The sequence below is a fragment of the Allobosea sp. genome (assembly GCF_051860145.1).
Classification (GTDB): Bacteria; Pseudomonadota; Alphaproteobacteria; order Rhizobiales; family Beijerinckiaceae; genus Allobosea.
In genome coordinates this window covers 226676-283280 of record NZ_JBHYEM010000005.1, presented here as the reverse complement: position 1 = coordinate 283280, position 56605 = coordinate 226676, and the positions used below count along the sequence as shown (strand labels likewise).

The 56605-nt window shown below is 68.3% G+C and carries 51 protein-coding genes (2 of these 51 cut by a window edge); 36 read left to right on the top strand and 15 right to left on the bottom strand.

Annotation, left to right across the window (positions count from 1 at the left end):
- The 4 genes in view from ACTIF2_RS11425 to ACTIF2_RS11410 are tightly spaced (at most 8 nt apart) and all read right to left on the bottom strand, a layout consistent with a single transcriptional unit that may run on beyond the window.
- Window positions 1-282, bottom strand: the start of a protein-coding gene (locus ACTIF2_RS11425; protein WP_439497183.1) for an HAD family hydrolase. Its footprint begins 420 nt before the window's first position; the window shows 282 of its 702 coding nt (coding positions 1-282); it begins with the start codon at window positions 280-282; its stop codon lies off the left edge, out of view.
- 6 nt (window positions 283-288) lie between these two features.
- Entirely contained in the window at window positions 289-1167 is an 879-nt protein-coding gene (locus ACTIF2_RS11420) for a transglutaminase family protein (protein WP_439497182.1), read from the bottom strand.
- On the bottom strand, window positions 1164-3686 hold the full coding sequence (locus tag ACTIF2_RS11415) for a circularly permuted type 2 ATP-grasp protein (protein ID WP_439497181.1): 2523 nt from the start codon (window positions 3684-3686) through the stop codon (window positions 1164-1166). Before ACTIF2_RS11415 ends, ACTIF2_RS11420 begins: the two co-directional genes overlap by 4 nt.
- Before the next feature lie 8 nt (window positions 3687-3694).
- A complete protein-coding gene (locus ACTIF2_RS11410; RefSeq protein ID WP_439497180.1) occupies window positions 3695-7075 on the bottom strand; it encodes a transglutaminase family protein in 3381 nt (1126 codons plus the stop codon).
- A 253-nt stretch (window positions 7076-7328) separates the two neighbouring features.
- On the opposite strand from ACTIF2_RS11410, the gene ACTIF2_RS11405 reads away from it, so the two are divergent.
- The 8 genes from ACTIF2_RS11405 (at window position 7329) to eda (ending at window position 15637) form a co-directional block, all read left to right on the top strand.
- Window positions 7329-8918: an ABC transporter substrate-binding protein gene (locus ACTIF2_RS11405; protein WP_439497179.1), complete on the top strand. Its 1590-nt coding sequence runs from the start codon at window positions 7329-7331 to the stop codon at window positions 8916-8918.
- A gap of 154 nt (window positions 8919-9072) precedes the next feature.
- Complete coding sequence (locus ACTIF2_RS11400; RefSeq protein WP_439497178.1) at window positions 9073-10119, top strand: ABC transporter permease; 1047 nt, start codon at window positions 9073-9075, stop codon at window positions 10117-10119.
- Between the two features lie 10 nt (window positions 10120-10129).
- The gene (gene nikC, locus ACTIF2_RS11395; RefSeq protein ID WP_439497177.1) at window positions 10130-11041 is read left to right on the top strand and encodes a nickel transporter permease; all 912 of its coding nucleotides are present in this window, start codon (window positions 10130-10132) and stop codon (window positions 11039-11041) included.
- A gap of 1 nt (window position 11042) precedes the next feature.
- Window positions 11043-11903 (top strand): ABC transporter ATP-binding protein, encoded by an 861-nt coding sequence (locus ACTIF2_RS11390; RefSeq protein ID WP_439497176.1) that lies wholly within the window; start codon window positions 11043-11045, stop codon window positions 11901-11903.
- Window positions 11900-12658: an ABC transporter ATP-binding protein gene (locus tag ACTIF2_RS11385; RefSeq protein WP_439497175.1), complete on the top strand. Its 759-nt coding sequence runs from the start codon at window positions 11900-11902 to the stop codon at window positions 12656-12658. Before ACTIF2_RS11390 ends, ACTIF2_RS11385 begins: the two co-directional genes overlap by 4 nt.
- A 106-nt stretch (window positions 12659-12764) precedes the next feature.
- Window positions 12765-14276 (top strand): glucose-6-phosphate dehydrogenase, encoded by a 1512-nt coding sequence (gene zwf / locus ACTIF2_RS11380; protein WP_439497174.1) that lies wholly within the window; start codon window positions 12765-12767, stop codon window positions 14274-14276.
- Complete coding sequence (locus ACTIF2_RS11375; RefSeq protein ID WP_439497173.1) at window positions 14273-14962, top strand: 6-phosphogluconolactonase; 690 nt, start codon at window positions 14273-14275, stop codon at window positions 14960-14962. Before zwf ends, ACTIF2_RS11375 begins: the two co-directional genes overlap by 4 nt.
- Before the next feature lie 30 nt (window positions 14963-14992).
- Window positions 14993-15637, top strand: a complete 645-nt coding sequence (eda, locus tag ACTIF2_RS11370) for a bifunctional 4-hydroxy-2-oxoglutarate aldolase/2-dehydro-3-deoxy-phosphogluconate aldolase (protein WP_439497172.1) — start codon at window positions 14993-14995, stop codon at window positions 15635-15637.
- 54 nt (window positions 15638-15691) lie between these two features.
- Here eda and ACTIF2_RS11365 read toward each other — a convergent pair whose 3' ends face one another.
- Together ACTIF2_RS11365 and ACTIF2_RS11360 are read right to left on the bottom strand one after the other, a co-directional pair.
- Window positions 15692-16798 (bottom strand): NAD(P)/FAD-dependent oxidoreductase, encoded by a 1107-nt coding sequence (locus ACTIF2_RS11365; protein WP_439497171.1) that lies wholly within the window; start codon window positions 16796-16798, stop codon window positions 15692-15694.
- 12 nt (window positions 16799-16810) lie between these two features.
- Window positions 16811-17986 (bottom strand): M20 aminoacylase family protein, encoded by a 1176-nt coding sequence (locus ACTIF2_RS11360; RefSeq protein WP_439497170.1) that lies wholly within the window; start codon window positions 17984-17986, stop codon window positions 16811-16813.
- A gap of 152 nt (window positions 17987-18138) precedes the next feature.
- Here ACTIF2_RS11360 and ACTIF2_RS11355 point away from each other — a divergent pair, with 152 nt between their 5' ends.
- The 3 genes from ACTIF2_RS11355 to ACTIF2_RS11345 all read left to right on the top strand — a co-directional run bounded on the left by ACTIF2_RS11355 (window position 18139) and on the right by ACTIF2_RS11345 (window position 20387).
- Window positions 18139-18603 (top strand): DUF3592 domain-containing protein, encoded by a 465-nt coding sequence (locus ACTIF2_RS11355; RefSeq protein WP_439497169.1) that lies wholly within the window; start codon window positions 18139-18141, stop codon window positions 18601-18603.
- 59 nt (window positions 18604-18662) lie between these two features.
- Entirely contained in the window at window positions 18663-19613 is a 951-nt protein-coding gene (locus tag ACTIF2_RS11350; RefSeq protein WP_439497168.1) for a phosphoribosylaminoimidazolesuccinocarboxamide synthase, read from the top strand.
- Between the two features lie 129 nt (window positions 19614-19742).
- A complete protein-coding gene (locus ACTIF2_RS11345) occupies window positions 19743-20387 on the top strand; it encodes a hypothetical protein (RefSeq protein WP_439497167.1) in 645 nt (214 codons plus the stop codon).
- A gap of 9 nt (window positions 20388-20396) precedes the next feature.
- Here ACTIF2_RS11345 and ACTIF2_RS11340 read toward each other — a convergent pair whose 3' ends face one another.
- The gene (locus ACTIF2_RS11340; protein ID WP_439497166.1) at window positions 20397-21365 is read right to left on the bottom strand and encodes a threonine ammonia-lyase; all 969 of its coding nucleotides are present in this window, start codon (window positions 21363-21365) and stop codon (window positions 20397-20399) included.
- Window positions 21366-21518: 153 nt separating this feature from the next.
- Here ACTIF2_RS11340 and argE point away from each other — a divergent pair, with 153 nt between their 5' ends.
- The 6 genes from argE to ACTIF2_RS11310 all read left to right on the top strand — a co-directional run bounded on the left by argE (window position 21519) and on the right by ACTIF2_RS11310 (window position 28659).
- On the top strand, window positions 21519-22670 hold the full coding sequence (gene argE, locus ACTIF2_RS11335) for an acetylornithine deacetylase (RefSeq protein WP_439497165.1): 1152 nt from the start codon (window positions 21519-21521) through the stop codon (window positions 22668-22670).
- A gap of 222 nt (window positions 22671-22892) precedes the next feature.
- Complete coding sequence (locus tag ACTIF2_RS11330) at window positions 22893-24482, top strand: ABC transporter substrate-binding protein (RefSeq protein ID WP_439497164.1); 1590 nt, start codon at window positions 22893-22895, stop codon at window positions 24480-24482.
- A 239-nt stretch (window positions 24483-24721) separates the two neighbouring features.
- Complete coding sequence (locus tag ACTIF2_RS11325; protein WP_439497163.1) at window positions 24722-25702, top strand: ABC transporter permease; 981 nt, start codon at window positions 24722-24724, stop codon at window positions 25700-25702.
- 20 nt (window positions 25703-25722) lie between these two features.
- The gene (locus ACTIF2_RS11320) at window positions 25723-26664 is read left to right on the top strand and encodes an ABC transporter permease (protein ID WP_439497162.1); all 942 of its coding nucleotides are present in this window, start codon (window positions 25723-25725) and stop codon (window positions 26662-26664) included.
- A gap of 4 nt (window positions 26665-26668) precedes the next feature.
- Window positions 26669-27655 carry an ABC transporter ATP-binding protein gene (locus ACTIF2_RS11315; protein WP_439497161.1) on the top strand — a complete coding sequence of 329 codons (987 nt, stop codon included), beginning with the start codon at window positions 26669-26671 and terminating at the stop codon, window positions 27653-27655.
- Window positions 27652-28659, top strand: a complete 1008-nt coding sequence (locus ACTIF2_RS11310; protein ID WP_439497160.1) for an ABC transporter ATP-binding protein — start codon at window positions 27652-27654, stop codon at window positions 28657-28659. Before ACTIF2_RS11315 ends, ACTIF2_RS11310 begins: the two co-directional genes overlap by 4 nt.
- A gap of 37 nt (window positions 28660-28696) precedes the next feature.
- Here ACTIF2_RS11310 and ACTIF2_RS11305 read toward each other — a convergent pair whose 3' ends face one another.
- Window positions 28697-29956, bottom strand: coding sequence for a peptide ABC transporter permease (locus ACTIF2_RS11305; protein ID WP_439497159.1), 1260 nt, complete (start codon window positions 29954-29956; stop codon window positions 28697-28699).
- A gap of 194 nt (window positions 29957-30150) precedes the next feature.
- On the opposite strand from ACTIF2_RS11305, the gene ACTIF2_RS11300 reads away from it, so the two are divergent.
- From ACTIF2_RS11300 to ACTIF2_RS11285, 4 genes are all read left to right on the top strand, one after another.
- A complete protein-coding gene (locus tag ACTIF2_RS11300; RefSeq protein WP_439497158.1) occupies window positions 30151-30666 on the top strand; it encodes a DUF2478 domain-containing protein in 516 nt (171 codons plus the stop codon).
- A gap of 70 nt (window positions 30667-30736) precedes the next feature.
- On the top strand, window positions 30737-31618 hold the full coding sequence (locus ACTIF2_RS11295) for a formate dehydrogenase accessory sulfurtransferase FdhD (RefSeq protein ID WP_439497288.1): 882 nt from the start codon (window positions 30737-30739) through the stop codon (window positions 31616-31618).
- Window positions 31608-32246 carry a molybdenum cofactor guanylyltransferase MobA gene (gene mobA / locus ACTIF2_RS11290; RefSeq protein ID WP_439497157.1) on the top strand — a complete coding sequence of 213 codons (639 nt, stop codon included), beginning with the start codon at window positions 31608-31610 and terminating at the stop codon, window positions 32244-32246. The genes ACTIF2_RS11295 and mobA overlap by 11 nt, the downstream gene beginning before the upstream one ends.
- A 71-nt stretch (window positions 32247-32317) precedes the next feature.
- Window positions 32318-32440 (top strand): hypothetical protein, encoded by a 123-nt coding sequence (locus tag ACTIF2_RS11285; protein WP_439497156.1) that lies wholly within the window; start codon window positions 32318-32320, stop codon window positions 32438-32440.
- Between the two features lie 187 nt (window positions 32441-32627).
- Here the strand turns inward: ACTIF2_RS11285 and ACTIF2_RS11280 are convergent, their stop codons facing one another.
- The 3 genes from ACTIF2_RS11280 to ACTIF2_RS11270 form a co-directional block, all read right to left on the bottom strand.
- Window positions 32628-33029: an SRPBCC family protein gene (locus tag ACTIF2_RS11280; RefSeq protein ID WP_439497155.1), complete on the bottom strand. Its 402-nt coding sequence runs from the start codon at window positions 33027-33029 to the stop codon at window positions 32628-32630.
- 78 nt (window positions 33030-33107) lie between these two features.
- Window positions 33108-34244: an Mrp/NBP35 family ATP-binding protein gene (locus tag ACTIF2_RS11275; RefSeq protein WP_439497154.1), complete on the bottom strand. Its 1137-nt coding sequence runs from the start codon at window positions 34242-34244 to the stop codon at window positions 33108-33110.
- A gap of 27 nt (window positions 34245-34271) precedes the next feature.
- Window positions 34272-34502: a sulfurtransferase TusA family protein gene (locus tag ACTIF2_RS11270; protein ID WP_439497153.1), complete on the bottom strand. Its 231-nt coding sequence runs from the start codon at window positions 34500-34502 to the stop codon at window positions 34272-34274.
- Between the two features lie 124 nt (window positions 34503-34626).
- Here ACTIF2_RS11270 and ACTIF2_RS11265 point away from each other — a divergent pair, with 124 nt between their 5' ends.
- On the top strand, window positions 34627-35985 hold the full coding sequence (locus ACTIF2_RS11265; protein ID WP_439497152.1) for a c-type cytochrome: 1359 nt from the start codon (window positions 34627-34629) through the stop codon (window positions 35983-35985).
- A 145-nt stretch (window positions 35986-36130) separates the two neighbouring features.
- Here the strand turns inward: ACTIF2_RS11265 and ACTIF2_RS11260 are convergent, their stop codons facing one another.
- A complete protein-coding gene (locus tag ACTIF2_RS11260; RefSeq protein ID WP_439497151.1) occupies window positions 36131-38170 on the bottom strand; it encodes a 4Fe-4S binding protein in 2040 nt (679 codons plus the stop codon).
- A 131-nt stretch (window positions 38171-38301) separates the two neighbouring features.
- Here ACTIF2_RS11260 and ACTIF2_RS11255 point away from each other — a divergent pair, with 131 nt between their 5' ends.
- The 12 genes from ACTIF2_RS11255 (at window position 38302) to ACTIF2_RS11200 (ending at window position 49644) form a co-directional block, all read left to right on the top strand.
- On the top strand, window positions 38302-39045 hold the full coding sequence (locus ACTIF2_RS11255; RefSeq protein ID WP_439497150.1) for a biotin/lipoate--protein ligase family protein: 744 nt from the start codon (window positions 38302-38304) through the stop codon (window positions 39043-39045).
- The gene (locus ACTIF2_RS11250; protein ID WP_439497149.1) at window positions 39042-39593 is read left to right on the top strand and encodes a DUF6505 family protein; all 552 of its coding nucleotides are present in this window, start codon (window positions 39042-39044) and stop codon (window positions 39591-39593) included. The genes ACTIF2_RS11255 and ACTIF2_RS11250 overlap by 4 nt, the downstream gene beginning before the upstream one ends.
- The gene (locus tag ACTIF2_RS11245; RefSeq protein ID WP_439497148.1) at window positions 39590-40600 is read left to right on the top strand and encodes a DUF6352 family protein; all 1011 of its coding nucleotides are present in this window, start codon (window positions 39590-39592) and stop codon (window positions 40598-40600) included. The genes ACTIF2_RS11250 and ACTIF2_RS11245 overlap by 4 nt, the downstream gene beginning before the upstream one ends.
- Window positions 40601-40610: 10 nt before the next feature.
- Entirely contained in the window at window positions 40611-41123 is a 513-nt protein-coding gene (locus ACTIF2_RS11240) for a DUF3305 domain-containing protein (protein WP_439497147.1), read from the top strand.
- On the top strand, window positions 41120-41833 hold the full coding sequence (locus ACTIF2_RS11235; RefSeq protein ID WP_439497146.1) for a DUF3306 domain-containing protein: 714 nt from the start codon (window positions 41120-41122) through the stop codon (window positions 41831-41833). The genes ACTIF2_RS11240 and ACTIF2_RS11235 overlap by 4 nt, the downstream gene beginning before the upstream one ends.
- A 108-nt stretch (window positions 41834-41941) precedes the next feature.
- The gene (locus ACTIF2_RS11230) at window positions 41942-42736 is read left to right on the top strand and encodes a Cro/CI family transcriptional regulator (RefSeq protein WP_439497145.1); all 795 of its coding nucleotides are present in this window, start codon (window positions 41942-41944) and stop codon (window positions 42734-42736) included.
- 35 nt (window positions 42737-42771) lie between these two features.
- The gene (locus ACTIF2_RS11225) at window positions 42772-42975 is read left to right on the top strand and encodes a formate dehydrogenase (RefSeq protein WP_439497287.1); all 204 of its coding nucleotides are present in this window, start codon (window positions 42772-42774) and stop codon (window positions 42973-42975) included.
- An 11-nt stretch (window positions 42976-42986) separates the two neighbouring features.
- Entirely contained in the window at window positions 42987-45965 is a 2979-nt protein-coding gene (locus tag ACTIF2_RS11220) for a formate dehydrogenase subunit alpha (protein ID WP_439497144.1), read from the top strand.
- A 14-nt stretch (window positions 45966-45979) separates the two neighbouring features.
- The gene (gene fdh3B / locus ACTIF2_RS11215) at window positions 45980-46576 is read left to right on the top strand and encodes a formate dehydrogenase FDH3 subunit beta (RefSeq protein WP_439497143.1); all 597 of its coding nucleotides are present in this window, start codon (window positions 45980-45982) and stop codon (window positions 46574-46576) included.
- A gap of 83 nt (window positions 46577-46659) precedes the next feature.
- On the top strand, window positions 46660-47667 hold the full coding sequence (locus ACTIF2_RS11210; RefSeq protein ID WP_439497142.1) for a formate dehydrogenase subunit gamma: 1008 nt from the start codon (window positions 46660-46662) through the stop codon (window positions 47665-47667).
- A gap of 177 nt (window positions 47668-47844) precedes the next feature.
- Window positions 47845-48384: a molybdopterin-guanine dinucleotide biosynthesis protein B gene (gene mobB / locus ACTIF2_RS11205; RefSeq protein WP_439497141.1), complete on the top strand. Its 540-nt coding sequence runs from the start codon at window positions 47845-47847 to the stop codon at window positions 48382-48384.
- 6 nt (window positions 48385-48390) lie between these two features.
- Window positions 48391-49644 (top strand): molybdopterin molybdotransferase MoeA, encoded by a 1254-nt coding sequence (locus ACTIF2_RS11200; RefSeq protein ID WP_439497140.1) that lies wholly within the window; start codon window positions 48391-48393, stop codon window positions 49642-49644.
- A gap of 148 nt (window positions 49645-49792) precedes the next feature.
- On the opposite strand, the gene ACTIF2_RS11195 is transcribed toward ACTIF2_RS11200, so the two are convergent.
- From ACTIF2_RS11195 to ACTIF2_RS11185, 3 genes are all read right to left on the bottom strand, one after another.
- On the bottom strand, window positions 49793-50569 hold the full coding sequence (locus tag ACTIF2_RS11195) for a TIGR02186 family protein (protein WP_439497139.1): 777 nt from the start codon (window positions 50567-50569) through the stop codon (window positions 49793-49795).
- Complete coding sequence (locus ACTIF2_RS11190) at window positions 50566-51495, bottom strand: sulfite exporter TauE/SafE family protein (protein ID WP_439497138.1); 930 nt, start codon at window positions 51493-51495, stop codon at window positions 50566-50568. Before ACTIF2_RS11190 ends, ACTIF2_RS11195 begins: the two co-directional genes overlap by 4 nt.
- A gap of 190 nt (window positions 51496-51685) precedes the next feature.
- Window positions 51686-55234 carry an SEL1-like repeat protein gene (locus tag ACTIF2_RS11185; protein ID WP_439497137.1) on the bottom strand — a complete coding sequence of 1183 codons (3549 nt, stop codon included), beginning with the start codon at window positions 55232-55234 and terminating at the stop codon, window positions 51686-51688.
- Between the two features lie 392 nt (window positions 55235-55626).
- Between ACTIF2_RS11185 and ACTIF2_RS11180 the strand changes: the two genes are divergently transcribed.
- Entirely contained in the window at window positions 55627-56073 is a 447-nt protein-coding gene (locus ACTIF2_RS11180) for a MerR family transcriptional regulator (RefSeq protein WP_439497136.1), read from the top strand.
- 223 nt (window positions 56074-56296) lie between these two features.
- Window positions 56297-56605 carry the start of an acyl-CoA dehydrogenase C-terminal domain-containing protein gene (locus ACTIF2_RS11175; RefSeq protein ID WP_439497135.1) on the top strand. It continues 1488 nt past the right edge of the window, so the window shows 309 of its 1797 coding nt (coding positions 1-309); it begins with the start codon at window positions 56297-56299; the stop codon falls past the right edge of the window.

Below are 56605 nucleotides of genomic sequence, written 5' to 3'. Positions count from 1 at the left end.
CAGGGCGTCCAGCTTTTCGGTCAGTGCCGGGATGTCGAGCGGGCTTCCCGCCCCGTGCCAGGCCGTCGCCAGCTCCCGCGTGCTTGCGGCTGCGAGCAGGCTGTCGGCCTGCGCCTGCCCGGTCTCGGGGTCGGCGCCGCCGCGCAGCAGGAGCCTGGCGGCAAGCGCGGCGTCGCCATTGGCGGCGAGGAGGCCGGCCTCGCGGTTGATCGGCGGCCAGCTCGCCGCATAGTCGAGCAGGGTGCCGTCCTTGTCGAAGAGCAATCCGCGAAGCGCGACCATCCTGCGTCACAGGACCGGGATGACGTCGACCGCGACCGCGACCTTTTGCGAGCCGGGGCCGACGATTACGCCGTCGAGCGGCGAGACGTCGGCATAGTCGCGGCCGATCGCGGTGACGATATGGTCGTCGGCGACGATGAGGTCGTTGGTCGGGTCGAGCCCGATCCAGCCGGTTTCGGGGCCGCACCACAGGCTGACCCAGGCATGGCTGGCATCGGCGCCTTCCAGCCGCTTCTCGCCGGCCGGCGGAATGGTGCGGATATAGCCGCTGACATAGGCGGCCGGCAGCCCGAGGCCGCGCAGGCCGGCGATCATGATATGCGCGAAATCCTGGCAGACGCCGTGGCGCTGGTGGAAGGCCTCAGCGAGCGGCGTCGAGACCTCGGTCGCGTCCGGATCATAGGTGAAATCGGCCCGGATGCGGCGCATCAGCTCGCTTGCGGCCTCAAGAACGGGCCGCCGCGGCGCGAAGCTCTCGCGCGCATAGTCCACGACCTCCGCGACCGGCGGCACGAGCCGGCTGGGATAGAGCTGGTGGGCCGGGGAATCGGGCGCGAGGCTGCGCGAGGCGAACGCCAGCGCGCCGACCTCCTCCCAATGCCGGGTCAGGCCGGGGAAGGGGGGCGCCGGCCGCGCGACCTCGACGCGGGCCCGCATGTCGAGCTTGAGCTCGCGATGCGGCTTCGAGATCGTCAGCGTCGTCATCTGGTTGCCGAAGAAGCAGATCCCGTCGATGCGCTCGCTCGAGCGCGGCGAGGCCGTGAGCGAGCTCTTGCGCACGCTCTGCCCGCCATCGTCGCGCGGCAGCAGCCGCAGGATGCAGCGCGCGAAGGGCACCGGCCGGCCATAGGCGTAGGTGGTGAGATGGCGAACGTCGTAGATCACGCGATGCCCGTCATCCGCGAGCCTTCCGGCTCGCTGTTCTGCAGGAAATAGCGGTCGGCCACCGCGCTCGACAGGCCCATCAGTAGCTGCTCGAACAGCAGGATGCTGGTGCGGTCGAGCCGGCCCGCCTCGGCGGTGCGGCATTCGGCGGCGAGCTTCAGCGCCAGCCGGCGCGGCGCCTCCAGCATGCCGTCCTCGTTCAGCGTCGGCAGGCCGGCGATCTCGGCGTCGAGGCGGTCGATCTGGAAGGCGACCGAGCGCGGGTTGTAGGGATCGAGCATGACGAGGTCGAGCACGGGCGCCAGCGATGCGCCGAGCAGATAGCGCGAGCGATAGGTGATCTGCGAATCCGTCAGGTCGAGCAGGGCGTCGAGGCAGTCGCTCGGGGCGGCGGAATCGGCGAAATGGCGGGCGAAGCGGCAGGTCGCGATGCCGCGCTCCAGCCGCCGGCCGATATCGAGGAAGCGCCAGCCGGCCCCGCGCACCATGTTCTCCTGGGAGAGGCCCGAGAAGGCCGCCAGCGTCTTCAGCGCCCGGTCGGCGATCTCATAGGCTTCGCCTTCGCTGCCCTGTTCCTCGGGGGTGAGCGTCAATTGCCGCTGCAGGTCGCCGAACAGCCGCCAGGCGTCGACCGACAGGCGTTCCCGGATGACCGAGGCGGTGCGGCGTGCCTCGCGCACGGTCGCCAGCGCCGAGCCGTAATGCTCGAGCTCATGCAGGGCGGCGGTGGCCTGGGATGCTGGCGACAAGCCTTTCTCGGCCGGCGCGGCGCCCCAGGCAGTCAGCAGATTGGCGAGGCGGCGCAAGGTCTCGGCGCGGTCGGGCGTCGCGTCGTCGGCGTCGATCAGGCGGCCGAGCAGGGCCCGCACCAGGCGCAGCGTCGCTTCCGTGCGCTCCAGATAGCGTCCGAGCCAGAACAGGTTGTCGGCCGCCCGGCTCGGCAGGGTGCCCATCATGCGCCGGATGCTGATCCGGTCGGCGCTCGGCAGCAGCGTCACATGCTCGACCGGCCTGTCGGACGTGACCCAGACGTCGCTGGAGCGAACGTCGTTGCCCATCGTCACGGCGCGCGCATCGGCATCGTCGGAAATCCGGCAGAAGCCGCCCGGCATCACCGTCCAGCCATCGGGTGTCGCGGCCGCGAAGACCCGCAGCGTCACCGGCCGGGGCTGAAGCCGGCCCTCCTCGAAAATCGGCATCGTCGACAGGCGCACGACCTCCTGGCCGACATAGTCGACGCCGCGCGCCTGGATATGCGCCCGCAAGGCCTGGCGTGCCTCCGGCGCGAGCTCGCCGGGCAGGGTCGGCCGGTGAACGAGCCCGTCGGCGGGCGCGCGGAAGGCCGGCGCGACGCTCATCTCCTCGAGCCGCTCCAGCACGGTCGCGCGTGCCCCGTCCTGGCCGCACCACCAGGTCGCGATATTGGGCAGGATCAGCTCTTCCCCGAGCAGGCGCTCCGCCAGCGCAGGCAGGAAGCTCATCAGCGCACGCGCCTCGACCACACCTGAGCCGAGCCCGTTGGCGATATGGACATTGCCGCGCCGGACCGCCTGGACCAGCCCGGCGACGCCGAGCGCGGAGGCGGCGTTGAGTTCGAGCGGGTCGGAAAAATCACCGTCGATGCGCCGCCAGATCACGTCGGCACGCTTCAGGCCCGCGATGGTGCGCACATGCACCCGCCCGTCCCGCATCAAGAGGTCGCCGCCCTCGACCAGCAGGAAGCCGAGATAGCGCGCCAGATAGGCCTGCTCGAAATAGCTTTCGTTGAGCGGGCCCGGCGTCAGCAGGCAGATGCGCGGCTCGACCCGGCGCGAGCTGGCGACCAGCCCGGCCCGGAAACCCTGGAAGAACGAGGCCAGCCGCTCGATATTCATCGAGCGGAACAGGTCGGGGAAGGCGCGCCCCAGCGCCAGCCGGTTCTCCAGCGCGTAGCCGGCGCCCGAAGGCGCCTGCGTCCGGTCGCCCAGCACCCACCAGCGGCCGTCCGGCCCGCGCCCGAGATCGGCGGCATAGAGCTGCAGGCTGCCGCCATTGCCGGTGCCTTGCACGGGTCGCAGGTAGTCCGGGCTTCCGGTCACGATCGTCGCCGGCAGCAGGCCCTTGGCGATCATCTCGCCCGGCCCGTAGATGTCCTCCAGCAGCGAGGCGAGCAGGCCGGCGCGCTGCGCGACGCCCGCGGCGATCGTTTGCCACTCGGCGCCGGTGATCACCAGCGGCACATGGTTCAGCGGCCAGGAGCGCTCGCCGGCGAGCGGGTCGCTCTCGTCGAGCTCGCCATGCACGCGGTAGGAAACGCCGGTGTCGCGGACATGTCGGTCGGCGAGGCCGAAGCGATGGCCGAGCTCGTCGAGCGAGAGCCCGCTCCACTCGCTCAGGAACGGCTCCCATTGCGGGCGCACCGTGCCGTCCGGCGCCATGAGCTCGTCATAGGCGCCCGGCAGCGGCCGGTAGTCGGCCAGCAGCGCGCTGCGCCGCTCCGCTCGGACGCGTGTCGAGGGGGATCGGCCTTGGAGAGCCATCGCCTTGGTCAATGTCCCGCTGGGCGGCGCAGGTCGAGGGTCATCGGGAATTCCGGGCTGCGCTCGTCCACCGGAATCACCAGCGCGCCGGGACTATGACCGATCGCTTCGAAACGGGCGAGACGGCGCGCCTCGGCCTCGTAGGAATTCACCGGCGGTGTCTCATAATTGCGCCCGCCCGGATGGGCGACATGATAGACGCAGCCGCCCAGCGAACGGCCGGCCCAGGCGTCGACGATGTCGAAGGTCAGCGGCGCGTGGACCGGGATCGTCGGATGCAGGCCGGAGGCCGGCTGCCAGGCCTTGAAGCGCACGCCGGCGATCGCCTCGGCCGAGCCGGCAATCTGCGTCATCGGCAGGCGCCGCCCGTTGCAGGTGACGAGATGCCGGCCGGGGACGAGCCCGCTCGCCCTGACCTGCAGCCGCTCCACCGAGGAATCGACATAGCGCACCGTGCCGCCGGCCGCGCCCTGCTCGCCCATCACATGCCAGGGTTCGAGCGCCTGCCGCAATTCCAGCTCGACGCCGCCTTGGCTGACCTTGCCGTAGAACGGGAAGCGGAATTCCTGCTGCGCCTCGAACCAGACCGGATCGAACGGGTAGCCGGCGCGACCGAGATCGGCGAGCACCTCGCGGAAATCCTGCCAGACCATCTCCGGCAGCATGAAGCGGTCATGCAGGCTGGTGCCCCAGCGCACGAGCTTGCCCTCCTGCGGCTCGCGCCAGAACCAGGCGATCAGCGCACGCACCAGGAGCTGCTGCGCCAGCGACATCCGCGCATCGGGCGGCATCTCGAAGGAGCGGAACTCGACCAGCCCGAGCCGGCCGGTGGGGCCGTCGGGCGAGTAGAGCTTGTCGATGCAGATCTCGGCGCGATGGGTGTTGCCGGAGACGTCGACGAGAAGGTTCCGCAACAGCCGGTCGACGAGCCAGAGCGGAATCTTCGGCTCGCCCGGCTTCGGCACCATGCCGAGCGCGATCTCCAGCTCGTAGAGCTGGTCGTGCCGGGCTTCATCGACGCGCGGCGCCTGGCTGGTCGGCCCGATGAACAGGCCGGAGAACAGGTAGGATAGCGAGGGATGGCGCTGCCAGTAGAGGATGATGCTCTTGAGCAGGTCCGGGCGGCGCAGGAACGGGCTGTCGGGCGGCGTCACGCCGCCGAGCACGACATGGTTGCCGCCGCCCGTTCCGGTATGCCGGCCGTCGACCATGAACTTTTCGGCGCAGAGCTTGCTCTCGCGTGCCTCCTCATAGACGCCGCGCGTGATCTCGACCGCTTCGCGCCAGTTCTTCGCCGGGTGGATATTGACCTCGATCACGCCGGGGTCGGGCGTCACCTTGACGACGTTGAGCCGCGGGTCGGCTGGGGGCGCATAGCCCTCGATATGGACCGGCAGGCCGGTCGTCTCGGCGACGCTCTCGATGCTCGCGATCAGGTCGAGATAATCCTCCAGCCGCTCGACCGGGGGCAGGAAGACGCAGAGCACATTGTCCCTGATCTCCAGGCTGAGCGCGGTGCGCACATGCTCGCGCCCGATCTCCTGCTCGACGCGGTCCTGCGCGTTGCCGCTCGCCTGCCCGTCGCCCGGTCGGGAGAATTGCGTGGGGGCATAGCCGGGCGCCGGCGGCTCTTCGGCAAAGGCCGGATCGGCGGCCGGGGTGGAAGCCGGGAGCGGCGCGCGCTCCTCCATCGGATCCTGCGGGTGGATATGCGGATATTCCGCCTCGGTCACGGCCGGGAGCGAGCCGAGCGGCAGCCGGTAGCCGACAGGCGAATCGCCCGGCACCAGGAAGAGCTTGCCGCGCCGCAGCTTCCATTTCTCGGAACGCCAGCGCCGGTCGCCGGCCTGGCTCTGCCAGCGCTGCACCGGGATGACGTAGCCGCGCGGATTGCCGAGCCCGAGCGCGAACACCCTGGCCATGCGGGCCCGCTCTTCCGGGTCGGCCAGGCGCGGGTCGAGCGGGTCGACATTCTCCGGAAGCTGAGCCTCCTTCAGCAGCCAGTGGCCGGTATCCTCATAGGCCGGCACGACATGGTCCGCGCCGATGCCGAGCTTCTCGGCGAGGTCGGCCGCCAGCGTCTCCGCGTCGCGGATCGAGCTCGCGATCTCGTGCTCGCGGTCGCCGCCGGTCGGGGCGCCCGGCTCCCGGGCGATCAGCTCGGCATTGCGCCAGATCGGCTCGCCGTCCTGGCGCCAGTACAGCGCGAAGGCCCAGCGCGGCAGGCTCTCGCCGGGATACCATTTGCCCTGGCCGTAATGCAGCATCCCGCCCGGCGCGAAACGGTTGCGCAGGCGGCGGATCAGCTCGTCGGCGCGGCGCCGCTTGGTCGGGCCGACCGCGTCGATGTTCCATTCCGCCCCGGCCTGGTCGTCGACGGCGACGAAGGTCGGCTCGCCGCCCATGGTGAGGCGCACGTCCCCGGCGACGAGGTCGGCATCGACCATCTCACCCAGCGCGTCGAGCCGCTGCCAGGACTCGTCCGAGAAGGGCAGGGTGATGCGCGGCACCTCGTGCACGCGGGCGACGTTCATCGAAAAGTCGAAGCTGGTCTCGGCATAGCTCGCGACGCCGCTCACCGGCGCGGCCGAGCGATAATGCGGCGTGGCCGCCAGCGGCAGATGGCCCTCGCCGGTCAGCAGGCCGGAGGTCGGATCGAGCCCGATCCAGCCGGCGCCGGGGATATAGACCTCGGCCCAGGCGTGGAGATCGGTGAAATCCTTGTCGGTCCCCCGCGGCCCTTCGAGCGGGTCGATATCCGCCTTCATCTGGATCAGGTATCCGGAGACGAACCGGGCGGCGAGCCCGAGCCGACGCAGGACCTGAACGAGCAGCCAGCTCGTGTCGCGGCAGGAGCCGGAGCCGAGCTGCAGCGTCAGGTCGGGCTCCTGCACGCCCGGCTCCATGCGGATGCCATAGGCGATCATCTGCTGCAGGCGGGCATTGAGATCGACGACGAAATTGACCGTGTTGACCGGCTCGCGCGAAATCCCGGCCACGAAGTCGGCGAGCAGCGGCCCCGCCGGCTCGGTGACGAGATAAGGCGCGAGCTCGGCCTGGAGCTCGTCCGGATAGGCGAAGGGAAAGGTTTCCGCGTCGCTCTCGACGAAGAAGTCGAACGGGTTGATCACCGTCAGCTCGGTGACCAGGTCGACCTCGATGCGGAACTCCGTCACCGGCTCGGGAAAGACGTAGCGCGCCAGCCAGTTGCCGCTCGGGTCCTGCTGCCAGTTCACGAAATGCTGTGCCGGCGACACCTTCAGCGAATAGCTCTTGATCGCTGCCCGGCAATGCGGCGCGGGTCTCAGGCGGATGATCTGCGGGCCGAGCGTGACCGGGCGGTCGTAACGGTAATGGGTGAGGTGGTTCAGCGCGGCGATGATGGCCAAGGGCGGCACCTGCTCGAATGGGCGTGCCCGCGGCACGGCTGCCGACAGGATAGCGAGTGCCGCGGGCCCCGGCAAAGGCGCGCGCTGCGCAAGAAGAGGTCGATGCGCGAGGCGGTTGCGCAAGAAGCGTGCATCTGCACGTCCGGGGTGCGCTCCGCCTTTCGACCGGCTGGACATCGGGCGCCAACTGGTTCCAGAGTGAGCCCAAGCGGCGGCGAAAACGCCCGCTCAGTGAACCAATGGGGATGTTTCCATGCGTCATATCGCAAAATTGATGACCGCTTCCGCCTTCACGGCGTTGATGGCGACGACGGTGCTGGCCGACACGCCGAAGGATACGGTGGTCATGGCCAAGCAGATCGACGACATCATCACGCTCGATCCGGCCGAGGCCTTCGAGTTCTCCGGCGTCGAGGTCGGAGCCAATGTCTATGACAAGCTGATCGGCGTCGATCTCGCCAAGAACAACGAGCTCGTAGGCGAGCTTGCCGAGAAGTGGACGGTCAGCGAGGACAACCTCACCTACACCTTCAAGCTGCGTCCGGGCGTGAAATTCCACTCCGGCAACGCGCTGACGGCCGCGGACGTGGTCTATTCCTTCCAGCGCGCCGTGACGCTGAACAAGTCGCCCGGCTTCATCCTGACCCAGTTCGGCCTGAACAAGGACACCGTGCTGGAGAAGGTGAAGGCGGTCGACGACCTCACCGTGCAGGTGGTCGTCTCCAAGCCCTACGCGCCGACCTTCTTCCTCAACTGCCTGACCTCGGGCGTCGCCTCGATCGTCGATTCCAAGCTGGTCAAGGCCAATGAGAAGGACGGCGATTTCGGCAATGGCTGGCTCAAGCTGAACTCGGCGGGCTCGGGCGCCTACAAGGTCCGCGCCTATCGCCCCAACGAGCAATATGCGCTCGACGCCAACGAGACCTGGTACAAGGGCGCGCCGAAGAACAAGCGCGTCATCGTTCGCCACGTCGCCGAGCCGGCCTCGCAGCGCCTGCTGCTGGAGAAGGGCGACATCGACATGGCGCGCAACCTCTCCAAGGACCAGCTCGCCGCGGTCAAGGACAAGGCCGACATCCAGATCGTCCAGGGCGACAAGGGCTATATCCTCTATCTCGGCCTGAACCAGAAGAACCCGAACCTCGCCAAGCCCGAGGTGCGCGAGGCGCTGAAGTGGCTGGTCGATTATTCGGCGATCGAGAAGAACATCGTCGAGGGCACCTACAAGCACCACGAGTCGTTCCTGCCCAAGGGCTTCCTCGGCGCGATCACCGACAAGCCCTATACGTTCGATCCGGCCAAGGCCAAGGAGCTGCTCGCCAAAGCCGGGCTGAAGGACGGCTTCACCGTCACCATGGATGTCCGCTCGGTCAACCCGATCACCGACATCGCCCAGGCGATCCAGTCGAGCTGGGGCCAGGCCGGCATCAAGCTCGAGCTCATCCCGGGCGACGGCAAGCAGACCCTGACCAAGTATCGCGCCCGCACCCACGACATCTATATCGGCCAGTGGGGCCCGGATTATCTCGATCCGCACACCAATGCCGAGACCTTCGCCATCAACGAGAACAATGGCGAGGACGCCAAGTCGAAGACACTCGCCTGGCGCAATGCCTGGGACATCCCGGACATGACCAAGAGCACCCAGGCGGCCGTGCTCGAGACCGACGCGGCCAAGCGCAAGACCGAATATGAAGGCATCCAGCGCGACCACCAGAAGGTCTCGCCCTTCGTCATCATGTTCCAGCAGGTCGAGGTCACGGCCGAGCGCAAGAACGTCAAGGGCTGGGTGATCGGCCCGAGCTCCGACACGAACTTCTACTGGCCCATCGCCAAGAACTGAGCCGTTTTGGCATTGATGCCCCGCTGCAGCCGAAAGGCCGCAGCGGGTTTCTTGCTATTCTTTGCTGTTGAACGGCCCGGGCGGAAGCTTGCTTTCACGCTCGGTGCCCTGCAGAAGCGCCCGGTTTTCGGGTCAGGTCGAATTGGGCGGGTGAATGGCGTCATCGCGTGAGACATGGGCGGGCTGGTCGGCGCGCTGGGGCAGGATCGCCGGCCGCGAGCTGACCACGGTCGCGATCACGATCTTCGGATTGCTTCTGGTCACCTTCCTGATCGCGCGCGTGATGCCGATCGATCCGGTGCTCGCCGTGGTCGGCGACCGCGCCCCGGCCGATGTCTACGAGAGGGCGCGGCTCGATCTCGGACTCGACAAGCCGCTCTGGCAGCAATTCGGCATCTATGTCGGCAAGGTCTTCACCGGCGACCTCGGCACCTCGGTGCTGACCGCGCAAAAGGTCACCGACGACATCAAGACGGTGTTCCCCGCGACGCTCGAGCTGGCGACGCTCGGCACGCTGATCGGCGTCGTGCTCGGCGTGCCGCTCGGCATCCTCGCCGCCGTCAACCAGGGCCGCTGGCTCGACCAGATCGCCCGCGTCATCGGCCTGATCGGCTATTCGATCCCGGTCTTCTGGCTCGGCCTGATGGGGCTGCTGCTGTTCTACGCCAAGCTCGGCTGGGTCGCCGGGCCCGGTCGGATTTCCATCGCCTGGCAGGATTTCGTCACGCCGGTCACGGGCGTCATCATGCTGGACGCTGCATTGCAGGGCGAATGGGAGGCGTTCTGGGACGCCTTCTCGCATCTCATCCTGCCGGCCTCGGTGCTCGGCCTGCTCAGCGTCGCCTATGTCAGCCGCATGACCCGCAGCTTCATGATCAACGAGCTGCAGCAGCAATATGTCATCGCCGCACGGGTGAAGGGGCTCTCGGAGACGCGCGTGATCTGGGGTCATGCGCTGCGCAACGCCGTCGTGCCGCTGGTGACGGTGATCGCGCTCTCCTATATGCATCTGCTCGAGGGCTCGGTCCTGACCGAGACCATCTTCGCCTGGCCGGGCCTCGGCCGCTACCTCACCAATTCCCTGCTCAATGCCGACATGAACGCCGTGCTCGGCAGCACGCTCGTGGTCGGCGCCGTGTTCATCGGCGTCAACCTCCTCTCCGACATCATCGGCCGCCTGGCCGACCCGCGGGCACGGTGAGGCCATGGCCATGACCGACCGCAGCACGACCGAGCAGAGCTGGACCGCCTGGCTCGTCAGCGATTCCCCGACATCCCGCCGCCAGGCCCGGCTCGGCCAGTTCTACCGGCAATGGCTCGCCTTCCGGCGCAATCCGGCCGCTATCATCGGCCTGACCATCGTCGTGCTGCTTCTGCTGGTCGCGGCCTTCGCGCCGCTGATCGCCACGCATGATCCGCTGACGCAGGTGCTGGACAAGCGCCTGCTGCCGCCTTCGGCAACCAACTGGTTCGGCACGGATTCGCTCGGCCGCGACATCTTCAGCCGCATCGTCTACGGCTCGCGGGTGACGCTGGTCATCGTGCTGCTGGTGGTGATCACGGTCGGGCCGATCGGGCTCCTGATCGGCGCGGCGGCAGGCTATCTCGGCGGCTGGGTCGACCGCATCCTGATGCGCATCACCGACGTCTTCCTCGCCTTTCCGCGTCTCGTGCTGGCGCTCGCCTTCGTCGCCGCGCTCGGGCCCGGCCTCGAGAACGCCGTCATCGCCATCGCCTTCACCGCCTGGCCGCCCTATGCCCGCGTCGCCCGCGCCGAGACGATGATCATCCGCAACCAGGACTATATTTCCGCAGTGCGGCTCCAGGGCGCCTCGCAATGGCGCATCGTCCTCAAGCATGTCGTGCCGATGTGCCTGCCCTCGCTGATCGTGCGCACCACGCTCGACATGGCCGGCATCATCCTGACAGCCGCCGGCCTCGGCTTCCTCGGGCTCGGCGCCCAGCCGCCGATTCCCGAATGGGGCGCGATGATCTCGGCCGGCCGCGAGCAGATCTTCGATCAATGGTGGGTCGCGACTTTCCCGGGCCTCGCCATCTGTGTCGTCGCGCTCGGCTTCAACCTGCTCGGCGACGGGCTCCGCGACGTCATCGATGCGAGGTGAGATGATGCGCGCACCCGGCACGCCGACCGAACAGCCGCTTCTCGAACTCGAGAACCTGCGGGTCAATTTCCATACGTCGACGGGCATCGTGCGCGCCGTGCGCGGGCTGTCCTTCACGCTCGGGCGCGAGCGGCTCGGCATCGTCGGCGAGTCGGGTTCCGGCAAGTCGATGACCGGCCGTGCCATCCTCGACCTGATCCCGCATCCCGGGGAGGTCCTGGCCGATCGGCTCGCCTATCGCGGCCAGGATCTCCTGACCATGGACAAGCGCGCCCGCCGCAAGCTGCGCGGCCGTCATATCTCGATGGTGATGCAGGACCCGAAATTCTCGCTGAATCCGGTGAAGACCGTCGGCGAGCAGATCGCCGAGGCCTATCGCGTCCATCACAAGGCGAGCGCCCGCCAGGCGAGGGAGCGCAGCCTCGCCATGCTGGAGGCGGTGCAGATCCGCGAGCCGGACCGCGTCTACAGGCTCTACCCGCACGAGGTCTCGGGCGGCATGGGCCAGCGCGTGATGATCGCGATGATGCTGATCGCCGAGCCCGACATCCTGATCGCCGACGAGCCGACCTCGGCGCTCGACGTCACGGTGCAGTTGCAGATCCTGAAGATCCTCGACGATCTGGTCACCAGCCGCGGCATGGGGCTGATCTTCATCAGCCACGATCTTCATCTGGTGAAGTCCTTCTGCGACCGCGTCATCGTCATGTATGGCGGCAAGGCGATGGAGACGCTGGCGGCGGGCGATCTCGAGGCCGCGCAGCATCCCTATACCCGCGGCCTGCTCGGCTGCCTGCCCGACCTCGACCATCCCAAGGCGAAGCTCGCCACCCTCACCCGTGATCCGGCATGGCTGGCATGACCACGCAACCCGCCATTTCCGTCGAGAAGCTCAACGTCTCCTTTGGTGATTCCCATGTCGTGAAGGACCTCTCCTTCACCGTCGCGCCGGGCGAGAGCTACGGCATCGTCGGCGAGTCCGGCTCCGGCAAGTCGACGGTGCTGCGCGTGCTGGCCGGGCTGAACCGCGAGTGGAGCGGCGACGCGACCATCTTAGGCACGAAGCAGCCCAAGATCCGCGGCAGGGCCTTCTATCGCGCCGTGCAGATGGTCTTCCAGGACCCCTATGGCAGCTTGCATCCGAAGAAGACCGTCGACGATACGCTCGCCGAGCCGCTTGCCATTCACGGCATCCGCGATGCCGAGGCGCGGATCGAGCGCGCCATGGCCGATGTCGGCCTGCCCGGCGGCTTCCGCTTCCGCTACCCGCACCAGCTCTCGGGCGGCCAGCGCCAGCGCGTCGCGATCGCGCGCGCCCTCGTGCTCGAGCCGACCATCCTGCTGCTCGACGAGCCGACCTCGGCGCTTGACGTCTCGATCCAGGCCGAGGTGCTGAACCTGCTCCAGGCGCTGCGCAAGGAGCGCAACCTCACCTATATTCTCGTCAGCCACGATCTCGCGGTCGTCGCCCATATGTGCGAGCGGCTGCTGGTCATGCAGTTCGGCAGGGGCGTCGAGGAAATGACGGCGGCGACGCTGGCCGCCCGCGCGCCGCAGACGGCCTATGCCCAGCAATTGCTGACGGCGAGCGAGGGTTTTCGGCGCGAGGCCGTTTGAGCGGCCCGGTCTGCGCAGCACCGCTTGGGCGGTCGGCTGAAAGCGTCTAAGTCTCGTCGCAGCGGCAGGTTAGGATCGACCTCCGCCGTTACGGAGTGCTGTGCCCATGGATGCCGTCGCCGACCGCGTGATGAAGCTGGAGACCGTTCCGGAACGGACGCCGGTTCCGCCCTTCGACCTGGTGATCTTCGGCGCCAGCGGCGATCTCGCCTTGCGCAAGCTCTTTCCGGCACTCGCCCAGCGCAATCAGGAAGGCGTGCTGCCGGAGGAGAGCCGCATCCTCGCCATGGTGCGCAAGAGCGAGGACCTCACCGGGCTGCCCGGCGAGATCGCCCGCAAGCTCGAGACCGAGGAAGGGTTGCCCAAGGAGAAGGTCGAGGCCTTCCTGCGCCGCCTCACCATGGTCCAGCTCGATGCGCTGAAGCCGGAGACCTACGGGGAGCTGAAAAAAGCGCTCGGCGATTCGGACCGGGTCCGCTCCTTCTATCTCTCGACGCCGCCGGACCTGTTCATCCCGATTTGCGAGAATTTGGCCAAGGCCGAGATCCTGACACCGACCTGCCGGGTCATCCTGGAGAAGCCGCTCGGCCGCGATCTCGCCTCGGCCCGCGAGATCAACGACGCGGTCGCGAAGATCCTGCCCGAGAGCCGGACCTACCGGATCGACCATTATCTCGGCAAGGAGACGGTGCAGAACCTGCTGGTGCTGCGCTTCGCCAACACCCTGTTCGAGCGCTCCTGGTCGAGCCGCGACATCGACAATGTCCAGATCACCGTCGCCGAGACGGTCGGCCTCGAATCCCGCGCCGGCTATTACGACAAGGCCGGCCATTTGCGCGACATGGTGCAGAACCACGTCCTCCAGCTGCTTTGCCTCTTCGGCATAGAGCCGCCGAACATGCTGGAGGCCGATGCGGTGCGCGACGAGAAGGTGAGGGTGCTCAAGGCCCTGCGGCCGATCGTCGGGCCGGACGTGCTGCGCGCGACCGTGCGCGGCCAGTACGGGCCGGGCGTCAGCGGCGGCGCGCGCGTGCACGGCTATGCCGAGGAGCTCGGCCATGCCAGCAACACCGAGACCTTCGTCGCCATTCGCTGCGAGCTCGACACCTGGCGCTGGGCCGGCGTGCCGATCTATCTGCGTACCGGCAAGCGCATGGCGCAGCGCTATTCGGAGATCGCCGTCACCTTCAAGCCGGTGCCGCACTCGATCTTCGGCCATGCCGCCGATTGCGGGCGCCTCGACGCCAACCGGCTGATCATCCGCCTGCAGCCCAATGACGGCGTGCAGATGCAGCTGATGATGAAGGTCCCCGGCTCGGGCAGGCTCAAGATCGTGCCGCGCCAGCTCGACCTGCGCTACGACACCGCCTTCGGGGTACGCTCGCCGGACGCCTATGAGCGCCTGCTCACCGACGTCATTCGCGGCGACCAGACCCTGTTCATGCGCCGCGACGAGGTCGAGCAGGCCTGGGCCTGGATCGACCCGATCCTCGCGGGCTGGCAGGAATATTACCCGCAGCCGCACCGCTATGCCGCCGGCTCCTGGGGGCCGTCGCAGGCGATCGGCCTGATCGAGCGCGAGGGCCGGTCCTGGGCCGATCCGGAGCTGATCGAATGAGCGCGGCGGGTCCGATCGCCTGGCATCGCTTCGAGCGGCTGGATGATGCGTCCGAGGCTCTGGCCGAGGCTGTGGCGGTGAGATTGCGCGAGACCCTCGCGGCGCGCGGCGGCGCCATGATGGCCGTGCCCGGCGGGACCACGCCGGCGCGCTTCCTCGCGTCGCTTGGCGCCCATGATCTCGCCTGGGACAAGGTCACCGTGCTGCCGACCGACGAGCGCTTCGTGGCGCCGGACGATCCCGCCTCGAACGAGCGCATGATCCGTGACGCCTTCGCGCCGCTGCGCGAGGACAGGGCGGGCTTCGTCTCCTTCCATAATGCCGGCGACGATCTCGCTGCCGCCGCGCGCAGTCTCGACACCGTCCTGTCGCGACTGCCTGCGCTCGACATCCTGGTCAGCGGCATGGGCGCGGACGGGCATATCGCCTCGATCTTCCCTGGAGGCGACGCGGCGTCGAAGGCGGATGCTTCCTCGCATGCCCTCGCCGCCCAGCCTGCCGGCCTGCCCCCGCGCATCTCGCTCTCGCCGGCGCGGCTGGCGCAGGCCGGCTGGGCCGCGCTTCTGCTCGCGGGCGCGGAGAAGGAGGAGACCCTGAAGGCGGCGCAGGAACTTCCCGCGGCCTATCCGGTCGGCATCCTGCTGCGCCGGCCCCGGGGGCTCGACGTCTACTGGGCGAAGGCTTAAGCGGGGCGCTCAGCCAGGGAGACCGATCCGATGTCAGACGAACCCGAAATCGAACGCCTCCGGGCCTGTGGCGTCGTGCCGGTCGTCGTCATCGATGATGCCCATGTCGCGGTCCCGCTGGCGCGGGCGCTTCTAGCCGGCGGCATCGACGTCATCGAGGTCACCTTGCGCCGACCGGCCGCGCTGAACGCGCTCGAGACGATCGCCCGCGAGGTTCCCGAGATCCTTGCCGTCGCCGGCACGGTGGTGACGCCGGCCCAGGTCGCCGACGTCCAGCAGGCCGGCGCCCAGGCGGTCGTCAGCCCCGGCTTCAGCGAGGCGGTGGACGACGCGATGCGCGCCGCCGGCCTGCCCTGGCTGCCGGGCGTCGCGACGGCGTCGGACTGCATGCGCGCGGTGTCGACCGGCCGGCTGACCTGCAAGTTCTTTCCGGCCGAGCAGGCAGGAGGCACTGCGACGCTGAAGGCCCTGTCGGGGCCGTTCCCGCAGCTCAGGTTCTGCCCGACCGGCGGCGTCAGCCTCGGCAATCTCGCGGATTATCTCGCGCTGAAGCAGGTGATTTGCGTCGGCGGTTCCTGGCTCGTGCCGGCCGACGCCATCGCCAACCGCGACTGGGCGCGGGTGACGCAGCTCGCCAGGGAGGCGAGCGAGAAAGTCGCCATCATTCGCGGCTGACGCCCGGCGTCTCTTCCGTCCTGAGATGCTCGGGTCAAGCCCGAGCATGACGGCTCATGATCCCAACCGCTCCACCACCATATCCGCGATCGCCAGCGAGCTCGTCAGCCCCGGGCTCTCGATGCCCAGCAGGTTGACCACTTCGGGCACGCCATGGACCGCCGGCCCGTCGATGCGGAAATCCGGCATCGGCTCGCTCGGCCCGTGCAGCTTCGGGCGGATGCCGGCATAGTCCGCGACCAGCGCGTTGTCCGGCAGGGCCGGCCAATAGGTCCGGATCGCCGCGTAGAAGCGCTCGGCACGCGTCGGATCGACCACCAGGTCCTGGTCGCTCTCGACCCATTCGACATCCGGCCCGAACTTGACCCGGCCGCCCATGTCGATCGTCGCGTGGATGCCGAGGCCGGCGGCCTCCGGGATCGGATAGACCAGATGCGAGAAGGGCTGCTTGCCGAGCAGCGCGAAATAGTTGCCCTTGGCGAAGGATTGCTGCGGCATGTGCTGCGGCGGAAAGCCGTCGAGCAGGCGCAGCAGGCGCGGCGCGCCATGGCCGGCCGAATTGACGATGCTGCGCACCGAATAGGTCGCGGGGTCGTCGCCGCCGAAATCGACGCTGAAGCCCTCGCCCTCGCGCCGCCAGCCGAGGATCGGCGTGTTGAGTGCCAGTGACCCGCCGGCGGCCTCGCATTCGCCGAGCAGCGACAGCATGAAGGCGTGGCTGTCGACCACGCCGGTCTCCGGCGAGAGCAGGGCGATCTCGCAGGTGACCTCCGGTTCGAGCGCGTGCGCCTCCTTTGCGTCGAGCCAGCGCAGCGAGGTGACGCCCGAGGCTTCGGCGCGTGCGGCGATCGTCTCGAGCGCCGGACGCTGCGCCGCCGAGGTCGCGACGATCAGCTTGCCGCAGGCCTTGTGCGGCAGGCCGCGCTCGCCGAGATAGCGATAGAGCAGCTTGCGCCCCTCGACGCAGACCCGTGCCTTCAGCGAGCCCGGCGGATAGTAGATCCCGGCATGGATGACCTCGCTGTTGCGCGCCGAGGTCTGCGTGCCGATGCCTTCCGCGGCCTCGGCGATCACGACCTCGCGCCCGGCGAGCGCCAGCGCTCGCGCCGTGGCGAGGCCGACCACGCCGGCCCCGATGACGAGGCAATCGATATCGGCCATCGTCGCTTCGCGTCAGGCCGCGCGCTGCGGCATGGCGATCTCGACCAGGCTCGCCCAATAGGTCACGCCGACCGGGATCGCCGCGTCGTTGAACTCATAGGCGGGGTGGTGCAGCCCGGCGGAATCGCCGTTGCCCATGAAGATATAGGCGCCCGGCCGCTCCTCCAGCATGAAGGAGAAATCCTCCGAGCCCATGGTCGGCGGCACCTCGGTGTCGATCGCCTCCTTGCCGAAGACGTTCCTGGTGGCGCTGGTGACGAAATCGGTCTGTCCGGCATGGTTGAAGGTCACCGGGTAGCCGCGGAAATATTCGATCTCGCATTTCAGGTCGAAGGCCTGCGCCAGTCCCTGGCAGATCTCGGTGATGCGCTTCTCGGCGAGATCGCGCATCGCCGGGGTCAGCGTCCGGACCGAGCCCTTGATCTCGACGCTCTGGGGAATGACGTTGAAGGCCTCGCCGGCATTGATCGCGGTCGCCGAGACGACGATGGAATCGAGCGGGTCGGCATTGCGCGAGGCGACGGTCTGCAGCGCCGTGACGAGCTGGCAGGCCGCGACGACCGGGTCCTTGGTGTCATGCGGGGCCGCGGCATGGCCGCCCTTGCCGTTGATCCTGATCAGGAAGCGGTCGGCCGCCGCCATGATCGGGCCCTTGCGGATGCAGAACTGGCCGATCGGCAGCCCCGGCTTGTTGTGCAGGCCATAGACCTCCTGCACGCCGAAGCGCTCCATCACGCCCTCGTCGCACATCACCTTCGCGCCGGCCCCGCCTTCCTCCGCCGGCTGGAAGATCACGATCGCGGTGCCGTCGAAATCGCGCGTCTCCGCGAGGTATTTCGCGGCGCCGAGCAGCATGGTGGTGTGCCCGTCATGGCCGCAGGCATGCATCTTGCCGGGCACGGTCGAGCGATGCTCGAGATTGGTCTCCTCGTGGATCGGCAGTGCGTCCATGTCGGCGCGCAGGCCGATGACCTTGCCGGATTCCTGGCGCTTGCCCTTGATCACGCCGACCACGCCGGTCTTGCCGATGCCGGTCACCACCTCGTCCACGCCCCAGGCCTTGAGCTTGTCGGCGACGATTCCGGCGGTCCGCTGCACGTCGAAGAGCAGCTCGGGATGGCGGTGGAAATCGCGGCGGATCGCGGTGAGCTCGGGCGTGAACGTGGCAATCAGGTCGGATCTGGGCATGATGTCCTCGGAATGGGCAGGCCGACTTTGCAGAAAGCGGGTGGCCAGGCGGCGAAGCTAGCGGGCTGCGGGCCTCTCTCCAAGTCTCCTGTGTCATGAGGGGGTGGGGTGCGACGAATGGCGGAGGATCGGATGGCGGGGTCATGAGAGCGGTGAGGCTGGTCCGGTGGATATTCGCCGTCACGGCCGTCGTCCTGGTCTGCGGCGGTTATGCCTGGTGGCGACATTCCACAGACTTCATCCGGGACGCCGTGTCGGCCGAGGGCACCGTCATCGATCTCGTGCGCAGCTCCAGCCGCTCGTCCGAGCGTGGCACCTACCGTCCCGTCGTCCGGTTCCGCACGCAGGCCGGCGAGGAGGTAGAGTTCGTCTCGAACTGGTCGAGCTATCCGCCGCCCTACAGGCGGGGCGACGCGGTGGAGGTGCTTTATTCTCCCTCCGACGCACGGCAGGCCAGGACCAAGCGTTTCTTCGCGCTATGGGGCGGGCCGATGATCACCGGCCTTCTCGGCCTTGCCTTCACCATCGTCGCCGTCGCCCTCTTCTTCATTCCCACGGGTCGCGCCACTGAAAACGGGCGCGATCTCGGTGGTGCGTCTCCACCCTCTTCGCTATGACGGACGACGCGCAAGGCGCCGCAATACAACCTCTTCCGGCCGATGAAGTGAAGCAGCCCATGTCCGAGACCGAAGCCCTCCGCGAAGCCGTCATCCCGGAACTGCCGAACTATTACCGGGGCAAGGTCCGCGAGAATTACGATCTGCCGGACGGGCGCCGGATCATCATCGCGAGCGACCGGCTCAGCGCCTTCGACAGGGCCATCGCCTGCATCCCGTACAAGGGCCAGGTGCTGACCCAAACGGCCCGGTTCTGGTTCGAGAACACCGCCGACATCTGCCCGAACCACGTCCTGGAATATCCCGACCCCAATGTCGTGGTCGGGCAACGGCTCGAGATCCTGCCGGTCGAGATCGTCGTGCGCGGCTACCTTGCCGGCACGACCGGAACCTCCGTTCTGACCATGTACAAGCAGGGCCAGCGCGAGATTTACGGCATCCGCTTCCCGGACGGCCTGCGCGACAACGAGGCGCTTCCCGAAGCGATCATCACCCCGACCAGCAAGGCCTTCGACGGCGGCCATGACGAGCCGCTCTCGCCGCAGGAGATCGTTGGCGGCGGGCTCTTGAGCCAGGAGCAATGGGACACGGTCTCGGCCCATGCGCTGGCGCTGTTCGCGCGCGGCCAGGCGATGGCACGCGAGCGCGGCCTCATTCTCGCTGATACAAAGTACGAGTTCGGCACCGACGGCGAAGGGCGCATCCTGCTGGCCGACGAGATCCATACGCCGGACAGCAGCCGCTACTGGTTCGCGCAAAGCTACCCCGAGCGTTTTGCCAAGGGCGAGAAGCCCGAGAGCTTCGACAAGGATTTCGTCCGCAACTGGGTCGCGGCGCGCTGCGACCCTTATAACGAACCCATCCCGGAGATCCCGGATGAGCTCATCGCGCAGACCTCGCAGGTCTATATCCGCGCCTTCGAGACCATCACCGGCACGGCCTTCGCGCCGCCGCCGGCCGGCGAGCCGCCGCTGGAGCGGATCAGGCGGAATCTCGCCCGCTATTTCTGAGCGACGCTGCAGTCCCGCCCCCTCGGCAGCCTGCGGCATTTTGCGCCATGCAATCGCTCCGCGCCGCTGGAACGGCCGGCGCGCTCGCGCGTTGATGATCCGCCCGATCGTCTCGAGTGGGAGGCCGCCATGCGCCGCCTGATCGTTCTTGCCGCTTCTCTGGTTCCCCTGCTGACCTTCGCTGCCGACGACGCCTCGGCCCAGCGCCGCTTCGGCGGCCATGGTGTCCACGCCGGAGGCTTCCATGGCGGCGGCTTGCATCGCGGCGCCATGCGCGCCGGTGGCTTCGGCTTCGGAAACCGGGGCTTCGTCCGTCCGGGCTTCGGCGGCTATCGCGGTGGCATCCGGCCCGGAGGCTTCGGATACCGCGCCGGCTTCTATGGTGGAGGGCCGAGATGGGGCTATGGCGGCAACCGCTGGTATCGCGGTGCCTATTATGGACGGCCCGGCTACTGGCGGCGGGGCTACCGCGATAATTGGGGCTGGGGCGCAGCCGGGCTGATCGCCGGCACCGCCATCGCCGCTTCGGCCTACCCCTATTACGGCTCGTCCTATGACTACGACGATCCCTATTACCGTTACGATCCGGCTCCGTATTACGGCTCGCCCTATTACGCCGCCCCGGTTTATTCCGCGCCGGTCTCCTCCGGCATCGGCGGCTATTGCCAGACGCCGGTGCGCACCTGCGCGCTGATCACGCCGACAGAGGTCGGCATCGGCTGCTCCTGCCGCGTCAGCGGCGGGCGGGCGCGCGGGACGGTGATCGGGCCGTAGCCGTCCAGGCTACACGCCGTACTCCGTCCGCCAGGCCGCGAAATCGTCGAGCGAGACGTTCGAGCCGCAAAGCACCAGGGCGACGCGCTCGCCGGGCCTGAACATCTCCTTGCGGGCGATCGCCGCCGCGACGACGCAGCCGGCGGCGGGCTCCAGCAGCACGCGCCCGTTCTGCAGCACCCAGACCATCTCGCGCACGGCCTCGGCATCGGGAACCGTGACGATCTCCTCGAGGTTCTGCCGGGCCGCAGCCATCGTCCGCTCCGTCGCGAAGGGCGCGCCGAGCGCGCGCGCGATCGAGGTCGGGCGGATCGGCACCGGCTTTCCGGCTTCGAGCGCCTGGCTCATCGTCGTCGCGCCCTCGGTCTCGACGCCGTGGATGCGCACCGCCGGGTCGAGCCCCTTCAGCGCCGTGCCGACGCCTGCCGAGAAGCCGCCCCCGCCGATCGAGAGGAAGACGTGGTCGAGCCGTCCGCTGGCGTCGTTCGCAAGCTCGAGGCCGAGCGTGCCGTGTCCGGCGATGATCGCCGGGTCGTCATAGGAATGGACATTGGTCATGCCCCTGGCGGCGTAGTCGTCGGCCTTGGCGAAGGCCTCGATCGCGTCCTCGCAGAGCTCGACCTCGCCACCGGCCTGTTTGGTCAGCTCGATATTGAAGGGCGAGACGTTCTTCGCCATCAGCACCAGCGCGCGTGCGCCCATCGCCTTGGCGACCATCGAGACGGCGATGGCGTGGTTGCCGCCGGAGACGGTGACGATGCCGCGGCTGAGCTCGGCCTCGCTCAGCGACATCAGCTTGTTGAAGCAGCCGCGCACCTTGAACGAGCCGCCGAGCTGCAGGCTCTCGACCTTGACCAGCGTCTCGACGCCGAGCCGGGCCGAGAGCCCGGCACTGTGGAAGGTCGGCGTGCGGCGGGTCTTTCCGGAGATGCGGGTGGCGGCGGCCTGGATGTCGGCAAGGGTGACGTCGAAATTCATCGGACTGGCTCTCGGAGGCGGACTTGGCTTGGGCGCACATCAACGCGCCCGGCGCAAGCCGGTCAAGCGGCCTGCGGCGATTGACCTGAGCGGCAGGCGGCTTAGCCTGCGGCACGAAACCTGCTGCGCCACGGCTTTTGGAGACCTGACCTCGTGAACCTGACACCCAAGGAAATGTTGGCCAAGCTGGTTTCGTTCAACACCGAATCGCAGCGCAGCAATCTCGACCTGATCCATTTCTGCCGCGACTATCTCGCCGCCCATGGCGTTGCGAGCACGCTGGTGCCGAGCCCGGAGGGCGACAAGGCCAATCTCTACGCCACGATCGGCCCGGCCGGGGAGGGCGGCGTCGTGCTGTCGGGACATACCGATGTCGTTCCGGTCGCGGGGCAGGACTGGACCTCCGATCCCTGGACCCTGACAGAGCGCGACGGCAAGCTCTATGGCCGCGGCGCCTGCGACATGAAGGGCTTCGACGCGATCGCGCTGGCGCTCGTTCCCGAGATGCTCGCGGCCGGGCTGAAACGGCCGATCCACATCGCGCTCTCCTATGACGAGGAGGTCGGCTGCGTCGGCGCGCGCGTCATGATCGATGCCATGGCGCAGGCCGGGCTGACGCCCTCGGCGGTCATCGTCGGCGAGCCCTCGATGATGCAGGTGGTCACCGGCCACAAGGGCGGCACGCGCATGAAGACGACCGTGCGCGGCCATGCCGTGCATTCGAGCCGGGTCGATATCGGCGTGCCGGCGGTGATGGTCGCCGGCAAGCTGATCGCCTGGCATGACGAGGTCATGGCCGAGAACAGGAACCGCACCGGCAACGACAACGGCTTCGAGCCGCCCTATTCGACCCTGCATGTCGGCGTGGTCCAGGGCGGAACGGCGGTCAACATCACCGCCGAGCATTGCGCCTTCAGCCATGAGGTGCGCGTCGTTCCCGGCGAGGACGGCGATGCCTATGTCGCCCGCTATCGCGCCCGCATCGCCGAGCTCGAGGCCGGCATGAAGGCGATCGCGCCGGAGACCGGCATCGAGCTCGAGATCACCTCGCAGACGCCGCCGCTCGGCCCTGAGCAGCAGGGCGCGGCCGAGGCTCTGGCGCGCCGCCTGACCGGGGACAATGGCAGCCATGTCGTGGCCTATGGCACCGAGGGCGGCCTGTTCCAGGAGGCGGGCTGGTCGACCGTGGTTTGCGGGCCGGGCGACATCGCCCAGGCGCATCAGCCGGACGAGTTCATCACCATCGCGCAGCTCGACGCCGGGACGCAGTTCGTGCGCGGGCTCATCGCCGAGCTGTCGCGCTGAGATGGCGCATGCCGATTGCGTCATGGAGTCGCGAGAGGGTATGCAGGATCGTGCGCCGCCGAACGTTTGGCCGCAAGAAAATTCAATCGACGAAAGCGGTACTGGACGCCGTCCTTGAAGCGTCTTTAATCTGCCACCTTCTTGGAATCCCGGCGCTTCTGCGCCGGTTTCGGAACCGCTCCCGGGAGGAGTGGCCAGCGAACCGATTGGGAGCGATCAACCATGTCATTCAGGACGCATTGCCTCGCCGCCGTAGCGGCCGTGGCGCTGATGTGCGGCGCAGCGCAGGCGCAGACCCTGCGCTACGCCAACCAGGGCGAGCTCAAGTCGCTCGACCCCTATACCGTCAACGAGACGACGACCAACGCCCATCTCGGCCATCCCTATGAAGGCCTGACCGCGCGCGGCAAGGACCTCAAGATCGAGCCGGCGCTGGCCGAGAAATGGGAGGTCTCCGATGACGGCCTGAAATGGCGCCTGTTCCTGCGCAAGGGCGTCAAGTTCCACGGCGGCGAGGATTTCACCGCCGACGACGTGCTGTTCTCGGCCGAGCGCGTGCGCGCCACCGGCTCCAACTTCACCACGCGCATTCCCACCGACTCGAAGTTCGTCAAGGTCGACGACCACACGGTCGACGTCATCCTGACCTCGCCGAACCCGATCCTGAACGCGCAGTGGGACACCTGGTACATCATGTCGAAGAAATGGGCGGAGGCGAACAACGCCGTCGCGCCCACGCCTGCGGCCGCGACCTCGCCGAGCTACGCCTCGCTCAACGCCAACGGCACCGGCCCCTTCAAGATCGAGAGCCACCAGCCCGGCGTGAAGACCGTCTTCAAGGTCAACGAGAACTGGTGGAACAAGAAGGTCGAGCACAATCTCAAGGAGATCGTCTTCACGCCGATCGCCTCCGATGCCACTCGTGTCGCGGCCCTGCTGTCCGGCGAGGTCGACGTGATCGAGCCGGTTCCGATCCAGGACATCCAGCGCGTCAACGCCTCGGGCAACGCCCAGGTCCTGAGCGGCCCCGAGCTGCGCACGATCTTCCTGGGCCTGGACCAGACGCGCGACGAGCTGCTGGAATCGAGCGTCAAGGGCAAGAACCCCTTCAAGGACGTCAGGGTCCGCCAGGCCTTCTACCAGGCGATCGACATCGAGACGATCAAGAGCCGCGTCATGCGCGGGCTTTCGACGCCGTCCTCGCTGATGATCGCGCCGGAGCTCTTCCCGCATGAGGGCTTCACCCGGGCCAAGTTCGATACGGCGGCCTCGAAGAAGCTGCTCGCCGAGGCCGGCTATCCCGACGGTTTCGAGGTCGGCATGGATTGCCCGAACGACCGTTACGTCAATGACGGCACGATCTGCCAGGCCGTGGTCGGCATGCTGGCGCGCGCCGGCATCAAGGTGAACCTGAACGCCCAGCCCAAGGGCCAGTATTTCGCCAAGGTACTGAAATCCGGCGGCTACAAGACCTCGTTCTACCTGCTCGGCTGGACGCCCGGCACCTTCGACAGCCACAACGTGCTGAACGACATCCTGGGTTGCCGGGACGTCGCGGGCTCGTCGCGCGGCGAGTCGAATCTCGGCGGCTACTGCAACAAGAAGGTCGACGCCCTGACCGACAAGATCCTGGTCGAGTCGGACATCGCCAAGCGCAATGCGATGATCAAGGAGGCGTTCAAGATGACGGTGGACGAATTCTCCTACATCCCGCTGCATCAGCAGGCCTTGGCCTGGGGTGTCTCGAAGAAGGTCAAGCTGACCCAGCGCGCCGACAATTCGGTGCTGCTCTACTACGCCACCAAGGAATGACGCGGGTGGCGCGCGGCTCTTAATGGTCGCGCGCCTCTCTTCATGCCGACCCAACCGCGACGTCATCCCGGACAAGCGGCGTAGCCGCGTAGATCCGGGATCCATCGTGAGGCTCCGGCGCTCGACGATGGATCCCGGCGCTCCGCTTCGCTACGGCCGGGATGACGGCGTATTGGCAACGGAGAGCTTCATCCGGCTCACCGGCGCCCACAGGTTCCGCGTTAAACGCCAAGGCGCTCATGCTCGCTTTCATCCTGCGACGGCTGTTCCAATCGCTTCTCGTCATGCTGGCCGTGGCGCTGATCGCCTTCGCGATGTTCCGCTTCGTCGGCGACCCGGTGAACCAGCTCGTCAGCCTCGACACGCCCCAGGCCCAGGTCGACGAGATCAGGCAATCGCTGGGCCTGAACGATCCCGTGATCGTCCAGTTCTTCCGCTACATCTACAACGCCGCCCGGCTCGAATTCGGCGTCTCCTACCAGTTCCGGCTGCCGGTCATCTCCCTGCTCGGCGAGCGCGCGCCGGCGACGCTGGAGCTCGCCTTCATGTCGGCGCTGTTCTCGCTCGTCGTCGGCATCCCGATGGGCGTCTATACGGCCCTCAAACGCGACAGCTGGCTCGCCAAGGTCTTCCAGGCGGTCTCCCTGATCGGCATCAGCCTGCCGACCTTCCTGATCGGCATCCTGCTGATCTACCTGTTCTCGGTGACGCTGGGCTGGCTGCCCTCCTTCGGGCGCGGCGACGTCGTCAAGCTCGGCAACTGGTGGACCACGGGTCTGCTCACCCTGTCCGGGTGGAAGGCGCTGATCCTGCCCTCGATCACGCTCGGCCTGTTCCAGATGACGCTGATCATGCGGCTCGTTCGGGCTGAGATGCTCGAGGTGCTGCGCGCCGACTACATCAAGTTCGCCCGCGCCCGCGGCCTGCGCACCCGCACGGTCCATTTCGGCCATGCGCTGAAGAACACGCTGGTCCCGGTCATCACCATCGCCGGCCTGCAGCTCGGCTCGATCATTGCTTTCGCCATCATCACGGAGACGGTGTTCCAGTGGCCGGGCATGGGCCTGCTCTTCCTGCGCGCCGTCCAGAACGTCGATATCCCGATCATGGCCGCTTATCTGATGCTGATCTCGTTCCTCTTCGTCAGCATCAACCTGATCGTCGATCTGCTCTATGCCGCCGTCGACCCGCGCCTGCGCGCGACGGTCGGGGCGCATTGAGCCGGTGAGGGGTTGAAACCATGAGCACCGCCACACCACCCGATCGGATCCCGACCCGCTGGGAGCGCATCCTCGACAGTGACATCCTCGCCAGCTTCCGTCGCTCCAAGGTGACGATGGGCGCTGCCCTCGTCGTGCTCGTCCTCTTCATCAGCGCGGCCTTCTCGCCCTGGATCGCGCCGACCAACCCGTTCGATCCGGCGTCGGTCTTCCTCGCCGACGCCAATATCCCGCCGGCCTGGCAGGATGGCGGCGAGGCGCGCTTCATCTTCGGCACCGACGACCAGGGCCGCGATCTCTATTCGGCGATCCTCTACGGCCTGCGCGTCTCGCTGGTCGTCGGCGGGCTCGGCGTCATCCTGGCCGCCTCGATCGGCATCACGCTCGGCCTGCTCGCCGGCTATCTCGGTGGCCGCGTCGATTCGCTGATCATGCGCATCGCCGACGTGCAGCTCACCTTCCCGGCGATCCTCATCGCGCTTCTGATCGACGGGGTCGTGCGCGGCATCTTCAAGAGCGCCTCGCGCGAGGACACGGCGATCTATGTGCTGGTGATCTCGATCGGGCTCTCCTTCTGGGTGCAATATGCCCGCACGGTGCGCGGCTCGACCCTGGTCGAGCGCAACAAGGACTATGTCCAGGCGGCGCGGCTCGTCGGCCTTCCGGCGCCGCTGATCATGCTGCGCCATGTCCTGCCCAACGTCATCGGCCCGGTCCTTGTCATCCTCACCATCAACCTGGCGCTGGCCGTCATCACCGAGGCGACGCTGTCCTTCCTCGGCGTCGGCCTGCCGCCGACCCAGCCCTCGCTCGGCACGCTGATCTCGATCGGCAACAAATACCTGTTCTCGGGCGACTGGTGGATCGTCACCTTCCCGGGCGTCACGCTGGCGCTGCTCGTGCTGGCCGTGAACCTGCTCGGCGACTGGCTGCGCGATGCGCTCAATCCGAGGCTGAGGTGATCCGATGAGCACGCCTGTTCTCTCGGTCAGGGATCTCACGGTCGAGTTCGTGACGCGGCGCGGCACCTTGCGCGCGCTCGACACGATCTCCTTCGACATCGCGCGCGGCGAGGTGCTCGGGGTCGTCGGCGAATCCGGCGCCGGCAAATCGGTGACCGGCTCGGCGATCATCGGCCTGATCGACCCGCCCGGTCGGATCGCCGGCGGCGAGGTCTTGCTTTCCGGCGCGCGCGTCGACAACCTGCCGCCCGACGCGATGCGCAAGGTGCGCGGCAAGCGCATCGGCATGATCTTCCAGGATCCGCTGACCAGCCTGAACCCGCTCTACCGTGTCGGCGAGCAACTGATCGAGACGATCCAGACCCATACCGCGCTCAATGCCGCCGACGCCCGCAAGCGCGCCATCGCGCTGCTCGACGAGGTCGGCATCCCGGCGCCGGACAGGCGCATCGACGGCTATCCGCACGAGTTCTCGGGCGGCATGCGCCAGCGCGTGGTGATCGCGCTCGCGCTCTGCGCCGAGCCCGAATTCATCATCGCCGACGAGCCGACGACGGCGCTCGACGTCTCGGTCCAGGCGCAGATCATCGCCCTGATCAAGCGGCTCTGCAGCGAGCGCGGCACCTCCGTCATGCTCGTCACCCACGACATGGGCGTCATCGCCGAGACGGCCGACCGCGTCGCCGTGATGTATGCCGGCCGCATCGCCGAGATCGGCCCGGTGCGCGACGTGGTGAAGGAGCCGCTCCACCCCTATGCCAAGGGGCTGATGGGCGCGATCCCCTCGATCGAGGGCGATGCCGACCGGCTGGTGCAGATTCCGGGCTCGATGCCGCGGCTTTCCGCGATCCCGAAGGGCTGCGCCTTCAATCCGCGCTGCGCCCATGCCTTCGCCCGCTGTCATAGCGAGCGGCCCGAGCTGATTTCGGTCGGCGAAAGGCAGGTCGCCTGCCATCTCTACGACGAGCCGAAAGCGGAGAAAGCGGCGTGAGCGAGACCAAGCGAGCCGAGCCCGCCTTCGTCGAGGTCCGTGACCTGAAGCGCGTCTTCGACGTCTCCAAGCCCTGGCTCAACCGCGTGCTCGAGAACGCGCCGCGGCAATATCTCAAGGCCGTCGACGGCGTTTCCTTCGACATCCGCAAGGGCGAGACCTTCGCGCTCGTCGGCGAATCCGGCTCGGGCAAGTCGACCGTGGCGCGCATGGTCGTCGGGCTGCTGCCACCCTCGGGCGGGACGGTCTCGATCGCCGGCATCTCGATGAACGACGTCGCCGTCTCGCAGGAGCGTCAGCGCCTGCGCCGTCGCATCCAGATGATTTTTCAGGACCCCTATGCCTCGCTCAATCCGCGCTGGCGTGTCGGCCGGATCATCGCCGAGCCGATCCGCGCTTTCGACATCATCCAGGGCGATGCCGCGATCAATGCCCGCGTCGGCGAGTTGCTGAGCCTGGTCGGCCTGCATCCCGACGACGGCAAGAAGTTCCCGCACGAATTCTCCGGCGGCCAGCGCCAGCGCATCGCGATCGCCCGCGCGCTCGCCTCTAACGCCGAGTTCATCGTTTGCGACGAGCCGACCTCGGCGCTCGACGTCTCGGTCCAGGCGCAGATCCTCAACCTGATGCGCGACCTGCAGCAGAAATTCGGGCTGACCTATCTCTTCATCTCGCACAATCTCGCGGTCGTCCGGCACATGGCGACGCGGATCGGCGTGATGTATCTCGGTCGTCTCGTCGAGGTCTCGGACGGCAAGGCGCTGTTCTCGGCCCCGCGCCATCCCTATACCCGGATGCTGCTCGACGCGGTGCCGGACCTCGCCATGGTCGGCAAGGCGCGCGAGGGCGTGAAGGGCGAGATCCCGAACCCGATCAGCCCGCCTTCCGGCTGCACCTTCCACCCCCGCTGTCCGCTCGCCTTCGAGCGCTGCCGCATCGAGAACCCGCCGGTGATCGACGGCGTCGCCTGCCATGCCGTGAACGAGGGGCGGGTCGCGGCCTGAGGCGCTTCCGAGCGTGTCGAACCGTCATTGCGAGGAGCTACCGCCCGGCGGGCGTGGGCCCGGCGGCTTTGGGTCGGCTCGAATTGCCGGGCGCCTGCGCCAGCGGCGCGATCGGCCGCTCCGTCCGGTACTGCCCGCGCGCGATCGCGACGAAGAGCAAGACCACGGCCGTCAGCGTCATCAGCCACCAGGTCTGGAAGGTCGCGAAGCCCAGCACCGCGAGCGCGAAGGCGGTGACGTAGGCGGCGACGCCACCCGCGGCGAGCGGGCCGGGCATTCGTCCCGCTGCCCTGATGGCGAAGTACAGGCAGGCTGAAGCCGCGGCGGCGCCGACGAGACCCAGCTCGTACCAGGTCTCGAACAGCAGCATCGCCGGCGTCTCCTGCGGCAAGCCGCCCGTGGTCCGGCCCCGCAGCACCGTGTCGAGCCCGTGCCCGGTGATCAGCTGGACCGGCTCGCTGCTGACGATATCGGCCCAGATCCCCAGAGACTGGCTGACGTCGTCAGGGAAGCGCGAGGCCACCGGCATCAGCAGGAAGGGCAGGAGCGGCGCCAGCATCAGCAGTCCCGCGACGAACGCGGCGATGATCCGGACGGCGACGTCACGACTGGCGCTGACCGCTCCGAAGGCGGCCGCGCCGCAGATCATCGCGACCGCCTCGCCATCCTCGAAGCGCGTCATCGCGAGCAGGCCGACCGCGAGCGCCAGTCCGAGCGCGCTCAGGCCGCGCGCACGCGACAGCAGCCAGGCCAGGGCCGGCCAGGACATGATCAGCACGATACTGACGCCGCGTTCGACGCTGGCTGTATCGCTGGCGGCGCTGGCGGTGCGGGTGGCGCCCGCCAGCATCAGGGCGAGCGCGAAGAGCGCCGCGAGCCCGGTGCCGAGCGCCACCAGATTGAGATTGGCGGCGCGCATCCGCTCGGGCAGCGCCGCCGCGCCGCAGAAGCCGAGCGCGACCGCGAACACCAGATTGCTCGCCTTCTCGCTTGCCGACAGCGTGTAGGGACTCCAGACCAGCGACAGCACCGCCCAGCAGACCAACCCGACCAGGATCAGGCCGGCGCGGCTCAGCAGCGCGCCTTTCAGGTTCGTGCCGAACCTGCCGCGCTCCTCGATCAGGGACGAGATGATCAGCAGCGCGACGCCGATCGGCGCGAGCACGACGGCGGCGCGCCGCGAGACCAGCGACGCGATCGGCAGGGCCAGCGCGAGCGTGGCGAAGCCGATGCGGCGCAGGAGCAGCGCGGCATCTGCGGCAGGGTCGAGCGGGGCATTGGCGTTGCGGCGGATCATGGGCGGTAACCGGACAAGGGGCTCCGACCGGAGGACGCGCCGGACATCAGCCCGGCGGCACCCTAGCCCGCGCCGCGGGGCGCGGCTGTAGGTGCGGCGCAACACTGAGCCGGCATCTGGCGTGGTGCGGCGCCCGGCCGCGCCCGCCGCCGATGCTATGGTTTCGCTCGCGATTTCATGGAATGAAGAAGGCGATGAACACGCTTGCCGCCATCGTCTATCGCCCGGGCTTCGCCATCGACGACTTCATGGCAGGGCTCGCCATGGGCATGAAGGCGCGCGGCCTGCGGCTCGGCGGCGTCGTCCAGCACAATGCCGATGACTGCGCCTCCGGCTGCCTGTCGATGGCGCTCGAGGATCTGGCGACGGGGCGGCGTTTCGCGATCAGCGACGAGCGTGGCAGCGGCGCCTCCGGCTGCCGGCTGGACGCGGCGGGACTGGCGGAAGCCGGCGCCGCCATCGCGACCGCGCTCTCCGAACGCATCGACCTGGTGATCGTCAACAAGTTCGGGCGGCAGGAATTGCTGGGCCAGGGGCTGCGCCAGGAGATGGCGGCGGTCGTGCTCGCGGGCCTGCCGCTGCTCGTCGCCGTGCGCGACGATCTCCTGCCGGCCTGGGCGGATTTCGCCGGCGCGGACTGGACGCGATTGCAGGCTGAAGCTCCCGCCGTCGACGGCTGGGTGACGGGCCTGCAGGGCGTGGCGGCGTGAGGCCGGCTCTCCTGGCGGCCATGCCGCCCGACATCGCGACGTTCGGAGACAAGGCGACGTGAACCAGGATATGGCGTTCCTCGACGAGTATCTGGTCCGGCCCGATCCGGCGGCGCCGCGGCTCGGCGCGACCGTGCGCGGCATCGACCAGGCCGGCGCGCCGGTCGAGACCCGTGTGGTTACGGAGCGGGCGCTGACGCTCTACCTCAACACCCAAGAGATCGTCACGATGATGACGATCGGCGACCACCCGGACGATCTCGCGCTCGGCTATCTCCTCAACCAGAACATGCTGAAGCGCGGCGATGTCGTCACCGGCGTCGATTATGACGAGGAGCTCGAGGTCGTCGTGGTGCGCACGCCCGAGCGCACCAATTTCGAGGAGAAGCTCAAGAAGAAGACGCTGACCTCCGGTTGCGCCCAGGGCACCGCCTTCGGCGACCTGATGGAGGCGATCGAGGAGATCGCGCTGCCGCAGGCGGAGCTGCGCACGAGCTGGCTCTACACGCTGACGAAGAAGATCAACACGACCCCCTCGCTCTACCTGGAGGCCGGCGCGATCCATGGCTGCGTGCTCTGCGAGCGCGACCGGCCGCTGGTCTATATGGAGGATGTCGGCCGCCACAACGCCGTCGACAAGGTCGCCGGCTGGATGTTCCGGCACGATGTCGATCCCAGCCGGATGATCTTCTACACCACCGGCCGGCTGACCTCCGAAATGGTGATCAAGACGGTGCGCATGGGCATCCCGATCCTGGTCTCGCGCTCCGGTTTCACCGAATGGGGCGTCGAGCTCGCCCGCAAGGCCGGGCTGACCCTGATCGGCCGGGCGCGTGGAAAACGCTTCGTCGCGCTGTCCGGCGAGGACCGCATCGTCTTCGACCAGGATGTCGATACGGTCGAGGAGGAGGGCGGCAAGCACCGCCGCAAGGGCGCCGATCGTGAAGACTGAGCATGCTCATCCGCCGACGCTCGGACTGGCGCTCGCGGGCGGCCTGGCGCGCCGCATGGGCGGCGGCGACAAGCCGCTCAGGCTGGTCGGCGGGCGCAGCATCCTCGCCCATGTCGCCGAGCGGCTCGATCCGCAATGCGACGGGCTGCTGATCAACGCCAATGGCGATCCCGCCCGCTTCACCGCCTATGGCCTCTCGGTCGTAGCCGACAGCGTGCCGGATTTCGCTGGCCCGCTCGCCGGCATCCTGGCGGGGCTCGACTGGCTGGCGACGAACCGCCCCGATCTTGCCTGGATGGTCAGCGTCGCGGCCGACACGCCCTTCATCCCGCGCGACCTCGTCGCGCGGCTTCATGCAGCACGCGCGGCCGCCGGCGTTCCGCTCGCCTGCGCCGCCTCGGGCGGCTGGACCCATCCGGTGATCGGTCTCTGGCCGGTTTCGCTGCGCGAGGATCTGCGCCATGCCTTGACCGTCGATGGCGAGCGCAAGATCGACCGCTGGACGGCGCGGCATGGCGTGGCGGCGGCAGAATGGCCGGTCACGCCGGTCGACCCCTTCTTCAACGCCAACCGGCCCGAGGACCTGGCCGAGGCCGAGCGACTTTACGCCGCCCTGCCGGATGCTTGATAGGCTGCCGCCGGCTCGCTATCTCTGATGGCAATAAGAAGATCTTATCGGTGCCTGATCGGGGGAAGACCATGAAGTCCTTTGTTATCGCCGTCGTCTTTGCGGTTGCGGCGGCCTATGGCGCGAGCCTCGTGCTGAATCATTTCCAGAAGCCGGTCGAGACCGCCTACGCGACCAGCGGCGTCAGGCTCTGACGGCCGCGCTTGAATAGGCCAGGGTCTGCTGCTTTCAGACAGAGTGCACCGTCATCCCGGACAAGCCGCTTTAGCGGCGTAGCTCCGGGATCCATCGTAAGGCATCGCGCTCGATGATGGATCCCGGAGCTCCGCTTCGCTACGTCCGGGATGACGCGCGTTACAATCTGCGAGCAAGCGGAAACCGCTAGCCTTCCAGCAGCGCCTTCAGCCGCCTGAGATCGCTCGAAATCGTGTCGGCGTCGCGCGCGAACTCGTCGTCGTTCATCTCCGGCCGCCGCAGGAGCGTGAAGACCACCTCGCTGCCATCGCCATTCGCCACGGCCCGCATCGGATTGTGCATCGGCTCGCCCTTGTCGGGGATCACGGCATGGTCGAGCACGCCGTAGCGGTTGGGCTCGCTGAACAGGATGCGCATCGGCCCCATCGGCGTCTGGGCCGACCAGGTCATGCCCTCGATATGCTTGAAGCCATGGCCCAGCCCCTCGGCCCATTTCGGAAAGTTCTGCGGCTCGGCCAGGAAGCCGTAGACATCCTCGATCGGCCTGGCGATCGAGACGCTGATATGGCGCACCGGCTGAACGGGCATCGCGTCATCCTCCATTTCGCTCGATGCTAGAACAAAATAAGAACAAACGCAATTCCGGCCAGCCGCGCGGCGACCCGTCTATTCGATCACGATGCGCGGAGCGGCCCGCACGGTCCCGCCGCTCAGCCCGGCCTGGACCTGCCGCGCGATCGCCAGATAGGCCTTGGCATGGGCACTGTCCGGGTCGCTCGCGACGATCGGCCGGCCGCCATCGGAGGTCTCGCGGATCGGCATCGCCAGCGGCACCTCGCCCAAAAAGGGCACGCCGAGGCGCTCGGCCTCATGCCGCGCCCCGCCATGGGCGAAGATGTTGGAGCGGTGGCCGCATTCCGGGCAGATGAAATAGCTCATGTTCTCGACGATGCCCAAAATCGGCACCTCGACGCGCTTGAACATGGCGACGCCGCGCCGCGCATCGAGCAGGGCGAGGTCCTGCGGCGTCGAGACGATCACGGCCCCGGCGAGCGGCGTCTGCTGCGCCATGGTGAGCTGCGCGTCGCCGGTGCCGGGCGGCATGTCGACGACGAGCACGTCGAGCTCGCCCCAGGCGACCTCGCGCAGCATCTGGGTGATCGCCGAGATCACCATCGGCCCGCGCCAGATCATCGGCGTTTCCTCGTCGATCAGGAAGCCGATCGACATGATCTTCAGCCCATAGGCCTCCATCGGCGCCAGCGTCCGGCCCGAGACCAGGCGCGGCTTGCCGGTGATGCCGAAGATCTTCGGCACGGAAGGGCCGTAGATATCGGCGTCGAGCACGCCGACCTTCAGCCCGAGCGTCGCCAGCGCGACCGCGAGATTGGCGGTGGTGGTCGACTTGCCGACGCCGCCCTTGCCGCTGGCGACGGCGATGATCTGCTTGACGCCGGGCACGCCGGCGGCCTTCGGCGTCGGTCCGCCCGGCCCTGGCTGGCCATGCGCCTGCCGGCGTGCCTGCATGCCTGGCGAGGCCGCCGGCCGCGATGGCGCCTTGTCGGCGGTGAGGCCGACCAGCACCTGCGTGACGCCGGGCAGGCCACCGACGGCGCTCTCGGCCGCCTTGCGCACCGGCTCCATGGCGCCGGCTTCGGTCGCGTCGATGCCGATCGCGAAGATCACCTTGCCGCCATCGACCAGGATATTGGCGACGCGGCCCGAGGCGGCGAGCGACTGGCCGCTGGCCGGCAGCTTCACCAGTTCGAGCGCGCGCAGGATGTCGGTTTCGGTCACGGCCACGATGGCATGCTCCGGCTGGGCGCGGCGTCAGGCCGCGGCCTTGCGAATATGGAAGACGAGAAGCTCGCCGTCGGTCAGGCTGTGCTCGATCGCGTCGCCCGTCTCGCGCATCAGGTTGGGAATGTCGATCGCCGCCATCGGGTCGGTGCATTCGACCACGAACAGGGACCCCGCATCCGCGCCCTTCAGCGCCTTGCGCACCCGCAGCGCCGGCAAGGGGCATTTCAGGCCGCGCAGATTGAGGGGAATCGAGGTCATGAACCTGTGCCTGTCGAAACGGTTGCGCTTCATATGATGGGTTTTTGTGCAGGGGCAACAGGCGCTCTTTACCCTTCTCCCCTCGGGGGAGAAGGTGTCTGCGCAGCAGACGGATGAGGGAAGCATGGTTCGAAGCGATGATGGAGGGCCGATACGGCTCCACTTCCCTCATCCGACCCGGCTTCGCCGGGCCACCTTCTCCCCCGAGGGGAGAAGGGTCCGCGCGGCGCTGCTTGCACTTATTCTGACGACAATTCCCGTCGCCGCCCAGGAGCTGCGCGGCCATGGCGGGCCGGTCCGGGCGGTCGCGGTCTCTGCTGACGGCGCCTTCGCGCTGACCGGCTCCTTCGACCAGTCGGCCATCCTGTGGAACCTCGCGACCGGCGCGGCCGACAAGGTGCTGCGTTTCCATCAGGGCGCCGTCAATGCCGCCGTGACGGTGAACGGGCTCGGCTTCGCGACCGGCGGCGAGGATGGCAGGATCGCGCTCTGGCGCGGCGATGCGGCCGAACCGGTTCGGGTCATCGAGGGGCACAAGGGGCCAGTCGCGGCGCTCGCGGTCTCGCCGGACGCGAACGCCATCGCCTCCGCCTCCTGGGACGAGACCGTTCGCGTCGTCTCGCTGAACGACGGCGCGGTGCGGGTGCTCGAAGGCCATAAGGGCCCGGTCAACGGCGTTGCCTTCGCGCCGGGCGGAGGCATCGTCAGCGTCGGTTACGACGCGACCTTGCGGATCTGGCCGCTCGGCGACGGCCCTGCCAAGGTCGTGACCCTGCCGGCACCGCTCAACGGCGTCGTCGTCGCGCCCGATGGCGAGATCGCGGTGACGGCCGCCGACGGCCGGCTGCGGCTCTTCGCTCCCGACGGCGAGGCGCGCGGCGAGATCGAGATCGGCCCGACGCCGCTGATCGCGCTGGCGCTTTCGGCCGATGGCGCGACCATCGCCACCGGGGGGCTGCGCGGCCAGGTGGCGCTGATCGACCGCAGGAGCCGGACTATCCGCGCCACACTGGTCGGCCCAGGCCTGCCGGTCTGGTCGCTCGCCTTCCTGCCCGATGGGAAGCAGTTGCTGTCCGGCGGCGCCGACCGGCTGGTCCGACGCTGGAACGCGGTTACCGGCGAGCATATTGGCTCGGTCGTGCCGCGCGCCGGCGAGGACGTGCTCGCTGCGTTCCAGGGCGAGCGCGGCGCCCAGGTCTTTCGCGCCTGCGCGGCCTGTCACACGCTCACGCCTGCCGACGGCAACCGGGCCGGCCCGACCCTGCACGGCATCTTCGGCCGCCGCATCGCGACGGCGCCGGGTTATGCCTATTCCGACGCGTTCAAGCGCCTGGACATCGTCTGGACCAAGGAGACGGTGGCGAAGCTCTTCGAGATCGGCCCCAACGCCTATACGCCCGGCACCAAGATGCCCGAGCAGACGATCGGCGCGGCGGAGGATCGCCAGGCGCTGGTCGATTGGCTGGAGAAGGTGACGCGGTGACCCACCCGTCATTCTCGGGCGAAGCCCTCGGGTCCGACCTTCGGTCGGCCCAACGATAAACTCCGCGCAGACCCGAGAATCTCGGGCGGGATAGGGCGCTCTTCCGTCATGAGATGCTCGGGTCAAGCCCGAGCATGACGCGAGACTACTGCAGCGGGTCCTCGCCGCGCTCCTTGCGCTCGCGCAGATAATCCTCGGTCGTCCTGACCGGCGGACGCTGCGGCGAGAGATGCGGGTCGAAGCTCTCGTTGACCACGGCCTCGACGCGGCAATCCTCGCACATCCTGATCACCGAGATGCGTTTGGCGCTGTCGCCCGCGAACATCCAGTGCTTGTTCTCCAGCTTGGCCGCGATCTTCTCGATCGTGCTGCGGACGCCGAAGGGCTTGGCGCAGGAGATGCAATGGAACGGCTCCTCCTGCTTGACGATGCGCTTTCCGCCTTTCCAGGCCTCGAAATCGATGCGCGGCTCGAGCGTGATCACCTTTTCCGGGCAGGTCGCCTGGCACAGCCCGCACTGCACGCAGAGATCTTCCTGGAAGGTCAGGGTCGGGCGCTCGGGATCGTCGCCGAGCGCCTGGACCGGGCAGGCCGAGACGCAGGCGAGGCAGAGCGTGCAGCCCTCGGTCTCGACATGGAGGGTGCCGAAGGGCGCACGCGCCGGCATCGCGACCGCCGCGACCGGAGCGGGGGCGGCGGCATGGAGCTCGCCGATCGCCTGCCGCAGCAGCGGCCGCCCGTCGCCCATCGGCCGGAAGCGCGCCGGCCTCGCTGAGGCAATGCCGGGCGTCACCTGCGACAGCGCGATCGCGAGCTGATCGGGATCGTCGGTCTCGATCAGCCCGGCGCGGGCCTCGCCATAGCCGAGCGCGCCGGCGAGCGCGTTGGCATAGTCGAGATTGCGCGTGAGGCCGGAGAGATCGTGCTTCGGCCGGGCGCGGCCGAGCACCCGGATCGCCGAGGCTCCGAAGGCGAGCGCGGCGGCGAAGCTCTCGAGGCCGAGCTGCGTGATCTCGTTGACGCGCAGCGGCAGCACCCGCGCCGGCAGCCCGTCGCCGAAGCGGGCGAGCGCGTCGATCAGGTCCTCGCCATGCTCGCCGTCATGCAGCAGCACGACCGCGTCGTGGCCGCCCGCCTCGGCATAGGTCGTGAGCAGCGTGCGCAGCCGGCGCAGCAGCGCGTCGGTCGGCGGCAGCGCATAGGTCACCGCGCCGGTCGGGCAGACCGAGGCGCAGGCGCCGCAGCCGGCGCAGATCTCGGCCGAGATCGCGACATGGTCGCCGGCCGGCGTGATCGCGCCGGTCGGGCACAGTTCGAGGCAGCGCGTGCAGCCGGTCTTCTGCGAGCGCGCATGGGCGCAGAGGTCTTCGTTGAGCCGGACATAGGTCGGCTTGTCGAATTCGCCGACGAGATGGCCGGCCTCGGCGATCAGCTTTTCGATCGCGGCCGGATCGCGCGGATCGGCCCTGAGATAGCCGGCGCGCAGGTCGCCGGCCGGAAACAGCGGCGTGCCGCCCGTGACGTCGATGACGATGTCGCAATGCGAGATCGCGCCATTGCGTGGCTCACCGAAGACGAGGCGCGCGCGGGAGGAGGGAGCCGGCGCAGCGTAATCGTCGACCTTGAGCTCGAAGGCCCCGAGCCAGCCGGTGGCGGCGGTGATCGTGCCCTTCAGCACCGGCGTGTCGTCGATGCGCGGCGGCGTGATCTCGCCGGGCCGCGTCAGCAGGATCGTGACGTCGAGATGCTCGGCGAGCCGGCGACCGAGCGACAGCGCGGTCTCGTCGCGGCCATAGACCAGCGCGACGCCCTTGCTGGTCAGCGTCGTGAAGGCGGCCGGCGGCATCGGCTCGGCCGCGGCTGCGAGCAGCGCCGCCATTTTCGGGCCGGCCTGCGCCGCCTCGCGCGACCAACCGGCGCTCTCGCGGATATTGGCGAAGGTCAGCTCGCCGGCATAGTCGAGATCGGCGGCGATCTCCTCGAAGAGCGGCGCTTCCTGGGTGCAGCCGACGGTGATCGCGGCGCGCTCGCCGAGCGCCGTCTTGAACAGTTCCGTCTGCGTCCGGCAGAGATGGCGCGCCGTTTTGATCTCGCCGCCCTTGCAGCCGCGCGCCAGCGCGGCGCCGTCGAGCGGCATCGTGTCCTCGCAGGAGCAGACCATCAGCATGCGCGCGGCGTCGGCCATCATCCGTCCCTGTTGCGATGGGAGCGTCTTTTTGTCTCCCTTGCGATAATCTAGGCTTATATGGAACTGGAACGTTTCAAAAGAAGCGCGCGATGAGCATTTCGTCGCGGGTGGCGGGAGGGAAGGGCGCCTTGGCTGGCAACGTCTTGCGGTCGGACGAATTGCGGCGCGACCCGGTGCTGCCGCCGGGCTTCACGCTCGTCACCTTGCGCGAATCCGGCGACGCCTTCGTCCATGCCCGCGCGATCGCCCATGAGGCCGGAGCCGCGACGCTGGTCTGGGTCCGGCGCTTCGACCTGATCGAGTTCGCGGTCGTTCTGGAGCCGGAGCAGCCCCTGGCCGAGGCGCGGCTGGCGCATTATCTCGCGATGAACGCGCTTGCCGATGCGCTCGCCGTCTATTGTCCGCCGGAGCGGCCGATCCTGTTCGGCTGGCCCGATGCGCTGACCTATGACCATGGCCTGATCGGCGGCGGCCGCCTGGCCTGGCCGGTGGGCTGCGGTGAGGGCGATGTCCCGGACTGGCTGGTCTTCGGCGCCATGGTCCGGGCGACGACGATGACGCCCTTCGAGCGCGGCCAGACCGGCGTCGGCATGGAGGAGGAGGGCTTTGGCGAGGTCGACGCGGTCGATCTGATCGAGGCTTTCGCCCGCCATCTCATGCTCGGCGTCACCCACTGGCAGGATGACGGGCCGAAGACGGTCGCGCGCCGCTGGCTCGACCGGCTCGGCAAGATCGTCGGCACCCGTCACGGCATCGAACCGAACGGCGACATTGTCGCCACGAGCCAGATGGGCACCGAGCGGCGCAGCCTGGTCGACGCTCTCGCAGAGGTCGCCTGGCTCGATCGCGAGACCGGTGGGCCCAAGCTGTGACCTCGCTGAAACTGCCCCGCACGATCAGGCTCGACCCGTCGGACACATTCGTCTTCCGGCGGTCGGCTGAGCCCGGCGAATGGGCCGTGACCGGCACCTTCCTGTTCGATCCCGCTGGCGTCGAGGCGCTCGACACCAAGGGGCGCACGGCCTTTCGTTCTGGCTTCCTCGGCATTGGCAGTTTTGGCTGGAGTACGCTCGCCGTGGTGACGGACGCGAGCGCGCAGGAGCGCGAGAGCGTGGTCGCGCAGCTCGCTGCCCGCCTCGTCGAACATCTCGGCGCTCCCGATCTCGATTCGGCTCGTGCTGCGGCCGAGGAGGAGGTCGCCTTTGCCGCCTCGCTTTGCGACCATCCGGCGCAGACGCTTCTCGCCCTGCACCGGACGCTGGAGGATGGCACGATCCGCGAGCGTTTCCGGACGCTGCGCCCGCGGGAGGACAGCCCGAAGGACGGTTTCCGCGCCTTCGAGTTCCTGGAGGTCGAGGGCGAGGAGGATGCGGTCGAGACGGTCGATCTGCTCGCGCTCGGGAAGAAGGTCGGGACATGACGCATTTCTGGGCGGCTTCGGGGCATGTGCTGCTCGACCGCGAGCCGGGCGGCGGTCTCGTCGTCACCGATGATTTCCTGCGCGCCTATCTGGCGCGGCCGGAAGTGCTGCCGCCGGAAGAGGCCTGCGCGGCCGAACGCGCGCTGCATGCCAGGCTGATGGACGAGCCGCAGGCCGAGATCGCCGCGGCCGAGATCGCCGCCATCGCCGATGCCGATGCGCGTGAGAACTGGGAGTTCCTGCTGGGCTGGCGCGACCGCCTGCTGGCCGCTCCGACGCTCGAGGCGGCCTACCAGCGCATGATCCGCGATGGCGTCGGTGGCATTCCGCCGCTCTTCCTCGACCAGCTGGTCCAGGTCATCCTGCGCTCGGCGCTCGACGAGACCGAGGACCCCTTCGTGGTGCGCGCCGCCGAATGCCTGTTCCGGCCGCAGCGCGTGACGCTGCACGAGGGCACCATCCTGCTCGCCGATGCCGAAGTGATCGAGGGCCATGAGGCCGATCGCCATGCCTCGCCGCTACTCGCCATGCTGGGTGGGCCGGCTGCGACCGCGCTCGACATCCTCAAGACGGCGGATGCCGAGCGCTACTGGCAGCGCTCCGACGGGTTCGACATGGTGCTCGATCTCGGCGGCAAGCCCTCGGGTCGCGCGGCGCTTGGCGAGGCGCTGCGCCACTGGATCCGCCAGATCCACGGCTTCGACGTGGCGGTCGAGCCCCTGGAATCCGTCAGCGACGCGAACTGGCGCTGGTTCGTCGGGCTCGATGCCGAGGCGACCGCGATCGGAAACGCGCTCTGGCAGGGCAGGGCGCCCGATCCCGAGACGCTTTCGCGGGTGCTCGGGCTCTACAAGCTGTCGCTGCCGGCGGAGGTTCCGGTGCTGGCGCCGGCGAAAGGCCGACCCATCTATCTGATCATGGCGATGGACAAGGACCGGCTGCTGCGCCTGAAGCCGCAGAACCTGGTGACCGGCCTGCCGCTGGCGGTCCACGAGATGGCGAACTGAGGAGGCCGCGATGGCGCAGCTCCATATCGATGTCGGCATCGTCGTCGAGCGGCGCAGCATCGAGTCGCCCTGGGCCGATCATGCCTGGGCGCCGCTCGCGGTGCTGCCAGAACCGCCTGGCCTGGCGCCCTGGAGCGAATTGCCGGCCGCGCCCGGGCGGCAGGCCTTCTATCTCGGCTCCGCGACCTTGACGCTGCACTCCGTCGACACCGCTCATTTCCGCGAGAACTTTCTCGCGGGCCGGGCCAAGCTCTGGGTCGCGGTCCGCGCGACCGGAATCGAGCCGGCGCTGGACTTCGTCGGCGTCACGGCCGATCCCTTCGAGGGCGAGGTCTATGCCGAGAATGCCGGCGACATCGTCGAGCCTGTCGCGATGCCGGCGGCGATCGCCGAACAGGTGCTGGCCTTCTTCGAGGCGCATCACGTCGAGCAGGTCTTCATCAAGCGCCAGCGTTCCGAATACGACCCGCGCAAGGGCGGGCAGCGTCCGCAGCCGGGCCTGCGCCGCGAGGGCGAGCGATGAGCGGCCGGGCTGACGATGGCGGCTTCCTCTCGCGCTGGTCGCGCCGCAAGCGCGAGGTGGCGGAGGAGGAGGCCGCCTCGGTCCTTGCTCCGCCCCCCGGGAGCGAGGCGTCTCCGGCTGCCCCCGTCGAGGAGCCAGGCCCGGCGGAGCCGGCGCCGGAGATGGTCGAGCCGCCGTCGCTCGATCTCGTCGACAAGGATTTCGACATCGCCCACTGGCTCAAGCAGAACGTGCCCGAAAGCTGGAAGCTGGCGGCGCTGAGGCGTGCCTGGCTCGCCGACCCGGCCATCCGCGACTACCAGAACCCGGCCCGCGACTATGCGCTCGACTGGAACACGCCGGGCGGTGCGCCTGGCTATGGGCCGCTGAGCGAGTCGGACGATGTCGAGGCGATGATCCGCGATATCTTCGGCGAGACGCCTGAAAAGCCCGCAACGGAGGCCACCGAGGTCGCAGGCGACAGCATGCCGCACCTTGCCGTACCGGCAGGGGAGGACGCGGAATCGCATGTTGCGGAGCAGCAAAAAGCCTTGCCGGGCGGCGAAGACGCCTTGCCGCAGCCGGAACAGAATCACGAAAATTCACCGGATCGGGGCGGGAAGGCAGCCAAAAGCTCCGAGCCCGCGCTTGCTGCGTTGCAAAATCAGGCGAAGGAGGCCGGCCCGCCGTTGCGGATTCGCAAGCGCGGAGGTGGAGCGATGCCAATCTGAATCCACTTTGGAACTATTGTATTTCGCGGCGATAAGCGTTCATTATCACCCACTAAGCACCGAGACCGGCAGCTCAAGCCGAGGGGTGGGGAAGGGACGACGCAAGCGATGCGAGATCCGGCTCTGGACAGGGCGATTGGCGCCGCGGGAGGCGTGAGGGCCCTGGCGCGCGCCGTCGGTGTGTCGCAGCCGGCGATCTCGAGCTGGAAGCGCGTTCCGGCGGATCGCGTCCTGACGATCGAGACGCTGACCGGCGTGCCGCGCGGCGAGCTGCGGCCCGACCTCTACCCCGACAGCCTCGACCTCGCCGCCGACGCCGAGATGGCGGAGATCGACGAGATCGACGAGGCCCGCGCCCGGGAATACGAGCTGGTCGGGACCCTGCTCTGGCGCGCTCCGAACGCGGCTGCGCTCGCCGCCCTGCAGGATCTGCGCGGCGACGCCTCGCCGCTCGGCATGGCTCACCTGGCGCTTGCCGAGGCTGCGGCCGAGACCACGCCCGAGGCTGTGAGCAACGAGTTCTTCGAGCTTTTCATCGGCGTGGGTCGCGGCGAGCTCCTGCCCTATGGCTCCTATTATCTCACGGGTTTCCTGCACGAACGCCCGCTCGCGCTGGTCCGCGAGGACATGGGCCAGCTCGGCATCGCCCGCGCCGAGCGCGTCGGCGAGCCCGAGGACCATATCGCGATCCTGATGGACATCATGGCGAACCTGATCCGTGGGTCCTTCTCGGCGGACGGCGTCAGCGACCAGGTCTTTTTCGAGCGTCATATCCGCCCCTGGGGCGAGCGCTTCTTCGCCGATCTCGAGATCGCGAAGGCCGCGAAATTCTACAAGGCGGTCGGCCGCGTCGGCAGCCTGCTCCTGGCGATCGAGAGCCAGGCGGCGGGGCTGCCCTCATGAGCGGATCGCGAATGTTCGACACGAAGGAGACGACGATGTCGCAAAAGACCCAAGAGCCCAAGAATCCGGCCTTCGACCGCCGCAGCTTCTTCAAGGCGCTGGGCGCGGGCGCGGCCGTCGCAGCGGCCCCCGTGGCGGTGACACCGGCCGCGGCCGTCGATCCCGGCAAGGAGGAGACCAAGGCCCGCTATCGGGAAACCGATCACATCAAGGCCTTCTACCGCGTCAACCGTTACTGAGGGGATCGGCCATGCTCATCAAGCGCAAGACCGCCGACATCCAGCGCGGCAAGCTCCAGGCGGCGCTCGGCGGCCTGTCCTCCGGCGTGATGGACCGCCGCACCTTCCTGCGTCGCTCCGGGCTCATTGCCGGCGGCGTGGCGGCGGCCGGAGCCTTCCAGATCGGCTCGGTCCGCAAGGCCGAGGCGGCTGGCATGGGCCCGGCGACCGGCACCAAGATCGTCAAGAACATCTGCACCCATTGCTCGGTCGGCTGCACCGTCAAGGCCGAGGTCGCCAACGGCGTCTGGGTCGGCCAGGAGCCGGCCTGGGAGAGCCCGATCAACCGCGGCAGCCACTGCGCCAAGGGCGCCTCGGTGCGCGAGCTCGTTCATGGTGACCGCCGCATCAAATATCCGATGAAGCTGGTCGACGGCCAGTGGCAGCGCCTCTCCTGGGACCAGGCGATCAACGAGATCGGCGACAAGATGATGGAGATCCGCGCCAAGTCCGGCGCCGATTCCGTCTATCTGCTCGGCTCGGCCAAGTTCTCCAACGAGGGCTCCTATCTCTTCCGCAAGTTCGCGGCCTTCTGGGGCACCAACAACGTCGACCACCAGGCGCGCATCTGCCACTCGACCACGGTCGCGGGCGTCGCCAACGTCTGGGGCTACGGCGCCATGACGAATTCCTACAACGACATCCGCAACTCCAAGACCGTGCTCTTCATGGGCTCGAACGCGGCCGAGGCGCACCCCGTCTCGATGCAGCACATCCTCGAGGGCAAGGAGCAGCAGCGCGCCAATGTCATCGTCTTCGACCCGCGCCTGACGCGCACCGCGGCGCATGCCACCGACTATGTCCGCTTCCGCTCCGGCACCGATATCGCCGTGATCTGGGGCCTGCTCTGGCACGTCTTCCAGAACGGCTGGGAGGACAAGGACTTCATCGCCGCCCGTGTCTACGGCATGGAGGACGTCAAGAAGGAGGTCGCCAAATACGACCCCAAGACGGTCGAGGACATCACCGGCGTCCCCGGCGAGCAGATGAAGCGCGTCGCCGAGACCTTCGCCAAGGTCAAGCCCGCCACCTTCGTCTGGTGCATGGGCGTGACCCAGCATTCGGTCGGCACCGCCAACGTGCGGGCGATCTGCACCTTGCTTCTGGCCACCGGCAATGTCGGCTCGAGGGGCACCGGCGCCAACATCTTCCGCGGCCATTGCAACGTCCAGGGCGCGACCGATTTCGGCCTCGATATCTCGAATCTGCCTTGCTATTACGGCCTGGTCGAAGGTGCCTGGCGCCATTGGGCCCGGGTCTGGGGCGTCGACTACAATTATTTCGTCTCGCGCTTCGATGAGGTCCCGGCCAAGGGCGGCCGCCCGGCCCGCACCCGCAAGGCCAATATGGAGACCTCGGGTCATACCTCGACCCGCTGGTTCGACGCCGCCAACCTGCCGGCAGAACAGGTCGACCAGCAGGACAATCTCAAGGCCATGTTCGTCATGGGCCATGGCGGCAACACCATCCCGCGCATGCCCGACGCGGTGAAGGGGCTGGAGAAGATCGAGCTCCTGGTCGTCTGCGACCCGCATCCGACCAATTTCGTCTCGCTCGGCGGCCGCAAGAACGGCACGTACATCCTGCCTGTCTGCACCCAGTTCGAGACCTCGGGCTCGCGCACCTGCTCGAACCGCTCGGTGCAATGGGGCGAGAAGGTCGTCGAGCCGATCTTCGAATCCGCCAGCGACTACGCGGTCATCTACAAGCTCTCGCAGAAGCTCGGCTTCGCCGAGGCGATGTTCAAGCCCTACGAGATGATCCAGGGCAAGCTCGGCTTGGAGCCCTCCGCCGAGTCGATCCTCAAGGAGATCAACCGCGGCGGCTGGTCCACCGGCTATACCGGCCAGTCGCCGGAGCGGCTGAAGCTGCACATGGCGAACCAGGACAAATTCGACCTGGTGACCTTGCGCGGCGCCAAGGGCTCGCCCGTCGAGAACGATTTCTACGGGCTGCCCTGGCCGTGCTGGGGCACGCCGGAATTCAAGCATCCCGGCACGCATATCCTCTACAACACGTCGCTCGCGGCCAGGGACGGTGGCGGCACCTTCCGCCCGCGTTTCGGCCTGACCCGCGAGGAAACCAGGCCCGACGGCAGCAAGGTCGAGGTCACGCTGCTGGCCGAGAACGGTTCCTATTCGCTGAACTCGGACATCAAGGACGGCTATCCCGAGTTCACGATGGGCGTGCTGAAGAAGCTCGGCTGGGACAAGGACCTGACTCCGGCCGAGATCGCGACCATCGCCTGGGTCGGCGGCAACACCATCGACAGCGTGAGCTGGTCGACGGACCTGTCCGGCGGCATCCAGCGTGTCGCGCTGGAGCATGGCTGCGTGCCCTATGGCAACGGCAAGGCCCGGGCCAATGCCTGGAACATGCCGGACCCGATCCCGGTCCATCGCGAGCCGATCTACTCGCCCCGCGTCGACCTCGTCGCGAAATGGCCGGCCCGGCCCGACGAGCGCACCTTGCGCATCCCCAACCTGCACACCTCGATGCAGAAGGGCGCGGTCGAGCGCGGCATCGCCAAGTCCTTCCCGATCGTGCTCACCTCCGGCCGCCTTGTCGAATACGAGGGCGGCGGCGAGGAGACCCGCTCGAACAAGTGGCTGGCCGAGCTGCAGCAGGACATGTTCGTCGAGATCAACCCGGCGGACGCCACCGAGCGCGGCATCAAGGACGGCACCTTCGTCTGGGTCTCGGGCCCGGAGAACAACTCCAAGGCCCGCGTCAAGGCGCTGGTCACCGAGCGCGTCGGCAAGGGCGTCGCCTTCATGCCCTTCCATTTCGGCGGCTATTTCCAGGGCGTCGACCAGCGCGGCAACTATCCGCCCGGCACCGACCCGATCGTGCTCGGCGAATCCGTCAACACCATCACGACCTACGGCTACGACCCGGTGACCGCGATGCACGAAGGCAAGGTCACGCTTTGCCAGATCGCTGCGGCGTGAGGAGGAACTGAATCATGGCCCGAATGAAATTCCTCTGCGACGCCGACCGCTGCATCGAGTGCAACGCCTGCGTCACCGCCTGCAAGAACGAGAACGACGTGCCCTGGGGCATCAACCGGCGCCGCGTCGTCACCATCAATGACGGCAAGCCCGGCGAGCGCTCGGTCTCGATGGCCTGCATGCATTGCACCGACGCGCCCTGCATGGCGGTTTGCCCGGTCGACTGCTTCTACAACACGGCCGACGGCGTCGTCCTCCACAGCAAGGACCTCTGCATCGGCTGCGGCTACTGCTTCTACGCCTGCCCCTTCGGCGCGCCGCAATATCCCAAGGTCGGGAATTTCGGCTCGCGCGGCAAGATGGACAAATGCACCTATTGCTCGGGCGGTCCCGAGGTCGATCTTTCGCCGGCCGAGTTCCAGAAATACGGCTCGAACCGCCTCGCCGAAGGCAAGCTGCCGCTTTGCGCCGAGATGTGCTCGACCAAGTCGCTGCTCGCCGGCGACGGCGAGATCATCGCGCAGATCTACAAGGAACGGGTGGTCAAGCGCGGTTATGGCTCGGGCGCCTGGGGTTGGCAGACCGCCTACAAGGAAACGATCGCCATCTGAGATCGGGGAGGGGGCGCGCATCGGCCACAAGGCTGGGCGCGTCACCCCTGGTCTCAGCTTCATCTCGCGAGAGGATAACCGCTATGCGTCTGGGCGCTCATCTCCGTATCCTGCTCACCAGCCTGGCCTTGTCGCTGGCCGTCGCCTTCGCCGCGCCGGCTTTGGCCCAGCAGGTCAACCCCACCGCCGATTCGGTGAAGGAGCGCCAGTTCCTGGATGCGCTGAAGGGCAATCCTTCGGCCGAGCTCCAGGGCCGCATCACCATTCCCGATGCCAAGGCCGCGACGCTCGAGCGTCCGGCCGGTCGCGAATGGCGCGAGTTCCATCAGGGCACGATGTTGCGCATCGGCGCCATCGCGGTGCTCGGCATGCTGCTGGTGCTGGCGGTCTTCTACCTGATCCGGGGCAAGGTCCGGCTGGAATCCGGCTTGTCGGGGCGCACGATCACCCGCTTCAACGCCTTCGAGCGCTTCATGCACTGGCTCACGGCGGCCTGCTTCATCGTGCTGGCGCTGTCGGGGCTGAACGTGACCTTCGGCAAGAGCCTGCTGCTACCCCTGATCGGGCCGCAAGCCTTCACCAATGTCTCGATCGTGGCGAAATGGGCGCATAACTATCTCGCCTGGCCCTTCATGCTCGGCATCGTCCTGATGTTCCTAGTCTGGATCAAGGACAACATCCCAAGCCGCGTCGACCTGAGATGGTTCGCTGCCGGCGGCGGCATCGTCGGCAAGGGCCACCCGCCCGCCAGGCGCTTCAACGGCGGCCAGAAGGTGGTGTTCTGGACGGTGGTGATCGGGGGCGCGGCGCTGTCGGTCTCGGGCGTCTATCTGCTGTTCCCGGCCTTCGCCGGCGGCGTCCTGGAGCTGCAGTTCTGGAATGTCGTGCACGGCATCGTCGCGGTGCTGATGGTCGCGGCCATCCTCGCCCATATCTATATCGGCACGATCGGCATGGAGGGCGCCTTCGACGCGATGGGCTCCGGCGAGGTCGATCTCAACTGGGCCAGGGAGCATCATTCGCTCTGGGTCGCGGAAGAGGCCGAGAAGGGGCGCCTGCCGGACGGGCCGAAGCTGCAGCCGGCGGAATGACGGAACGCCGCTCGTCATTGCGAGCATAGCGACGCAATCCAGGGGTCTCGCTCGAAGGCCCCTGGATTGCTTCGTCGCTGACGCTCCTCGTAATGACGGTGAGGGCTTGACCGGCGGGTCCGGTCTGCAAGATGACAGCCGGGCGCGCCTCGCGCCCGGTTTTTCGTTTCGGGAGACATGTATTCGATGCGCGTGATCGGCCTGGCGGGATGGAGCGGCGCCGGCAAGACGACCCTGCTGACCCGGCTGATCCCGGAGCTCGCGAGCCGCGGCGTCTCGGTCTCGACGCTCAAGCACGCCCATCACGCCTTCGACCTCGATCAGCCGGGCAAGGATTCCTGGGAGCATCGCCAGGCCGGCGCGCAGGAGGTGCTGATCTCCTCGGAGCGGCGCTGGGCCCTGATGCATGAACTGCGCGAGGCGCCGGAGGCGACGCTGCCGGAGCTGTTGCAGCGGCTCGCGCCGGTCGACCTCGTCATCATCGAGGGCTTCAAGCGCGAGCCTCATCTCAAGATCGAGGTGCACCGGGCCGGCAATGGCAAGCCGCCTCTGCATCCCGGCGATCCGAGCATTGTCGCCGTTGCCGCCGACGGCGCCTTCCCCGAGGCCGGCCGGCCTGTGGTCGGCCTCGACGACATCGCCGCGATCGCCGACATTGTCCTCGCCAGGGCGGAGCCTCTCGCCGCCGTGCTGGCGCGCGCATCAAGACAAGGCTGACATCGCATGGCGCAGCTCAGCGAGGATACCTTCGCCTTCGGCGGGCCGCTGATGAGCATCGAGCAGGCGACCGCGCTCGCGGCCGAGCGAATCCAGCCCGTCGCCGCGACGGAGCGGGTCGCGCTGGCCCAGGCCGACGGCCGCGTTCTCTCGCAGGACGTCGTGGCCGGCCTCGACCTGCCGCCCTTCGCCAATTCCGCCGTCGACGGCTATGCGGTCCGCTTCGCCGATCTGTCCGACGGCGAGACCAGGCTCAGGCTCCAGGGCCGCGTTCCGGCGGGGGCCGACGCCGCCGGCGTCGTCGCGGACGGTGTCGCGGTCCGGGTCTTCACCGGCGCGCCCATGCCGCCGGGAGCGGACACGGTCTTCATGCAGGAGGACGTCAGCCTCGAAGGCGATGTCGTCCGGCTGCCGCCGGGCCTCAAGCAGGGCGCCAATGCCAGGCCCGTCGGCGAGGACATCGCCCGCGGCGAGATCGCGCTTGCGGCAGGGCGTCGCCTGCGCCCGCAGGATCTCGCGCTTCTCGCCGCGCTCGGCCAGGATTCGGTCGAGGTGCGGCGCCGGCCGCGCGTCGCCATCTTCTCGACCGGCGACGAATTGGCGGAGCCCGGCGCGGCCTTGCCGCCCGCCGCGATCTATGACGCCAACCGCGCCGCCCTGCGCGCGATGGTGGCGCGCGCCGGCGCCGAGATCGTCGATCTCGGGATTTTGCGGGACGAGCCCGTCGCCCTTGCCGAGCGGCTCAAGGAGGCGGCGACGAGCTGCGACCTGATCCTGACCTCGGGCGGCGTCTCGACCGGCGAGGAGGACCACGTCAAGGCCGCCGTCGAGGGGGCCGGGGCGCTGGTGTTCTGGCGGATCGGCATCAAACCGGGCCGGCCGGTGGCGATGGGCGTCGTTTCCGGCGTGCCGTTCATCGGCCTGCCGGGAAATCCGGTCGCGGTCTTCGTCACCTTCGCCTTCGTCGCGCGCCCGGTCATCGCCCGGCTGGCAGGCGCCCGATATGTGCCGCCCTTGCCGCTCCCGGTGCGGCTCGGCTTTCCCTATCGCAAGAAGCAGGGCCGTCGCGAATATGTCCGGGTCTCGCTCTCGCCCGGCCCGGACGGCGTCATGGTCGCGACCAAGCATCCGCGCGACGGTGCGGGCGTGATGACCTCGCTGACCCAGACAGACGGGCTCGTCGAACTGGCCGAGGAGCTGACGCGGATCGAGGCGGGCGCCATGGCCCCCTTCCTCGGCTATGACTTGCTGATTGCCTGACCGCGCCTTTTGGTTTCGATGTTCAGTGTCATCCCGGGCGACCGCAGGCAGACCCGGGATCCATGCCTGAACGGTTCCGGTATGGATCCCGGCTCTGCGCCGCTGGCGCGGCTTGGCCGGGACGACCCTACACCGGGGGCGAGCCTCCTCAGTCCCGCCGGAAGATCACGCTGGCGAGCCAGCCGAGCAGGAGCGCCAGGATCACGGTCGCGAGCCCGTAGAGCAGCGATCTGTCATGCGCGCCCTGGGCCAGGCGCTGCTCGATCCCGGTCTTGATCACCTCGAAATTCGTCGTATGGCGCGCCAGGATCGCGCCGCCGGCATAGAGCACGACCTCGATCTCATAGGTCCCGGTCGGTGCCGTCGCCGGCACCTCGATCGGCGCGCTGAACAGGGTCTGGGACAGGAAGGTGACCCCCCGCTCATCCTGCGCATAGAGGCCCTTCTCCTTCAGGATGCGGATCAAGGCGTCGCGGAACCGGGCCGTGCTGCCCTCCATCTCGAGCGCCGGCGTCGCCGAGCGTTGCGCGTTGGCGAGGCCGACGCGGTCGCGGCGTGCCCCCTCTTCACCGATGATCTCTTTCAGCGGCCGGTTGCTCGACACCGTCAGGAAGGAGGAGTGCTCGGGAAAGCGCCGCTGCGTGCGGTTGATCCAGATCGGCCCGACCTGTTCCTTCTCGCGCACGATCAGCATGCGCTGCGGGCCGCGCACCGTGACGACGATGTCATAGGGATCGCCGCGTGCGACCGTGCGGCCATCGCGCTCGACCAGCCCGAAGACGGTGATCTGCGCGCCGGTATAATTCGAGTTGATCTGGATCTGATGGCTCGAGACCGAGGCGATCAGGGTCTCGGCGCGCGGCGCCTGCGCGCCGAACGCGGCCAATGCCAGGGCGCCGAGGAGGGATCTGAGCGCCGCCTTCATCGCGCGCTCTCCGGCAGGACGACGGAGTAGGGCTCGCTCGGCGGAATGAACAGCTCGATCGCGAAGCGCAGGCCGACCGAAAGAATGAGCAGCGCGAGCAGCAGCCGGAAGGAATCGACATTGAGGTTGCGTGCCGCGCGGCCGCCGAACTGCGCGCCGATCACCCCGCCGACGAGCAGCAGCGCGGCCAGGATCAGGTCGACCGACTGGTTCGTGACCGCATGCAGGATGGTGGCGCCCGTCATCGTCACCAGGATCTGGAACAGCGAGGTCCCGACCACCACCGCCGGCGGGATGCGGAAGAAATAGATCAGCGCCGGCACCAGGATGAAGCCGCCGCCGACGCCGAGCACCGCTCCGATGAAGCCGATGACCACCGCCAGCCCGGCGATCGGGATGACGCTGGCATAGAGCTGGGAGTGGTGGAAGCGCATGCGCCAGGGCAGCTTCATCCATTGCGGATGGGTGCCGGCCTGCCGGCGCAGCCGTGCCGGCTTGCCGGCCCTGACCCGCAGCGCCGAGCGCAGCGCGTCGTAGAGCATCAGCCCGCCGATGATGGTGAAGAGCGTGACATAGGACAGCGTGATGACCAGATCGAGCTGGCCGAGGCGGCGCATCGAGTTGAAGAACAGCACGCCGAATATGGTGCCGAGGATGCCGCCTCCGACCAGGACGCCGCCGAGCTTGAAGTCGAGCGCGCGCCGGCGCCAATAGGTCAGCACGCCGGTCATCGAGGAGCCGGCGACCTGGGCCGCCACGGTGGCGACCGCCACTGCCGGCGGGATATCGAGGAAGATCAGGAGGGGGGTCAGCAGGAAGCCGCCGCCGACGCCGAACAGGCCCGAGATGAAGCCGACGGCGCCGCTCAGTCCCAGCACCATCAGCACGCTGATCGGCAGTTCCGCGATCGGGAGGTAAATCTGCACCCTTCGTCCTCGTGCGCCGATGCGGCGCGAGATGTCGACGCCGATTCGTTCCAGATTGCACCAATCCGGTTAGGCAAATCCTATCGTTGCGGGACGGGGATTGCTTTCGGATCGGTCAATGGACCGCGATCAAGTCCTGATGGCGGTGCAACGCGTCGAAACCATGACGAGCGGGTCTAAAATCAGGCCGTCAGGTGCGGGCCGGCTTAGCCGGCTTCTTGACGGCGGCGCTCGGCGTCTCGTCCCAGCCCTTGGCCGGAGCCGCGACCTCGTTGGCGTCGGGCTCCAGCGCCTTCGCCTTCCACGACTCGGCGCGGAGCTTGGCGGCTGCGAGATCCTTGGATTCAAGGCGGCCCGCGACTTCGTCGCGCTTGCGCGCCGCATCCTGGTCGCCCTGGCCGGCGGCGACCGCGAACCAGAGATAGGACTGGCCGAGATCCGCCGGTGCGCCGAGGCCGCGGCCGAGCAGGATCGCGAGATTGTACTGGCTGTCGCGGACGCCGAGTTCGGCCGCGCGCCGGAACCATTCGGTCGCCGTCGTGTAATCGGGCTTGCCGGTGACGCCTTCGGCATAGAGCACCGCGAGGTTGTGCATGGCCTTGGCGTTGCCGCGCTCCGCCGCGCGCCCATACCAGACGCGGGCGAGCGAGGCGTCGCGGCCGGTGCCGATGCCCTTCTCGAACATGTTGGCGAGGCGGAACTGCGCCGGCGCCAGTCCCGCGACCGCGGCGCGCTCGAACAGGCGCAAAGCGAGCTTCGGGTCGCGCGCCACGCCCGTGCCGTCGGCAGCGCGGCTGGCGAGCTCGTAGACGGCGCGCGCATCGCCGCCTTGCGCCGCCTTGCGCAGGCCGGTGCTGCCGAGCCCGGAGGGGAGATCGCCGAGGCCCGTCACCGCCTGGACCGGCTCCGGCGTGGCGAGCGGCGGAAGCGCCGCCACTGTCGCGGATTCGGCGGTCGAGCCGGTGATGTCGGGGCTGCCCAGCGCCGGTGTCGCGGTGCCGGCGACCGCGGCGGCGGGGCCGAGATCGACCGGCGGCAGGGCCGAAGTCTGGTCCTTGGCCGGCTGTGCGGGAGCCTCGATTGCGGGGGCTTCCGGAGCGGCAGGGGCTGGCGCTGGAACCTGCACGGCCTCGTTGCCGACCGGCTTCACCTTCGCGCCCTGCATGGTGCCGGTCACGACATGGGCGGTGCCCATCGCGAGCACGACGGCAGCGAGCCCGAGGAGCAGCGGCCGGCGGCGCTTCTCCATGATTTCCTTGAGACGGCCGCCCGTCGCCGGCCCGCCGCTTTCGGCCTGGGACGGCGCAGTCGCGGCCGCTTCGGTCGCGGCCTTGGCGGAGCGCCGTGCCGCGGCGATCAGGTTCTGGCGGACCGATTGCGGGTCCTGACCGGCCGTTGCCGCGGCGTCGGCGCGCGGGCGGCCCGAGCCGGGCTCGAGCGGGACGTCGAGCGAGGTCTTCGCGGTCGGGTCTGATGCCCGGTCGGGCCCGCGCGACGGCTCCAGCCTTGCTCCGAAGCGGTCCTCGACCGCCGCGCTCATGCTGGCCGGATTCTCCAGGCCGCGTGCGGGAGGCATGGACGACAGGCGCGACGCGGCGGCGCGCGCCGCCATCGACGGACGCTCGCCGCCTTGACGTTCTCCGCCCTGGCGCTCGCCGCCAATCTCCGCCTCGAGGCTGGCAAGGCGCGAAATGATGGTCTCGAGGGTCTGGTGGACGGCGCCGATCGCGTCCTGGGTCTCGCGGCCGGACGAGACGTGGGTCTCGCGCAATCCCGAAAGCAGGCTGCTGAGTTCCGCGAAATTGCCGTTGCCCGGCTGCGGCGTCTTCGCCATGTCGGCCATGGCGGCACGCGCGGCGCGTTCGGCCGCGGCCGCGGTGTCTTCGCGCATGGTCTGCAGGTGATGCACGAGATCCTGCAGCGTGCGCTCGATCCCGGTTTCGGCCGAGCGCGTCGCGGCGGCCTCGTCCAGCCGGCTCGCGAGGCCGGCGATCTGCTGTTCGAGCGCATCGAACGAATCCGATTCCGCGCCCGGCCGCCCGGCCTCGTCGATCTTGTCGGCAAGGCTGCGCAGCATGTCCTCGACAGGGCGCAGGTCGACTCGCGCGACCTGGACGCTGCCGCCTTCGTTGACGAGCTGGGTCAGGTTGCTGGAGGCGGCCAGGCTCTCGATCCGGCTGGCGAGCGCCTCGATCTGCTTCGTCACGGCTGCGGGGCCGTGATCGGCCAGCGACTCGATGCGCTGCTGCAGGGTGTCGATCCGGTCGGCGAGCTGGTTCGGCTGCCGCTCGGCGACATCCTCGAGCTTGATGATCAGCGATTCGATGCGGTGGGCCAGTTCGCCGGAGCCGGGCGAGCCCGACGCGCCGATCTCGTTCAGCCGCGCGAAAAGCTGCTCGGCCTGGGCGTTGATCACCTCCGGCCGCATCGCGGGCAGGGAATCGACCTTGCCGGCGAGCGCCTCGATTTGCCGCGACAGCGACAGGAGCGGAGCCTGATCGCCGAAGCGGTCCTGCGAGTGGCCCGACATGATCGCGTCGCGGACATCCTGGATCGCGAGCGACAGGCCGCGCAGCTCGCGCATGTCGGGCTGGCCCTCGCGCAGCCGGCCGACTTCCGCGGCCAGGCCCGCGACCTGCTGGGAGAGCTCGCCCAGACGGCCATCACCCGTGCCCGAGGCCAGCAACTCCCGCAATTCCCCGATGTCGCGCAGGATCGGCGCAAGCATCGCGCGATCGCCGCCGCGCGTGACGAGGGCGTCCACCTTGGCGGCGAGATGCGCGATCTCGAGCTCGAAGCGGGCATAGCTCTCGTTCGGGCGATCCTGCGAGAGGCGGGCCACCTCCGACTCGATGCGCGACAGCGGTTTCAGGATGGGTTCGAGGCGGTCGCGCCCGTCGAGCCGGTCGAGGCGTGCCCCGAGGCCGGCGATCAGGCTTTCCAGTTGGCTCGCGTCCGGAGCGCGTGAAGGCAGCGTCGGGCGCACATGATCCCTGCCGCGGTCGGCATGGTCCTCAGGTGCGGCCATCCGCGCGCTCAGGTTCCGCAGATCCTGACGCAGCGCCGCGACCCGGTTCTCGCTCAGCGGCATCGCGCGCTTCGCTGCGGGCTCCATGTCGGAATCGAGCACGCGCTGGCGGGTGCGGATATCGGTGACCGCGGCGGCCAGGCCGTCCCGGTTCAACAGCGGCCGTCCGGGAGCGGGTTTGCGCTGGGCCTCGAGAGCCGTGCGCTCGATATCGCCGATGCGCTCGCCCATCGCCTTGATCGCATCGGCGATGACGCTGGTGGCACGCTCTTGCCGCTCCGCGATGGCGCGCTCGCCGGTCGCCAGGCGGCCTTCGGTCTTCTCGATCCAGCGCGCGATCGAATCGAGCGCGCCGGCGGTCTTGGCGCTCGATTCGCGGGTGATGCGCTCGGCCATCGCGGCCTGCGTCATCGCGGCTTCGATCTGGCTGCGCGACATGTCGGAGCCGGGCGACCGGACTGAGGCGCTCGTGGCCTGCGACGAGGTCTCCATCTGGCCCTGCGAGAGCCTGGCGAGACGCTCGGACAGGGCCGCGATGTCGAGCTGCTCCGGAGCATCGCTGGAAATCGGCGCACTCTCTTCGGCCTCGACCCGGATCTTGTGGTCGAGCCATTCGCCCAGGGTCATCCCGGCGCGCCTGGCTGCCGCTTTCGCGGCATCGCGGGTGCGTGGGTCGACGCCCTTGACGCTCCAGGGCAAGCTATTGGCCATGTCTCGCTCGCCTACGGGGCTGGTCTTCAGCGAGGATGCGCAGCCCCCTTGTACCGCAGCATCCCATTGCGAATCCGGCGATCGTGAAGGATCGGTTACGGCTGACGACGGCCCGCTTCGCATCGCCGACTTTTGGCAGTCACGGTAAACAGACCGTTAAAATCGCGGGCCCGCGGGTTAATTTTTCGCAAATTTCTGCCGCATCTGGGCGCTCATCGCTCTCGTAACGGTAACTTACCCCACCCCGGACCCAGATTACCTGACGCAAGGGGAAGGCTTGGTTTACGCCATCACCCAACGGAACCTTGTTGTAACGCCGACGGCCTCCTGCGTCCCCCTTTTCCCCGCGTCCCAAAACCCAAGGAAACTCGATGTCGCGCCAGAGCACTGCTATGGCGGCCGCTTCACCCAATACCGGTCGCTCCCCCTCATCCGCAGCTGCCACTGAGTCCGACTCAGCCGGCGGTTTCACGATCAGCGACCTGGCCCGCGATTTCGGCGTGACCTTGCGCACCCTGCGCTTCTACGAATCGCGCGGATTGCTGTCGCCGGCACGCTCCGGGATGACGCGGATCTATTCGGGCCGCGACCGGGCCCGCCTGGCCCTGATCCTGAAGGGCAAGCAGCTCGGCTTCACGCTGGTCGAGATCCGCGCGATGCTCGCCAACGAGGAGAAGAAGGGCGAGGCCTCCGGCGAGAAATCGGCCTCCGTCGGCGGATTGCAGCTCACACGCGACCAGATCGTCGAGCAGCTCGAATTGCTGCGCAGCCAGCGCTCCGAGATCGACGGCGCCATTGCCGAGCTCGAGGGCACGCTCACCGGTCTCGGGAAGGCCTGAGCCCTTATCCCGTCAGCGATGATGCCTGGCGACCCCGGACCTCTGGTCCGGGGTCGTTTTGTCATGGGCAGCGTCCGGGAGGCTGCGACAGGCTGCGGCAACAAAAAGCCGGGGCCCCTCTTCAAATCGCGCCAGAATAGTTTATATATGAACTATCTACTCCGAAGCGCCATCGTCACATCGGGACGGCAGAGTGCTTCGCCGCGCGAGAGGGAGGACACCAATGCCGGTCTACAAGGCGCCCGTCGACGACACCCTGTTCCTGCTGAACGACGTCTTCAACATCGAACGCTACAACAACCTGCCGGGCTTCGCCGACGCGACGCCGGACCTGGTCGAGGCGGTGCTGGGCGAAGGCGCCAAGCTCTGCGAGGAGGTGCTCCAGCCCCTCAACCATTCGGGCGACCAGGAAGGCTGCACCCGTAACCCTGACGGCACGGTGACGACGCCCAAGGGCTTCAAGGCGGCGCACAAGGCCTATGCCGAGGGCGGCTGGATCGGCCTGGCCATGGACCCCGAATACGGCGGCCAG

Bases quoted from the DNA above. Each gene is read 5' to 3' on its own strand.
- ACTIF2_RS11415 (WP_439497181.1), bottom strand. From the start codon at position 3,686: ATGGCTCTCCAAGGCCGATCCCCCTCGACACGCGTCCGAGCGGAGCGG.
- ACTIF2_RS11405 (WP_439497179.1), top strand. From the start codon at position 7,329: ATGCGTCATATCGCAAAATTGATGACCGCTTCCGCCTTCACGGCGTTG.
- ACTIF2_RS11400 (WP_439497178.1), top strand. From the start codon at position 9,073: ATGGCGTCATCGCGTGAGACATGGGCGGGCTGGTCGGCGCGCTGGGGC.
- nikC (WP_439497177.1), top strand. From the start codon at position 10,130: ATGACCGACCGCAGCACGACCGAGCAGAGCTGGACCGCCTGGCTCGTC.
- ACTIF2_RS11390 (WP_439497176.1), top strand. From the start codon at position 11,043: ATGATGCGCGCACCCGGCACGCCGACCGAACAGCCGCTTCTCGAACTC.
- ACTIF2_RS11385 (WP_439497175.1), top strand. From the start codon at position 11,900: ATGACCACGCAACCCGCCATTTCCGTCGAGAAGCTCAACGTCTCCTTT.
- zwf (WP_439497174.1), top strand. From the start codon at position 12,765: ATGGATGCCGTCGCCGACCGCGTGATGAAGCTGGAGACCGTTCCGGAA.
- ACTIF2_RS11375 (WP_439497173.1), top strand. From the start codon at position 14,273: ATGAGCGCGGCGGGTCCGATCGCCTGGCATCGCTTCGAGCGGCTGGAT.
- eda (WP_439497172.1), top strand. From the start codon at position 14,993: ATGTCAGACGAACCCGAAATCGAACGCCTCCGGGCCTGTGGCGTCGTG.
- ACTIF2_RS11365 (WP_439497171.1), bottom strand. From the start codon at position 16,798: ATGGCCGATATCGATTGCCTCGTCATCGGGGCCGGCGTGGTCGGCCTC.
- ACTIF2_RS11360 (WP_439497170.1), bottom strand. From the start codon at position 17,986: ATGCCCAGATCCGACCTGATTGCCACGTTCACGCCCGAGCTCACCGCG.
- ACTIF2_RS11350 (WP_439497168.1), top strand. From the start codon at position 18,663: ATGTCCGAGACCGAAGCCCTCCGCGAAGCCGTCATCCCGGAACTGCCG.
- ACTIF2_RS11345 (WP_439497167.1), top strand. From the start codon at position 19,743: ATGCGCCGCCTGATCGTTCTTGCCGCTTCTCTGGTTCCCCTGCTGACC.
- ACTIF2_RS11340 (WP_439497166.1), bottom strand. From the start codon at position 21,365: ATGAATTTCGACGTCACCCTTGCCGACATCCAGGCCGCCGCCACCCGC.
- ACTIF2_RS11330 (WP_439497164.1), top strand. From the start codon at position 22,893: ATGTCATTCAGGACGCATTGCCTCGCCGCCGTAGCGGCCGTGGCGCTG.
- ACTIF2_RS11325 (WP_439497163.1), top strand. From the start codon at position 24,722: ATGCTCGCTTTCATCCTGCGACGGCTGTTCCAATCGCTTCTCGTCATG.
- ACTIF2_RS11320 (WP_439497162.1), top strand. From the start codon at position 25,723: ATGAGCACCGCCACACCACCCGATCGGATCCCGACCCGCTGGGAGCGC.
- ACTIF2_RS11315 (WP_439497161.1), top strand. From the start codon at position 26,669: ATGAGCACGCCTGTTCTCTCGGTCAGGGATCTCACGGTCGAGTTCGTG.
- ACTIF2_RS11305 (WP_439497159.1), bottom strand. From the start codon at position 29,956: ATGATCCGCCGCAACGCCAATGCCCCGCTCGACCCTGCCGCAGATGCC.
- ACTIF2_RS11300 (WP_439497158.1), top strand. From the start codon at position 30,151: ATGAACACGCTTGCCGCCATCGTCTATCGCCCGGGCTTCGCCATCGAC.
- ACTIF2_RS11295 (WP_439497288.1), top strand. From the start codon at position 30,737: ATGGCGTTCCTCGACGAGTATCTGGTCCGGCCCGATCCGGCGGCGCCG.
- ACTIF2_RS11285 (WP_439497156.1), top strand. From the start codon at position 32,318: ATGAAGTCCTTTGTTATCGCCGTCGTCTTTGCGGTTGCGGCGGCCTAT.
- ACTIF2_RS11280 (WP_439497155.1), bottom strand. From the start codon at position 33,029: ATGCCCGTTCAGCCGGTGCGCCATATCAGCGTCTCGATCGCCAGGCCG.
- ACTIF2_RS11270 (WP_439497153.1), bottom strand. From the start codon at position 34,502: ATGACCTCGATTCCCCTCAATCTGCGCGGCCTGAAATGCCCCTTGCCG.
- ACTIF2_RS11265 (WP_439497152.1), top strand. From the start codon at position 34,627: ATGGTTCGAAGCGATGATGGAGGGCCGATACGGCTCCACTTCCCTCAT.
- ACTIF2_RS11260 (WP_439497151.1), bottom strand. From the start codon at position 38,170: ATGGCCGACGCCGCGCGCATGCTGATGGTCTGCTCCTGCGAGGACACG.
- ACTIF2_RS11245 (WP_439497148.1), top strand. From the start codon at position 39,590: ATGACGCATTTCTGGGCGGCTTCGGGGCATGTGCTGCTCGACCGCGAG.
- ACTIF2_RS11240 (WP_439497147.1), top strand. From the start codon at position 40,611: ATGGCGCAGCTCCATATCGATGTCGGCATCGTCGTCGAGCGGCGCAGC.
- ACTIF2_RS11235 (WP_439497146.1), top strand. From the start codon at position 41,120: ATGAGCGGCCGGGCTGACGATGGCGGCTTCCTCTCGCGCTGGTCGCGC.
- ACTIF2_RS11230 (WP_439497145.1), top strand. From the start codon at position 41,942: ATGCGAGATCCGGCTCTGGACAGGGCGATTGGCGCCGCGGGAGGCGTG.
- ACTIF2_RS11225 (WP_439497287.1), top strand. From the start codon at position 42,772: ATGTCGCAAAAGACCCAAGAGCCCAAGAATCCGGCCTTCGACCGCCGC.
- ACTIF2_RS11220 (WP_439497144.1), top strand. From the start codon at position 42,987: ATGCTCATCAAGCGCAAGACCGCCGACATCCAGCGCGGCAAGCTCCAG.
- fdh3B (WP_439497143.1), top strand. From the start codon at position 45,980: ATGGCCCGAATGAAATTCCTCTGCGACGCCGACCGCTGCATCGAGTGC.
- ACTIF2_RS11210 (WP_439497142.1), top strand. From the start codon at position 46,660: ATGCGTCTGGGCGCTCATCTCCGTATCCTGCTCACCAGCCTGGCCTTG.
- mobB (WP_439497141.1), top strand. From the start codon at position 47,845: ATGTATTCGATGCGCGTGATCGGCCTGGCGGGATGGAGCGGCGCCGGC.
- ACTIF2_RS11200 (WP_439497140.1), top strand. From the start codon at position 48,391: ATGGCGCAGCTCAGCGAGGATACCTTCGCCTTCGGCGGGCCGCTGATG.
- ACTIF2_RS11195 (WP_439497139.1), bottom strand. From the start codon at position 50,569: ATGAAGGCGGCGCTCAGATCCCTCCTCGGCGCCCTGGCATTGGCCGCG.
- ACTIF2_RS11185 (WP_439497137.1), bottom strand. From the start codon at position 55,234: ATGGCCAATAGCTTGCCCTGGAGCGTCAAGGGCGTCGACCCACGCACC.
- ACTIF2_RS11180 (WP_439497136.1), top strand. From the start codon at position 55,627: ATGGCGGCCGCTTCACCCAATACCGGTCGCTCCCCCTCATCCGCAGCT.